The sequence below is a fragment of the Psychrobacter sp. UBA3962 genome (assembly GCF_002385225.1).
Taxonomy (GTDB): Bacteria; Pseudomonadota; Gammaproteobacteria; order Pseudomonadales; family Moraxellaceae; genus Psychrobacter.
Genome location: NZ_DGDC01000042.1, coordinates 1 through 56,999, shown reverse-complemented (window position 1 = coordinate 56,999; position 56,999 = coordinate 1). Strand labels below are relative to the sequence as shown.

The window sequence follows — 56,999 nt, the reverse complement described above, 5'->3', positions numbered from 1 at the left end:
GGTTGGTCGGATGCTTACTGTGTAAGATGTAAAACAGTGGTTTAAGAGTACTTTGCTACCTATCGGCTTATTTGAGTTGATAGGTATTTTTTTGGTAATAAAAAACCGCCGGAAAGGCGGTAGACGTATGTTTTTTGTTTATTCTTAAATGACTATTAGTTGTTAAGGTTAATAAATAGCTAATGTTAGCTAATGAACTCTATAGCCTTGTGAAAGCAAGACTCAGTGGAATCTTCTACCTCTAACTTTAACTGATAACCTTCTTTCTCCATTTGTCTCAAGCCATATAAGCACTTATCTAGTTCTCTCTCAGTTTGATCTCGTATTTGTTCAGTGAATTTTAAGTCATCTACTGGGGGAAGATACACAATTAAAGCGGCTTTAATTTCTTTACCTAAAAGTTCTAAGCAATTCATTACATTAGTTACACCTAAATAGTTAATATTATGGATTCTATGAACATCACTGATGTATGCAGCAGAAACTATAGTGCCGTAGTATTCCTCTCTAATATTGTTAATACCGTGATAATAATGAATAGGCATATCAACTATCATAGACTTATCAGTATTAGGATTTCGTATTTTTATAGGCTTATCAACCAACGCCTTATTATAAAATTTAGGATATTTTTTCTTCATTAAGCCAAATACAGTTCTTCTTAAGTCCTTAGTGCTCATTGTGGAGTTTATTGTTTCAGTTTCATCTTCATTCTTTTTGCAAATTAATGAGACCATTGAATCAAACAAATCATTTAAAATTTCTTCGATACTCGTACCTTGAGCGGTTTGACGATTTGAATATTTTATATGCGGTGAAGGAGTAAGGAAGTAGCTATTATTTTTTAAAAACTCATCAACAACTCTAAGCAAAAAATTTATGTTAGCTTCACCGCGCTCTCCAAATAGACACCTAAAAGCATTAGCGTTTGGAATTAATTTGTAATGAAATTGGTTATCTTGGTCAATAAAAACTACCCCAATATTAAAAACTTCATTAGCAACAATATCCGGAATAAAACGAACAGTAAACCACTCTCCAGTTATAAGCTCTTTAGAGTTGGAATTACTTTCTAAAATAAGACTTTCCCAAGCTGTTTTCATATCAACATCTGTAATCTTGAAGTAAGAAGTCCGGTTGCATTATTTGCTCTTTGATCTAAAAAATCTAAAAACTTATTATAATCACTTTGATGCTGTCCATACAAAGCATTTATCCAAAACTTTAACTCCTCTGTAATTTTCTCTAAAGCTATATAATGATCATCACAAGCCATAACGGCTTCTTGTTTGATTGAATTGTATTGTTTAGGTGACATGAGCTGTTTGGATATATCTAAAAGCTTATTAATAAAATAGGAGTTGGGATTAAGTTCATTAACACTCCATCCATTAATATCAATTAGAATACCATTATCTATTAGATGATACTTATTAACTCCTGTTCTAAGTATGTTATTCATATGTCTATCTATATGACAGATAGTATTATCCAAAGCTAAGGCTTCACTATACCGAGGCCACTTTGCAAGTTCTTTAGCAACAGCCTGAGCAATTCCATGATATTGAAGCGCAGTTTGAGATGGATTTATTTTAGAAGTACAAAAAACAGGGAACACTTCTGAACTAAAAATTTCTTTTTCTAAGTTTGGGTCTACAAGCTTAAAATATAGATTATTTTTAAGTTTATCAGTGGGTAATAAAGCTATACAAGCATGTTTTGGCTGTGGTAGTCCCAAAGCATCAGCCATTAAATATCCTAAGATTTCATTAAATACAGATCTATTATTACCAACAAAAGAATATAGCTTTGCATACATATCTATAAGCGAATTCTCTAAAGGATGAGCGAAGCTGGCTACAAAAACAGGGTTTACATTATTGGTTTCAGTTACCCACCCCTTAAAATTTCGATAAGCACTCATATCCAAGATTTTTATAACTCTATTGTTCATATAAGTTACCTATTACAAACACTCTTCCCATAAGCACTACCACCCTGTAAACATTCACATGGCTCGCCACTTTCATATCTGCACAATGCTTATCAAGCAGTTTTGTATTCAAATTATTAATATAGCCGTCCATTAGATTCAAATTACTCACCCCACAAATCCCCATACACCCCACAGTTACGCTCAATAGCATCCATCGTATCTTCAGTGCTATGAACGCCATTACGCCAAGCATTGACGCTTTCTTGAATGTATGCCCGGCAGTTTTTCGGCAATCCCGATTCATCGCCGTATTCTGGTTTGCTATTGGGGTCGCTACAGCCAATCATGGCTGTAAGTCCAAAAACAATACTGAAATATTTCTTTGTCATTTTTCTCTATTTTCTTTTCTGGTTTTAGTAAAAATATTTATCAAAAATTATTTGTATTTTTTTTGCATCACTACAAGTTTTATTAGTAAGGACTACTTCAGCAACTTTTTCATTAGTTGAAGTTTTATAAAAAAAACTGGTTTCAAAATCATTTGCAGTTTTAAACTTGTAAGGATAATGAGATTCTGAACACATAATATTCAAATTCTCGTTGCTTAGTAGATCTCTCTTAGCATTCGATAAATCCTCATTTGTTACTGAGGGGGCGTACCTGTATATATATTGGGCGAATCTGGGCGTTAGCGCCACTCCTTCAAGCTGTATATAGGAGTTCAGTTGAAGTGGCAATGACATAGCAATTTCATTTGCACTTTCTCTAAAATAATTAGCTAATCCAGATATATTCGTATATACATAGTTATCATCCACCAAATTGCGAGATAGCAATTCATCATCAATTTCTGAATAGCCAAAGCTAGCTGAGCTAACCCCCATACTGATCAAAAGCACAAAAAACTTGATCATTGCTTACCTCAACTTATGTTTACGCTCAACAGCGACACCGCAAATTGTGAACGGAGTATGTCTGCTATCAATGATAGGGAAGTCAGGGTTTAGAGGTACCAGCTCACAGTACTCAACGCCGTCATCATCAAACCCACGTGGTCGCCACTTTTTAAACGTTACGGCATTTTCACCTGCCTTTTTAGCAACGACATAATCACCAGGCGAAGGCTGAGTATCTGGGTCGACCAAGATGAGATCACCTGGATTGAAGTCAGGCGTCATGCTCAAGCCTTCAATGATTACCCAGTGAACATGGGGTGGATAATCACCTATGATGACTTCAAACATATCAGCAATAGCATCATCAAAATACTCGCAAAACTCACCGGCCTGGACATAGTTTAGAACGGGAACGCGACGCATCTTATCCATCGGTAGAATTTTGAAATTGTCTCCATCTGGATATAAGGAAGGAATCGTACTTTCTGTGCAGTCCAAATTATCCTTCTTGCTTCTATCCGGCGTTACTCCAGTTAGTAGGAAATTTGCATCTGTTTTATAGAGCTCAGCTGCTGCCAATGCCCCTTCTTTAGAGACACCTCTTTTGGTCCAGTTGGTTACTGTTGACGGCCCTACATTCAAGTCGCGTGCAATCTTCGACTTCTTATCTGTGCCTGCAGCCATCAATAGGCGCTTCATACTGTCGTGCATATATCACCTCAATCATGTCTATGAATATTTTACACGGCGTGTGGAATTAAATGTTGCACACCATGAAAACAAAAGCTTGAATATATTTCACACTGTGTGTATTATTGCAATATATCTAAATTCATTCGGAGGAATCATGAAAGACAAAGAGCTGATTCAAAAACTTGGCGGAGTTAAAGCTGTATCTAACAGCCTTGGATATAACTACACCACCGTACATAACTGGTTAACAAGAGGCATATCCAAGGATGCAAAAATTGCTTATCCAGAAATATTTATGCCTAAAAGCCTTGATGAAGTTAAACATATTAGTGAATACAACCTATTTGCCCCAGAGGAGGCTTAACTATGTGCCATACCCCGATACATTTATTATCAGACCCCACGCGTGAAATAGCACGCAACAACTACGCTTTTTTATTACAGCGGCTTACAGACAAGACGCAATGCGCTACAGCTGCGGCTACAGGCGTAAGCACAGCTAAGATTAGCCGCCTTGTTGGCAGTGATGATAAACAGGGTGATTTAGAGCTATTTGCGATTATTTGTGCGTTTTTAGGCATCAAGCTTGTTGATATAGACGCTGTTTTTTGTGATAGAGACATGGCCCAGGCAATGGCAACAATGCTACGCACGAGCGTAAACAGCCCTGATTTTATCGACATTATTTTTAGCGGTGGAGATAAGAAGTAATGGCTATGAAAATCACCCATCCGCTGGAAGCTAAGGTTGACCGCATTATTCGACTAAATCTCGGCGAGCGAGAAACGTGGAAGGTTGATCAGAAGATACTTGCAAGTAGGTTTGACCCAATTAGAAACAAAGACTATGTGACAAAGCGAATGGCTGTATTGGGATTCATTCCAACTGATGATCTTAGCGCATACAAATATATTGGCGCACGTAATTATGCAGTTAAACCACCCAGTGTTAAGCCGCTTAAAAAGCCTGAGCCACGAAATAGACGTGTCTTTATGACACCAAAGCGCATTAATCAACGCAAGGATTGGGTAGCTAAAGAAGTTTTGAAGGTATCACCAAGATTAAGAGGCTTACTGCGCCATTTGCTCTTATTCGACTACGTGAGCATAGGTCATCTTGATAAAGCCAACCGTAAGCGTGTGTCCGATATGGTAGCGGCTCTTAGAAAAGAGGGTTATCAGATAAACACTTCAAGAAACTGGAACGAGAAGATCGGCACGAATGTCACGACCTACAAATTAAAAAACCTCTGATAACTGCGAATTATCAGAGGCGTGTTAATTAACCATCAAAAAGTAACTAACAAGGATATTTAACCATGAGCAAAAACGATTATCAAGTAAATAAAGACTTTGTTAGACAAGTTGAATTTAAAGAGGTCTCTAAATCAGAATGGCCTCAATCTAACCCACTGCCAACAAAAGTTTATTTGAATAGTGATTTTTTAGTTCAAGTATTTGATGAAACTGAGACAACGCGAATTAGCGTCAATCGAACCAAGCGTAACGCCAAAGGTGATTGGAAAGACTCAATTTCTTGGGACGAATTAATGACTATTAAAAATTCAATTGGCTATGGGGGTAAGTGGGCAGTAGAGATATATCCACCTAATAGTGACATTGTGAATGTCGCAAATATCAGGCATCTGTGGATGTGTGACCAGTTGCCATTTGCATGGTCGAGAGGTGCGTAATGAGTTATTTACAAGATAAACAGGATTTAAGAATGGCTAACTACTTCCAAGCACCAAATGAAATTATAGATAGCATTGTTGGAACAGTGTTGTCTGGGAATGCCGCTTGGGTGGTTATGACGGTTTGGCGTTATACAGAGGGTATGTCCGACAAATTAACTGGTGGTAAGCGCAAAAAAGCGCCTATACCCACCAAAACCTTTATGCGAGTTCTTGGCATTAACCGAGATAAAACCGTCTATAAATACGTCAATGAAGCGATAGAAAGTGGATTAATACTTGCTGAAAAAGAGCAGGGCAAAGTCACTCAATATTCAATAAATCATCACTGTGAACACTGGCGCGGCAGTAAAAAACTACTGGCGAAAAACGCCCCTAGTCAGGTAGTGGCGGAAAACGCCACCACTGGCGAAAAGTGCCCCGAAGTAGTGGCGGAAAACGCCACTGCCACCAGTGGCGAAAAGCGCCACCCTTATAAAGAAATAGATATTAAAGAAATAGATATAAATAAAGATAAAAAAAATAAACAAAAAAAAGATTCGCAGGTTTTCAAGCCACGAAAACCAGATGAAGTTTCAGATCAGGTTTGGAGTGATTTACTCAGTCACAGAAAAATCAAAAAAACGTCGAATACCCAAACAGCTTGGAATGTGATTTTCAGTCAACTGGAAAAAGCGAAGCAAGCAACCGGTCATTCACTGGATCAGATAATCACTGAGTGGATAACACGGGATTGGAAAGGTTTTAAATCAGACTGGTACATCAATATTCAGAATAAGACTCAGAGCACGGGGAACAATCATGCAAACAATCAACCAGCTAACAACCCAGCTAACGAACAGCCAAAAAAATCAAGCGCAGACATCTACGCAGAAAACCTTGCCAGAGACCTTGCAAAGCAGTACCCAGACGAATTCGCAAACGTGCCTTTCTAAGCAGCAGATAGCCAGTTTGTTTGCAGGGTGGAAAAAGTTGTTTAGATCAAAGATAAAAGATGAGGATTGGGGCGTTGACACACTGACCGTCTGGTATATCGCATTAACCGACCTAGGCATGACACAAGACGAGTTCAACCAAGCTAAGCGTAAGTCGTTAAGTCTTTCATGGCCACCAACAGCACCAGCTGATTTTTTAGAGTTAGCGAGAGCTGGCAAGCAAAGTGAATACCTAGACACACAAACCGCATTTGAAACAGCCTGTAGATGCGCAGGAATGCGCGGAGACGTCGAAAGAGACTGGAGACACCCAACTGTACTAGAAACTGCAAATCGCATCGGGTGGGGCAAATTAGCGAGTGCTGGTAACGGATTTATTAAATACTTTGCCACGGTCTATGAGCAGGTGATTATCGAACACAAGAATGGGGCTAATTTTGAGATACCCAAAACCCATCGTATTGAAGCACCTAAACCTGCCCGCCTAAATGATGATAGTCCAGTAGCTCAAGACTGGGAAAAACTAAAAGCAAGAATGTTAGGGAAGCGGAGAGAAACGGCATGAAAAAGATATTAGACCCTTGCTGTGGCAGCCGAATGTTCTGGTTTGATAAGCAAGATAACAGGGCCGTATTTACAGACAAACGAAAAGAAAATCATATTCTTTGTGACGGCCGAGAACTGGTTATTGAGCCAGACATGATAATGGATTTTACCAACTTAAAGTTTGATGATGAGTCGTTTTACATGGTTGTGTTTGATCCGCCTCACTTGCGTAAAGCAGGACCTGATTCATGGATGGCTAAGAAGTATGGAAAGCTAGATGAAAATTGGCCAAGCATGATTCGAGATGGATTTGCTGAATGTTTTAGAGTGCTGAAGCCCAATGGAACTTTGATTTTCAAGTGGAACGAGACACAAATCAAAGTAAGCGAAATTTTAAAACTTACAGACCAAAAGCCAGTTGTTGGTCATATCAGCGGTAAGCGGGCCAATACGCATTGGATATGTTTTCTGAAGGAGTCATCGTGAAAAAACACATCGGTACCGGCAAGGTAGTCAAGAAGTCCGAATGGCTAGGAGCCAATAAGGTAAAAGTCACTTACTCAGACTTATCAAGCGAAGAGTTAACGCGCCAGGCTTATGAGCAGGTTATTAGAGAAGTTAGGCAGGATAACTAATCAAATAGGCAACTAAAAGAGCGTGAGTAGCTCAAATTTAATCAGAAACTCAAAATATGAGCAAGGGTAGCCAAAGGAATTTTAAAGCACGTTAGAACTCAAATAAGGGGGGTTTGGTGAAGAAGTACAGAAATAAACCAAAGGTGCTAAACGGCATTAAGTTTGACAGCCAAAAAGAAGCCAGGCGATACCAAGAGTTAAAACTGCTTGAGAGAGCAGGGAAGATTAAAGACCTAGAAGTTCAGCCAAAGTTTAGCTTAGTCAAAGGTGTGAAGTTTAGTAGCGATAAGCGAGCCAAGCCGGATTTACGTTATTTTGCAGACTTTGCTTATACAGACATGGAAACGGGTGAGCGAGTTGTTGAAGATGTGAAGTCGGTAGCGACCAAAGAAAGCACGGTTTACAAGATGAAGCGTCACATGATGCTTGCGATACATGGGATTGAAGTTAGGGAGATTTAACGATGGACTATCCAATTAGAATCTTAAGCGACATACGCGGTCAAATCGTAGCAGTAGTGGATGTGAACGGCACTGAGTACACGGTGCAAATGAACTCAATTGGGGTGCCGACAGCGGAGCGCAATAAGCTGATCAGAAAAAAGGCAGTAGAGCAAGCAAGCAAGGATGATAGACTTTAATTGACTTTCGAGGGTTTATGATTGATATTTTAGAAGAATGGGGAAAGTGGTCTAGGCATGATTGGGGTAGCTACTCATCACCGCTTTATCACCTCATGAGAGCCCATAATCCCGATTTTAGAACTGGCGACGCTTACGCACCAGATATCACGGATGATGAGGCCATGCGAGTGTCTGCTATCGTGTGTGATTTAGCAAGGCACAACAAGGTTTTGGCTGAGGTGTTGAAGAGGCGTTATATCAACAATATGAGCCTAAGACAAATATCTCGCTACTATCTCACTCCATTGGAATATCCAGCTCAGGCATCGCTATCCTGGCATGATAAAAACAAGAAGAGAGTGCATCCGCAAGTGACAGCAAGATTATTGGAAGAGGCGGAGAAATATGTAAGGAGCAGGCTTTAAAAGTGACTTGACAGTTGTGACAGTAAGTAGTATAAATGTGCTAGATTGGCACGAAGTTATGAGATAGCGATTGATTTAATTATCAGTCGCTTTTTTTGAATTAAGTATTGATAAAAAGACCTTAAACCCCATTAATAAGTTGAATGCATTCAATTATGGAGTTTATATGTCAGATCATGCTATTGAGAACAATCAGCCAAGTCATCGCCATTTTCTAGTTGGATATATGGCTAGAACAAATGGCGAAAATGAATTTAGAAGTTTTCATTATAAAATAAAAAATTTTAAGGGTATTACATTGCCAGTTTCAGGTTCAATTGCAACCGAAGCGCAATTTGAGCTAGGCTATAAACCTGATGGAATTGTAATTCTGTCAGTTAGCGAGCTATCAGAAGAAGATGCAAAGTCATTCTTCGGGGAAGACTTCAAGAAATAATAAACTTAACAAATAAATTTTTATAAAGCCCTTACAGCAATGTGAGGGCTTTTTTTACGCCTACTGTTTGGAGGTAAGCATGTCACAGTCGAAAAAGCTTACTGATAAGCAAGCAAGATTTGTTGAAGAATACCTGATTGATACAAACGCTACCCAAGCAGCTATTAGAGCTGGTTATAGCGCAAAGACAGCAAAGCCAAAGGGTAATGAGCTTAAAAAGCATCCTGCCATTGCTGCCGCTATCGAAGCGGGCCTGGCAAACTTATCAGAGCGTTGCCAAGTAACACAAGATGATGTGATCAGAGGGCTATTAACTGAGGCGGAATGGCAAGGTGAAGGCTCAAGCCATAGCGCACGTGTGCAAGCTTGGAGTCAGTTGGGTAAGCATTTAGGGATGTTTAAAGACAAGGTTGAACATACTGGTAAAGATGGTGCTGACCTGTTCCCTAACATAACGGTTAAATATGAATGATGTATTAGTCACATTCCCGAAGAAGTTTAAAGCCTTTGATAAGCCATGCCGTTATAAATTTGCCCGTGGTGGCCGTGGCAGTGGCAAATCTTGGTCAGTAGCCAAAAAGCTATTGCTTATTGGTACTCAAAAGCCAACACGCATTTTATGTACGCGTGAAGTACAGAAGTCAATTAAGCAGTCAGTGCACCAATTACTTAAAGACCAGATTAATGGCATGGGCTTGGATAGCTTTTATCAGGTACTTGAGACCGAGATACGAGGGCTGAATGGCACGCGCATTTACTTTAGCGGTCTGAGCGATATGACGGCCGATAGCATCAAGTCATTTGAAGGTGTGGATATTTGCTGGATTGAAGAAGGTCAGGCAATTACTGACAAATCCCTTAAGATTTTAACGCCGACAATCAGGGTTGAGGGGTCAGAGATTTGGGTAACTTATAACCCGCAGCTAGACAGCGACCCTATTCATCAAATGGCTAACGCTGAGCGTGACGACACAATCACGATTGATGTTAACTGGTATGACAATCCATGGTTCCCTGCTGTCTTAAACGATGAAAGACTGCACGCTAAGGCAACCCTGCCAACTGCTGAATACGAGCATATTTGGGAAGGTAAGTGTATGCCAGCCGTCGAAGGCGCGATTTACTTTAACGAGATTGCAGATGCTGAAGCTAAAGGGCGTGTAACTCGCTTGCAGTATGACCCAATGCTAAAGGTTCACACTATTTGGGATTTGGGCTTCAATGACTCAATGTTTATAACCTTTGTTCAGCGTGTAGCATCTGAGATACGCATTATTCATGCAATTGAAGATAACCAACGCACCCTGGTTGATTATGTAGAGAGTGATATTAAGCCACTTAACTACAACTGGGGCAGTGATTGGCTGCCGCATGATGGCTTTGCTAAGCGCCACCAGTCAGGCAAGTCTGATGCTGAAGTCATGCTTGCTTTAGGTCGCAAGGTGATTGCTATTCCTAACATGGATATAGAGTCAGGGATTAGGCGTGGGCGCGAAGTATTCCCCAGAGTTTACTTCAACAAAGAGTCGCCTGGCGTCATGCGTCTTGTTGAGTGTTTAAAGCGATACCGTAGGCACGTAAGCAAGGCCACAGGTGAGCCAAGCCGTCCAGTGCATGATGAATACAGTCACGGAGCAGACAACTATCGTTATCTAGCAATTGTGGCAGACAAGCTAACAAACGACGCAGACAGAAAACCAAATTTACCACCACCACCAAAACGACGTGGCGGCTGGCAATCATAAGAGATTAAGCAATGACTAATAAAAAAGACGATAAAATTTTGCAGTCAATGCGAGATTTTAAAGAGCGTGCTGAGGGCTACTGGTACGAGACGTACCAAAAAGCATTAGAGGACATTGAGTTTTGCGTCAACAAAGAAGCCCAATGGGATGAAAGAGCGCGCAGACAGCGTGAAGAAGAAGGCCGTCCTTGCATCTCAATTAACAAGATTAAGCTATTTGTTAAGCAGCAAGTTAACGCTTTACGTGCTAACAAGATGACGCTTAATGCTATCCCAGTTGGCAATGACGACGTTGGCAAAGCTGAGATTCAGGACGCCATGCTTGAGTATATCTTGAAGTCATCACGCTCAGATACAGCAACAGACTGGGCTTATGAGCGTGCTGTCATGGGTGGCTTTGGTTTTTGGCGTATCACTACTGAGTACGCATCGGAAGTCAGCTTTGACCAAGAGATACGTATTAAGCGCATTGAGAACCCGCAGTCTACTTACTTGTCACCAGAGATTAAGTGTCCGGTTGGCTCAGATGCCACAGAAGCTTTAACTGGCGAATGGATGAGCAAATCAGAGTTTGAGCGTCAATTCCCAGGCTTTGAAGCTGTAAGTGCTGATGAAGATGATTCGACGGATTGGGAGACGTCAGACACTGTATTTGTTGCTGAGTATTATCGTGTTGAGTATGACAAAGACACGCTTTACTTGTTTGATAACGGCGAAACCGCTTTAGAGTCTGACCTAAAGTCAGTTGAGCTGGCCCCCGATGCAGCGGCAGAACTTGAGGGACTTGAGAAAGCGGACTTGATCACGTTTGCCGCGTCAATGCAGTTTAATGAGCCGGTCACTATCGTTGATAAAAGACCGACTCAGAAAAAGCGCATCATGTGGTACAAATGCTCGCGTGACGCTGTACTTGAGCAAACTGAGATTAAAGCGGACTATATCCCAATTATATTGGTTATCGGTGACGAGCAGTGGGTTGAGAACAAGCGTTATTGGATGTCGTTAATCAACGAAGCCAAAGACCCGCAGATATTCTACAACTACGCTCGCACGGCACAGCTTGAGCAGCTACAAAAAGCAGGTAACAGACCTTGGGTGGCTGATGGCCAATCAATTGAGGGCTATGAAGAGTATTGGGCGCAATCTAACAATCCTAATACGCATTATCTGCCGTACAACTCAGTTAACGAGATGGGGCATCAGTTAGCACCGCCTTTTATGCCAGCACCTTATCAGGGTTCGCCTGATTTGATGCGCGAAGCAATGACTGCAAGCGAGGAAATCAAAGCCACCACAGGTATTTTTGATGCGTCACTAGGTAACCAAGGTAATGAAACCAGTGGCCGTGCAATCATGGCAAGGCAGCGTCAAGGTGACCAAGCGAACTTTCACTTCTTGGACAACTTTAAACGCTCATACGAGCACGCAGGACGCGTTATTTTGTCAATGATACCGCATTACTACGATACGCCTCGTGTGCTTCGTATAACGCAAGATGACACCGTGTATAAGACGCTTGTCATCAATATGCCTGCTGATTCTCCAGCGGCTCAAAAGTACCAAAAAGAGCTTGAGAACGCGCAAATTGGCATTAATGGCATGTATAACGATGTGACCGTCGGTAAGTATGACATTCGCATTGCTGCCGGTGCTGACTACAACACGCAGAGAGAAGAAGCGCGTGAAGTGCTAATTGAGCTTGGGCGTGCTTATCCGCAGTTGATGCAAGTTGCTGGTGATTTAATCATGCGAGCGTTTGACTTCCCTGATGCTGACAAACTGGCTGACCGCTTGAAACTGCTATTACCACCACAGTTGCAGGAAGAAGGTGAAGGTCAAGAATTGCCACCTGAAGTACAGCAGCAAATGGCACAGATTCAACAGCAAATGCAGCAAATGCAACAAGCCTTGCAACAAGCACAAGCTGAGCTGGCAGACAAAGATAAAGATAGACAGCTTGAAATGCTTAAAGTACAGCTTAAAGCTGAGTCTGATATTGAAGTGGCCAAGATACGTGAATCAGGGCGTACAGACCAAGAAGAGATTAAGCAATTCGGTAGCGTATTGCAGATAATCCTTGATAGAACGGCTGATTTACAGCAAGCAATGGCTGAGATGCAATATACGCCTATTGAATGGCAAGAAACCGACGATTACACACAAGACCCTGCCACTGAGCAGGGTTTTTTAATGCCTGAAGAACAGCCGATGCCTCAAGATATGCAGATGCCAGAGCAGATGCCAGAGCAGATGCAAGGCATGGAAGATATGCAGGGCATGGAACAAGAGTTTAATCCGCAACCCACCGACGTCACGGGTGGGGATGATGCGTTTAGTGACGTAGACCTCGCTGACCAAGCGTTAAATGGAAATGGAGAGATGAACGATGGCATTTGATACCACAGTAGTTGATGACGATTTAACGGTTGAATCGTATGAAGAAGCCGAAGAGGTGCAAGCAACGTCAGAGGAGCCTGAACAGGAAGAGGTGGAAACACAAGAGCCTGAGCAAGCAGAGGCTGACGAGGTGGAAGATGAAGCTCAAGATGAGCCAGACTCCAAGCCAAAAAAGGGCGCGGCAGCTCGAATTCAACAGCTTGTTGCTGAGAAAAAGGCGGCAGAAGCTGAGCTTGAGCGATTGCGTCAAGAAAAGAGCGAGCCGAAACAGTCGGTAAGCCCAGACGGCGCGCCACAACCTCCCACAGTAGAAAACTTTGACTTAGACACCGAAGAGGGTCTTGACCAGTATTTTAAGGCCCAATCCGAGTATGAAGAGAAGCTAGAAGACTGGAAGTTTGACCAAAAGCTACAACAGCGTGAAGTGGCGAAACTGCAACAGCAGCGTGAGCAAGAGATCACAAATCAGTTTAAACAGCGGTTTGATGCCAATCCTAAGTTTAAACAAGATTTTGAGCAGCTAACGACACTGATGCAAGACAAGCCGATTAATGCTGACCCTTCTCAGTTGTACCAAGGCGAAGAGCTGATGGACTTACTGGAAGAAGTAGCGGCAAGTCCTGATTTGTACTACGAAATCGCATCACTACCTGAACAGGCTCAATACGCCAAGTTTGGTGAAATCCAGGCGAGCATTAAAGCACGCAAATCGCCTGGCAATAAAAACATTCGACAATCACGGGCACCACGTCCGCCAAACCACACTAAAAGTAACGCACCCATTGCACGCAGCGACTATGACAAATCAGATGATGATTTTCTAGCTGCGCGGGGTCTATAAAAAGGAAAGTAGAACATGGCTAATTACAGCGAAAACACCAGCAACAAACTATTAACTCATGACGTAATTGCAAAAGAAGCAGCAGCAATGCTGGTCGAAGAGTCGCAGTTTATTAAAGCGATTAACCGCAATCGTGAGAAAGAATTTAACAAAGATAAAGATGGCTACAAAGTCGGTGAAAGTGTACGTGTACGCATTCCGCCAACGCCTATCGTTACTGACGGCCACGTCTTTAACTCTACTGATGCGAACGAAAACGCTCAAGAGAAGTCTGTACTGTTAAAGGTTGACACTCAAAAGCATGTTGGCCTTGAGTTTGGCGCAGCCGAAATGACTCTAAAGTTAACTGACTTTAAAAACCGTTTCTTAAAGCCTGCTATCAACTCTTTAGCAACCACTGTTGATGCTGACTTATTGCAGCGTGCGATTGTGTCTGTTAACAACATGACACTGATGCAAGCACAAGAGGTGCACCCAACCGCCGCTTGGGGTCGCGCTCGTCAGATGTTAAACCGTGCATTAGCGCCACATTCTGACCGTATGTCGCTGCTGTCATCTGGTGTGACCAACCGCATTGTTGACCCAGCGGGAACTCTATTTAACCCAACTCCTGAGATTGCCAAGCAGTGGAAAGAGGGTTATATCGGTCGTAGCCGCGGTTTTGAGTTTGTAGAGTCGGAGCACATTTATCGTCAGCAAACCGGCTCGCATGGCAAGACTGGCATGACTGTAAATGGTACCGGTCAAAAAGGCGGCACTTTAGAAGTTGGCGGCTTAACAAGTGGTCAGACCATCAAACGTGGTGAAGTATTTACCATTGCTGGTGTTAATCAGATCCACCCAATTACGCATCAAAGCTATGACGTGCCATTGCAGTTTGTAGTCTTAGAGGATGTGAAGGCCGGCGGTACCACTGCCACGCTTAAAATCTATCCTGAGATTGTGCCTTCAACCATTGAGTCACAACTTAAGTCTAATGCTACGGTTAAAGAGTCTCCTGCTGCATCTGCTGCAATTACGTTTGTAATGGATAGCGATTCATTAATTGAACAGGCGCTGTGCTTCCAAAAAGACGCGTTTGCTGCAGCGTTCGCACCTCTTAAGGTGTTAGCAGGCTGTGAGGGTTATACGTTTAACGCATCAACCATGGCTCTACGTGTGCAAACTGGTGGTGACTTCAAGAACGACAGCGAGGGTACTCGTATTGACGTGCTTTATGGCTTCGCTGCTATTCGCGGTAATCATGCAGCGCGTATCTTGGCGCCTAACGCATAGTCTGGTTATTTAGAGTTACGAGACGGGTGGCAATCGCTGCCCGTTTCCGATTTTACTACTAACAATTGAGGCAAACCAATGACACAGCAGAACCGCATTACTAAAGATTTTTTAGAGTCAGAAATAACTAACGTTGAATATCAGCGCTTATCTGGCACCATCACGCATTGCACGATTACTGTTAAAAATGGATTTACATTTACTGGTGAATCGGCGTGTGTTGATCCAAATAATTACAACCAAACTATTGGTGAAAAGATTGCTTATGACAACGCATTTGAAAAAATGTGGATGCCGTACGGCTTTGCCTTAAAACAAAAATTAGCTAAAGAAGCTGAATGAAAAGCTGATCCTTACTATTCGCCTTGTGCGTGTAGTGAGTGCAAGCGCTCATATATGTAAATAAGGATAAATACAATGCCTAGACAATATCCCGTAATGCTCTACCTTGACTACTTGATCAATTTTGCCGTTGCTCATAATCAAGATGAGTACGATAAATTAGTCGAGCAAGGCTATACGACCCACGATAAAGTTAAACCAGAGCCTGAGCCGGTGAATGCGGGTAATGATGATTTGTTAGCCGCAGCTTATGGTGAAATTGAAAAGCTTGAAGATGAAGTTGAACTACTACGACAAAAACTAGCAGTCTATGAGTCAGCAAAAGATGCCAATCAAGATGGCGTGGTTAGTTATGACGAAATGACCAGTAGCGAACTACAAGCACTACTTAGACAGCGTGGCGTTAGCTTCAAGTCCCGCGACAGCAAAGACGCTTTAATTAAATTGGCTCAAGATAGCGAGTAATCAAATGAAAGTAACTGAGATTATCAGAGCAGCACTTACCAGGCTTGGCATTTATGCAACAGGCGAGGAGGTGCCTGCTGATGACGCATTGGCGGCCTTGGATGTACTAAACGGCATATTGTCAGAGTTTAAGCTGCAACCCCTGCTTGGCGTGCCTGATTGCCTCAGTTTGCCTCTTGATATTCATGAAACTATTGACTGGCCTAAGAATTTAGAGCGTTTAGTTATCTTGTCACTGGCAATTGATTTAGCCCCTGATTATGGCGTTGAGCCGTCAGCTACGCTAGTTAATAGACGCAATGGGGCTATGACAGTGCTCAAGCAGTCAAACGCCAAGCCAATATTCACAAAATCAGCATGGAAACATAACCGTTATGGCTGTTATTAATCTGCCCATTGTTGGTGGTGCTTACAAAGACCCCAATACAGTTATTGGCTGCCAATCGTGCATTAATCTTTACCCTGAAGTGACTCAAGGTAGCGAAAAGACAGTAAGCGCATTAATATCAACCCCAGCTATTAAAACACTGTATGGCAGTGGCTTTGAGTCAAGATGCAGAGGTATGACTGCACTTTCAGATGGTAGCGTTTATGCTATTTACGGCCACAAAGTTTACAAGTTGGAGGATGATAGATTTTTACCAATTCCAGAAGTATTTATTGGCGGGAATAAGTCAGTAATTATTGCTGAAAATAATAATTATGCCTGCTTCATTAGTGAAAATACTATTTATACCTTAGATACTATCAGTGATAAATGGGGCGAGTATGGCGAAGAGTTGCTATATCCCGCTGACGATATTGTCACACTATCACAGCGTTTTATTTTTAACCGGCGTGGCACAGGGCAAATATTTTGGACAGATGTGCTATCAACTAAAATTGATGCACTTAGCTTTGCAACAGCTGAAGCAAACCCAGATAACGTCACTGCTCTAAAAACACACGACAAACAACTTTGGGTTTTTGGTGAAGAGTCTACAGAGATTTGGTACTCAACAGGCGATAGCGATCTGCCATTTGCCCCGATGCAAGGCACTTCAATTAATGCCGGATGCGTGCAAACTAAGACTATCCAAGAATTTGGCGGGTCGCTTGCATGGCTGAGCAATACAACCAATGGCACATCTCAGATTGTGATGACACAAGGTTATCAGGTGCAGCGCATTAGTAACCATGCCTTAGAAAAAGAGTTAAGCGGCTATGATTTAACGGATGCTAGCGCTTATGTTTACCAAGAAAACGGCCATAGCTTCTATGCTCTTAATATACCTAACGCCAATAAGACATGGGTGTTCGATGGCGCCACAGGCTTATGGCATGAGCGTGCAATATTTAAAAAAGGCAGATTTGAGCGACATCCGGCTGAATATCACGCCATGTATAAAGGCCGCCACATATTTGCACACTACAACAAAGTACTGTTGATGGGCTTATCTCACAATGGGAGCGATGAGATAGCAGGTGAAGTGCTGCCGCAAGTCAGAGAGCGCACCACTCACGCAGTAAGCCGCACCAAAGGTATGATACGCCACAACCGGTTAACCTTAATTGCTCAGCAAGCTACTGGTATGGACAACACAACAGACCCACAGGTAATGCTCTCGTGGTCAGATGATGACGGGGTGAGCTGGTCTGATACTCGCTGGCGAAGCCTTGGCAAACGTGGTGAACATAAAAAACGCACGTTTTGGGCAAGATTGGGGGCTAGTCGCAATAGGGCGTATCGCATACGGATGACGGACGCCGCTAATTTGGTAATTACTGGAGCAGAATTGGAGGTAAGTTGATGCAACAGCTTAAATTGCCGCAATCGCCATTTGTTACGCCAAACTTTATGGTGGCTGGTGAGTGGCTTGTGTTCTTAAATGAGTTTATCCGTCTGCTCAACCTGTTGATTAGTAGTGGCACGATTGACGCAGCGCAAGAAGCGATTGACTTGGCATCAACAACAAGAGTCACAATGGACTTTATCCACGCTCAAGATGATGCGTCACAAGCGGAAGTAGTCCACCTGAGTATCAATGATTATGAAGATATAAGCCAAGTTGGGCTAGTAATGCAAAATGAAGAGCCTAAAGTTGATACTCCTTACGCTCAACTATCAGCCATCGAACAACAATTATATGATCAGCAAATTTGGAATTTAACCGTATGATTAAACGCAAGCCATTAGTGCCAACACAAGTGCTGTCTGCAGAGATTAATCCAATTTACACAGTGCCAGAAGGTTTGAGCGCTCAGGTAATGGGGCTAACTCTGCATAATCCCACAGATGCAGCCATTACCGTTATTATCAACTACACGCCCCAAGAGTCGGTAGCAGATGCGACAAGCCAGGTAATGAAGCGCACATTGCAAGAGGGTGAAAGTTATCCATGCCCTGAGCTGGTCAATCACACGCTGACAACTGGCATGAGCATTCAAGCAAGCGGTGAGGGTGCGACAATCATTGTCAGTGGTGTGACGTTTACTTAAATAACCTATTGACTGTCCGAACGCTAAGTGGTATAAATTAACCAGAATCGAGAAGTATATATAAAGCCCGTCCATAACAGGAATGGGCTTTTTTTATGCCCAAAATTTAACCAAAAAACAAAGCCTGACTCCATGAGTTGGGCTTTTTTGTACCCAAAACAAAACCCCCAGTCTGGCCGGACGTGGGGGTTTTTGTATTTACACCTAACAGCACTTAGGAGCAAATCTTGAAAAAGTATAGCAGAGATAAGTTTAAATTGCACCCGAGGGAGGGCCTTAGTATGGAAGGTTTAATAACTCCATTTCTTAGATTTTGCATTGGAATATCAATACTAGCAGTAGCTTTAGGGCTGTTTGCTTTATTCATAACCCCTCTTGTTAGAACATTATTATGAAGCAAGATATTAGACAGGTCAGCTTTGCAGAGTATCAAGGCGATATCACAGCAATGATGCTTGATATGTTGCACCTTGAGCCACAGCCGGTCGATATCCCTGTTAGGCGTTACATTGAGCTTGACGAGATGGGCGTACTAAAGCCGTTTATGTGGTTTGATGGTGATGTAGCTAAAGGCGTGGCTTTGCTGTTTGTAAGCCCCTCACTGCGTAATCAGGGCATTGTTGATGCTAGTACCGATGTGATATGGGTTAAGCCTGAGTATCGCGGTAATAGCCAGGCATTTATTGACGGCATTAAAGAGCAACTAAGGCAGATGGGTGTTGACTACTGGTGCATATCAAGCCGTGACAGTCATCCGATAGACAGATTTTTAACTAAGAACAACTTTGAGCCGCTTGAGCGGCTTTATTTTTGCCAATTATAAAGAGGTGCAGCATGGGATTTGTAAAAGATGCTTGGAATGGCATAACCGGTAAAAGTGGTGCTAAAGCTGCTGAAAAGGCAGGCAACATTCAAGCTGATGCCAGCAAGTACGCTGCTGATATTAGCCAAAAACAGTACGAACAAACACGTCAAGACCAGATGCCTTGGCTTAATGCTGGACGTGACGCATTAGGTAAGCTGCAAGGGTATGTGAGCAACAGCCCAGACTATAACGACGTGTGGGGTCAGCGCATTGAAGATAACTACTTACAAGGCAATTTAACCGGTGGTTTAGACCCTAATAACTTTGCAACTGACCCAAGTTATTTGTGGCGCAAGCAGCAAGGCATGGATCAATTGCAATCAAGCGCAGCCGCTCAAGGCAGTCTGCTATCAGGGGCAGCTTTAAAGTCGCTTAACGAATACAACAGCAACTTAGCAAGCCAAGAATACAATAACGCATGGACCCGTGACCAAGCGCAAAAGCAAAACCTATTTGGCGTGCTTGGCGGTGCTCGCTCGCAAGATTATTCGATGTTTAATACTGAGGATGCCCGCCTTTACAACCAATTAGCAAACTTAGCGGGCGTTGGCCAACAAACCGCTACTAATCTTGGCTCATTCGGTGCTCAGAACGCAGCAACTGTTGGCGATGCGCAAATTAACGCTGCTAATGCTCGGGCTAACGGTCTTGTGGGTGGTGCGAACGCCAAGGCATCTGGTTGGGGTAATTTGCTTAATTTGGGCATGATGGCTGGTGGCATTATTTAGGGAGTAGTTATTATGGTAATGGCAATCAACAACGCAGCACTACTTACACAGCCAACAGATATTAGCAACCTAACGGCCAGCTATCGAGACGGGCAAAAGCTACGCCAAGAATATGATGCTAGGCAACATCAAAAAGCACTGAATGATTTAATGAAAATCGGCGATTTTAATGAGCGCCTAGCAGTAGCATCACAGCATAAGTATGCAGGGGCTTTGGTGCCTGCGGTTCAGCAATACGAAGAAGCCCGTCAAAAAGCAGCATTAGACAACCTGAAAACCAGTGCAGATATTGGCAAGACGTTTGGCGAGACTGGCAAGCTAAACGCAGAGACAGGCAAGATTGGCGCTGAGACAGAAGATACTCAGTTAAAAACCGCTCAAGGCATTAAGGACTATGTATCAGCAGCGGCGGTCACCCAAGACCCCAAAGTTTTTGGTTTGCACATTGGCGAACTTTATAAACGTGGTTTGATAACTGAATCGCAAACCCAAGGCTTGTTAAGTCTTATTGTAAAAGACCCTGAAAATGCCGCCAAGGTTATGCAGGCAATGGCAATAGCTAACCCAGAGATTGCCAAGACGTTTATGCCGGAGTTTAAAACTGTTGATGGCGGCGATAAGATTTACGGTTATAGCGTTAATAAGTTTACTGGCGAAGCTAATGACCCATCGATGACTATCACAAAAGGCACTAGCCCTGATGTTGTGCATCAAGGCGGTGTTAGTGAGCGCAACAACATCCGCACTACTAATGCCACTAGATACGCGTCTGATAATAGTTATAACGCGTCTGTGTATGGCTCAGATATGCAGTACAAGGGCACTGTTTACAAAACGGATTCTGACGCCGAAACCAAAATGTTTGAGATTAACCAAAAAGGTGAGATTGCTTGGGCTAAAAATTTACTTGAGCAACAAGAGTTAGATTTCAAGATTTCCACAGGCGGAAACAATAAGCCCAAAAAATCAACAAGAGATGTTGAGTTAGAGAACGAATATAGCGCCCAGTTAAAAACTAACGCCACAACACTAAAAGAGCTTGCTAGATGGCAATCCAAAATAAAAAATGGTGAGCTGAAACTAGGCCTGAGTAGCAATGCCCTTAATAATGCTGCAAATAGGCTTGGTGCTCCGTCTCTAGGCAGTAACCCTAAAGATTATGCAGAATTTACTGCGTTTTTAAAGGACTTGGCGAATAAAGCGTTAAGGCTAAATAAAGGCACGCAAACAGATGCGGATTATATACGTCAATTAGAGGGTATGATTGCAGGCTCTTATATCCCACGAGACAATCAAACCGCCAACGCACTACTTGCAAGAATGAATAGAGATATAGTGACGGCTAACAAAGGCATTTACAACAACCTGTCTAATGTTAAGGCTCGATACGGCGAGCCGTTACCCCCTTACGGTCAAGGTGCCAAAAAGGTCAATAGAGGTGGCGGCAAAACCAACACAGGCGGCAATAAGACAAACAATAACAACGCTAAAGTAACGACTATTGCTAATAAGTGGTTTAACTAAGGGGGCTTGCTGTGGAGAAGCTACAAGACGGCACACCGTTAAACGTGGCGGTGTATAAAGCATACCGCAATGCAGGGCTATCACACAGCCAGGCTTTGGCAATTACTGCAGAGGTAGGTCGTGAGAACGGCTTTCAAAGTAAGTATTTATTCGGTACTCACACTGACCCTGCCGCCAACACTAAAGGCGGTGCAATTAAAAACGTGGGAATGTTGTCGTGGAACCAAGGGCGGGGCAATGCTTTGGCTTCATTCCTTAGTAAAAATGGCCTGTTAGGTAATAACGGCATACAACGCTCGCAAGCTGCACTAAACGCACAAGCTAGATTTAGCGTGGCTGAAATGAAAAGTCCTAAATATGCTTCTAAGCTAAAAACATTCTGGAATAATCCAAACGCAAACCCTGAAGCCTTTTCCAGAGAGCTTGGCAAGCACTACGTTGTTTGGGCTTATGGTCAAGACACCATTAGAGCTCAGGGCGGTGGCCGCACAGCGTTTGACTGGAAAAAACACGATAATAGGCGCAGAAATCACCTGCAGAACTTGTTAAATATGACAGGTGGCGGTGGCGGCAACTTCCAAGCAGCAGAGGTCGACCCAAGACTTGCTATGAGTGCTCCAGAACTGCTCAAAACCTTGAGAAAAGACGGCAAAATGAACGACAGCCAGTTGTTTGTTAACCTTGTTCATGGCAATGGCAGGGCGGCTCAAGAGATTAGGCATTTGCTAAATAAAGGCCATGACCCTGCTGATATTGCCAAACAATTAGGGCTTAACATCAAGATGGCAGCACCACCGCCAAGTGAGCAAACTACCAGTCCTGAACCAGCCACTTCCGAACTTACTGCAGCAGATCTAGGATTAACTCCAGATGAGGTTGAGGTTTTAGGCTTGAGCGATGTGCTTCAGGCGCAGCAGACGCCAGAGGAGCCGGTTAATCAAGAGCCTATAAGCAGCGCACCGCTTGAAAGTTCGTTTATTACGCACAATCAGCCACAGCAGATAGAGCCTGAAATACCGCAAGAGCAACCAAGCGGTAAGCTACAAGCTATCACTGCCGAGCTACCAAAGTTAAAAGAGCAGGGTTTAAACCCTTACCAGGCACTTTATACACTTGCCCAGCGTGATGATGACATCGGCACATCAATAAGAGGTGCTTTTAATGACGGCATGAACACCGAGCAAATGGCCAACTATTTTGGAGTAAATGATATATGGCAGTCTCAAAACGAGCCATCGAGAAACACATTGCAAATAGACGAGCAAAGGGAGTATCAGACCCCGTCATTATTGCAGAGCTGATGAAGTCGCCAGGTGCTTTAGGCAATAGCGTTAACGGCTTTATGCTTGACGCAAAAAAGGCGGGGCTAAACCCCACTCAAGAGTTTGCCAAGGTTTTTGGTCTGAACACCAAGCCTACCCAGACCGCCAAAAAAGGCGGTTTTTTAGATAAGGTAGGTAGTGTTATTACTTCTTTTGGCGATGGACTCAAAGAAAGTGTAGGCGGTATCAAACAGGCTGACCTGTACCTAAAAGACAAGGTTAGTCAGGGTATTAATGCCGTTACTGGCAGAAATATAGCACCTACAGACAACCTGGATAAATACAATCTTGGGCGCAAAGCTGAGGATATGGTGCGCACTGAGTACCGGGCAAAAGCAGGCTTAAAGGGCACTGACTTAAGTAAGCTAGGCGGCGAGATTACCGGTACCGTACCTATAATGATGGGTGGCGGGACGATGGGTGCAGGTGCCAAAGGTGCTGCAAAATTCATGGGCAAAGAGGCCGTGCTAGGTGCTACGTCTGGGGCTATTCGCGAAGCTGACAATGCCAAGCATCGTGCACAAAACATGGCGCTTGAAGGTATTGGCGGGGCAGTTGGCGGCGTGGCTGGTGAAAAGCTTGTTGCCCCTGTCACTCGCAAGGTTGGCAGCACTATCGCTCGACGAGCAGCAAACAAAAGCGGTGCTACAGCAAGGTCGGCTGAACAACTGGTTGATGATGCTATTAGAACAACAAATATCGAAGTTCCCCCTGCTGCGCGTCAGCAGATGGTAAAAGAAGCTGAGCAGTTTTTAAAAAAAGGCAAGGCGGTTGATGGTCCTGCTTTTGTGCGTAAAAACCTACTAGACCGCCATGGTATTAAAGGTACGCAAGGGCAAATCACTCGCGACCCAGCTGTTTGGACAGATGAACATGAGCTTGCAAAGCGGGGGGCAAACAACCCTTTAAACAGCAAGCACATAGAAAACCATCAACAGCTTGATGAGTTAATGCAGGGGTTGGTTAGAGATACCGGCGCAGCACCAACAGAAAGTTATGAAAGAATATCTAGTACGTTTAAGACGCTTAAAGGGGCTGACGAAGCAGCTCAAAATAAAGTCGGCGAGCTTTACGACAAGGCCAAGAGTCTATCGGGGAACGATGCTCAGCTAAATCACTTACGCTTTATTAATAACGCCACAAAAGACCTTGAAGATAATATGCTTGGGTCGTTTGTTAAAGGCGACACCATGAAAGCTTTAAAGGGTATGTTTGATGACCCTGATTTTGTGCTGACTCATGGCAAATCCGAAGAGTTAATAAAAATTATCAATGCTCGTTTACGTGCCACCACAGACGGTAGTGAGCGCCAGGCGCTGGGCATCATTAAAGACAATCTATCTAAAGAAGTGGATAGATCAATCGATGAGATGACAGGCTTAATCGGTAATGGCCCAAGCGACGGTGGCTTAATCGCTGCAAAAGAGGCATGGCAAGAAGCAAGGGGAGCGGCAAGACAGCGCTTTGAAGATTTAGAGTCTGTGCCTATGCTAAAGGCAGCTGTTGAAGATGTTGAGCCTGATAAGGCGCTTAACAAGTTTCTCATCAACGGCAATGTTGGCGATATCGTGCGAACCGTCGATGTGCTAAAAAACGCCCCTGGCGGTGATCAAGCTATTGCCGATTTGCAGGGGACAGTAATCGAACATTTTTTAGCACAAGCTACAAAGTCAAACAACGGTGCGTTTAGTCCGGCTGGGCTCAATAAAGCAATCAACTCGTTTGGCAATCAGCGTATGAGAGCTTTATTTACTCCCGAGCAAATAGCACGATTAAATGACATCAAACAAGTAGCTGATATTTTAGTGCAGCAGCCGCTTGGAGCACATGTTAACCATTCAAACACTGGTAGTGTGCTAATTAAGCAGTTGCTGGGACTTGTGAACGTGGTTGGCTCGATACCAAGAGTTGGCGGCATGGCATCAGGCTTGATGTTAGGCGCCGCTAATAAAGCAAAGGATATCTCAACACTGGGTACAGCCGCAAAAATGGCCAACGGCCAAGTGCCTATCACCAAAAATTCAAGCCTAGGACTCACGCCTGAAATGCTTGAAATGATGGGTCTTGTGCAAAATGTATCAACAACACTGCCTGCGGCTACTGGTGCAGCCATGTCAGGTCAATAACACAAACAAATTAACCTCAAGCCCTGCCTTAACCGGTAGGGCTTTTTGCTTTGGAGATAGCAAAATGGCAGTACAAATGCTGGGTATTAAAACCAAGTTTACAGATGATCAAGGCCGTCCATTAGTTGGCGGGAAAGTCCATGCCTACTTTGCGGGCACAACCACTTATCAGGATACTTTTAAAGACCCTGATATGACCATTGTCAACACCAATCCTATCATCCTAGATGATTCGGGTAGTGCAGATGTATATCTGAATGGATCTTATCGAATTAGAATTTTTGATAAAAACGATGTGCTTATTGAAGAGCAAGACGGCGTTACTCAAAGCGCTAGTGGCGAAATTACTACTGCAAAAGGTGAAATAATCGGTCTATATGGTGCAGTTTTAAATAGCCTGACGAACGAAGTTAAGCGAGCTGTAGCTGCAGAAAAAACTATTGCTGATAGTCTGACATCGGAAACAACTCGGGCTAAGTCAGCAGAATCAGCCCTACAAAGCAGCATTGGCGATGAAACAACTCGGGCTAAGTCAGCAGAATCAGCCCTACAAAGCAGCATTGGCGATGAAACAACACGCGCTAAGAAAGCAGAGTCTGACTTAAATGCCGATATTATAAAAGAAGTGAGCGATAGGGAGTCAGAAGTTGCTCGCTTAGACGAGGTTGATGCAGTATTGCAAGCCCAAATAAATAGTATTGGTGGCGGCAAACTAGCATATAAAACCTACGCTGAAATGATTGCAGATAAAAGTAACATTGCTGCAAAATCAAGCATTGATGTTTTAGCTGACACCGATGATAAAAACGGTACTTATTTATATGACGGGGCTAATTTTGTTAAGTCGCAGTATGACCTTGAAAAGTTAATAAGAGCCAAGGTGCAAAATACGTTTGGTACTTATGCCCAAATGGTAGCGTCCAATTTAAGTGACGGCTCTTATGCTTTAGTAACTGAGGACGTTGGTGTTAATAACGGCATCTACTTCAAAGAGGGGGGTGTTTGGGTTAAATCTAATTACGATGTGTACAGTAGAGTTGAAAGAAATATAGGTTCAATAATATCCAAGGCTGACAGTTATTTAATTCACCCAGTAGACATGTCTAGTCCTGCACCTATTGGAGAGCTAGGCTTAGTAGTACCAATTATATTAGACCAAGTTTTTGAATCTCGTGGCGAGGTAAGTAGTTTTGAGGCTTACTTTCAGACAGGTACTACAGCTATCACCATTGCTGAATTTGAGTATCGTGAAGGTAAGTTTTGGATAACAGATAATAAAGCAAGAGTGTTAGTCAGTACAAGCGTGATTAGGTATGCACTAGATAATAAAGTAGTAATCAATGAAGGGAATTATCTGGGATTTATTTGTGAGGGAGCTGTTACTCGATATTGGAAAGGATTGGAACCTAAGTTGCCCTATCTTGTACAGGACTCTGTAGATGAAGATGGGGGTATATTGGCAAAACCCTTTAATGGAGCCATATATCAAATTAGTTTTGAGGTAGATTTTGTCGGTTTTATAGGCGAGATACAGAGTTTAAAGAGTAGGTTAAAGTATTTAAGTGCGCTGCTTTTTAATGGTGAGACCACAATAGGCTCAGGAGATATTGATGACACAGGTGTTGCAGCTTCAGCTTATGCAGTAGGTTTTGTAGATAGCTTGCCTGATCCTAGTACGTTAAAAGAGGTTACATTATATGCGCATACCCCTGATGCTATCCAGTTTGCTATATATAAAAAAAAGCAGCTGCCTGACGGAAAATTAGATTTAACAAGACTGTGGACTAGCCCAGAGTATCCCGTGAAACAAGGGCTTCAAACTTTATTAATAAATAGTGATTATGTAGTAAGCGAAAAAGATTGTATGGTTGTTTGGCTTACTAAAAATAAGTCTATTTATTTCAGACCTTTTAGAGGTTCGGAAAAAGCTACTTATATCTCCTCAAGCAGTCTCGTAGATAACCTACAGTCTCCTACATTTTCTGGTGCTATGCCTCAAATATCGTTTACTTATAATACCCCTGGCGCACTAACTTCCAATGCACTAAGAGTTACACAATTAAGCCAAAGCGAGTATGACGCATTAGGCACTTATGACGGCAATACTTTATATGTAGTGAGGTGATGTATGACTATATTTTATAAAGGTCATAAGTTGACCCAAGAAAATGTGTACTTTAGAGGTAACGAGGTAAGCAAACTATACTTAGGTGATAAACTGGTATTACAACCAGAAATACCTGATGATTACTACCCACTAACTAAAATCCACTTAGGTGTTATAGGAGATAGTACGATTGCGGCAGGATATGGTGGGCTGGTTATAGCTGAGTATGAAGAAAAACTGCAGCCTTTTACATCTGTAGCCCAAGGAAGTGATACTATTTTAGGGCAGACATCAAAGTTTAGTGCTCTGACCAACACACAAGAGTTTGATGTCGTTATTATGCAAATTGGCTTAAACGATATGGGGAGTACCTACACATTAGAGCAAACAAAGACGCAGTATCAAAACCTGATTAATAAAGTGAAGAGCATGGTCAAACCTAGTTGCAAGATATATATAGCGAAAATGCTCCCGTGTAAGGCTAGATGGACTCACCCCGATGTAGCTGATCGCTTCCCTAATCCCGAGTATCCTCAAAATAAATGGTTGGCTTTAAATGACGCTATTATGACTGAGTTTACGGGTGTTGATGGACGTATTGAATCTCATGTACCTATCCTTGATGATGGTGAGGGAAATCTAAAAGCAGAATATGATACTGGAGACCATATCCATGAAACCCCTGCTGGTCGTCAAGTTATCGCTACTGCGTGGAAAGACAAGCTAGTACATGACGGCATTATTACTGCATAAACGTAAAATTTGCATAACCACCTTCGGGTGGTTTTTTATTATCAAAATTTAGGAGATCCAATGCCAAATAATACACCCTTCTGGGATATCATTTTACTAAAGCTTTTGGCATTCTTGCCTAAGGTTTTTGCAGCCGTTATTGGTGCTATTTTTGGTCTGATGCTGAGCGGAGACATCGGCAAAGACGGAAAAATACAGGTCAATATGTCGGTTATTATCAAGTTCACCATAGCAGTAACTGTTTCGCTCTTTGGCGGTGCAGCGCATATCGAGCTCATGGACTATCAAAAATATAGCGTCATGACACATGGAGCAATCATGTTGCTATGGGCCGTCTTTGGCATGTTAGCAATCGGCATTGTTTATCAGTCTGTAGCATTGATGCAAGGTAAGCCCTTATCAGCAGTAATCAAAGAGATTAAAGACGCAGCACTCGCAATAATTAGCAAGTAGTAATTACCAACTGACCGGCCCGCTATATGCGGGCTTTTTTACGTATAAAGGATTTAAAAATGAGCAAATTTAATGAATTTTTTGACAGATTAATGCAGCACGAAGGCGGTTATGTTAACCATCCGAACGACCCAGGCGGTGAGACGATGTGGGGCGTCACTAAACGAGTTGCACAGGCACACGGATATTATGGACCTATGCGCCAATTGCCAAAAAGTAAAGCCAGGGAGATAGCAACCACGTCATACTGGCTAGCGATTAAAGGTGACGATTTGCCGCCAGCTGTAGCTTGGCAGGTTGTCGATGCTGCATACAACCATGGGAACCGTAACGCAGTGAAATTTCTACAGCGCGCAGTAGGCGTTTCTGACGATGGCATCATTGGCCCGCGTACACTAGCGGCAGTTAATGCTAAAGATAAAAACGATGTATTAATGCTATTTAACGCAGAGCGTTTAGAGTTTTATACAAAGCTTGGAACGTGGCAGACCTTTGGCCGCGGCTGGGCTAGACGCATCGCTGGTAATTTAAGATGGGCCGCTAAAGATAATTGATATTATGCAAAAGCCCTCGTTATGAGGGCTTAGTTTTTCCCTTCAATTCATCAAGATAATCAGCCCAGGCTTGCATCATTTCGCGTCTATCATCTAGCCACTGGACACGATTATATGCCCTGCCATTTGCGTCTCTCACCTTATGACCCAACTGCATTTCAATCATGCGGTAGTCATACCTAAACTTTTCTTCCAGTAGTGTTCTAGCCATAGCTCTAAATCCGTGGCTGGTTTGCTCACTACCATCAAAGCCCATGCGTCTTAATGCTTGGTTAAAAGTACTGGTTGATAAAGGCTTGAGCGTGCTAATCACCGATGGGAACACAAACTCACTTTGTCTGTACCCTTTCATTTGCTCAAGTATTAAGAGTGCTTGCTCAGATAAAGGCGTTACCATTTCAATCTGTGTTGTGTGTTTAGTCTTGTTAGGCGTGTAATTCCACACCTTTTTACCAAAGTCGATATCAGACCATTTTAGATGCCGTACTTCGCCAGGTCTTGAGAACATCAGCATCAAAAACTTTAATGCTTGGCGTGTGACAAAGTGCCCACTATATATGTCTATCTCTCTAACCAAGTCTTTAATACGCGACTCATCAAGTATTGCAGGGTTATGGGTAACTTCGCCTGTTTTAAACACGCCTTTTAAATGCAGCGCTGGATTGTCTGTTGCTCTACCTGTTGCAATTGCGTGTGTCATTACATGGCTAATCATAGTTCGCATCTTTTGCAGTTTAGTAAAATACTCTTGCTCTTCAACTGGTCGCAATACTTGCATAAGATCAGGCACGGTTATTTCAGAAACCGGCATATTACCAATGACAGCCAATACTTCATCAATGTAGTTTTGCATCTTATCTAAAGTGCCTTGACTATAATTCTTAGTCGGCAGCCACTCGTCAAATACTGACTTAAAATCATTAGCCAGTTTTTTCTTCTCTATATCGTCTTTATTCTTAAAGTGCTGCTTAGGGTCTATGTTTTTAGCCAACAACTTGATGCACTCTTCGCGAACGCTACGGGCTTCTGACAAAGATATTGCAGGGTAGCGGCCAATGCGATACGAGTCAGGTTTGTCAGTGTAAGGTTTAATGTACTCAAAATACCAAGTCTTAGTGCCGGACGTTAAAATCTTTAGGCGTAACCCATTGCCGTCTTGCAGGTAATAGATCTTGTCCTTAGACTTAGCTCTTGATACCTCTGTATTAGTTAAGGCTCTTGTAATCCGTGGCATATCAAATCCATAAAGGTAATTATTAAAAACAATTAAGGTAAAAGAGGGGATTACCACTAATTTTACCTTTAAAAAACTTGGATTGATATAGACACTTATAGACAAGTATAGACGTAAAAAAGCCCCAAACCTATACGGCTCGGGGCTTTAAATACAATTATAGACAATTAAATACTATATAATGGTACCGGTGGTCGGACTTGAACCGACACGCTTTTAAAGGCAACGGATTTTGAATCCGTCGTGTCTACCAATTCCACCACACCGGCATGTAGGGTAGCAACTTTAATATGTGCTTGATAGGTGGCGTATTATAACAACTTCTCAAATGTGGTCAAGAAGTTTTATTACTAATTTTGCCACCCTCATTATTTTTAAGCGACTGTCTAGCCTACGAAAGCACGCTCTACAACGTAGTCAGCAGGCTCGCCCATACGTGGCGATACGGTTAGGCCGTAGCCATCTAAAATCTCAGAGATGTCAGCGTTAAATGGCATACTACCGCATACCATTACACGGTCATCTTCTGGGTTGATTGGCGGTAAACCAATGTCTTCAAACAGCTTGCCAGACTTCATTAGGTCCGTAGTACGGCCTGTATTGCGGAAGTCTTCACGTGTTACTGTTGGATAGTAAATGAATTTCTCACGGAACCATTCGCCAAATAGCTCGTCGTTTGGTAGCTCTTCTTCAAACATCTCACGGTACGCTAAGTCTTCTACTTTACGCACGGTATGGCATAAAACGATTTTATCAAATCTCTCAAACACTTCAGGGTCACGAGACAGCGCTAAGAATGGGGCAAGACCAGTACCTGTCGCTAACATATATAAGTGTTTGCCAGGAAGTAGGTCATCTAAAACGATGGTACCTGTTGGTTTTTTACTGATGATAAGCTCATCACCCACCTGAATATGCTGTAAGCGAGAGGTCAATGGGCCATCTTGAACCTTAATCGAAAAGAACTCTAAATGCTCTTCATAGTTTGGGCTTGCGATAGAGTAGGCACGCATCAATGGCCTACCATCTACCATAAGACCAATCATGGCAAATTCGCCATTACGGAAGCGTAGACCGGCATCACGTGTCGTTTTGATAGAGAATAAAGAATCATTCCAGTGGTGTACATGAGTCACTGTTTCAGTATGGAACTTTGACATATAGGCCTCAACAATTAATGATGGCTGGAGAGTTTAAGAACCCACTTAATATAAGCGAGTAACACTGTGTTTGTAGTAGGATGTTCGTACTATGACGTTTAAAATATTAACTATTTATTAAAAATTACGGTTTTGAGCAATGGTTTTCATGGATTGAAAGCATTACACGATAATTTTAAAAGCGCATATGATAACAAATTATTGCTTATCATAACGGTAAAGAGGGTAAATTTCGCTCAAAGCGTCATAATAAAATGGAATAACAGATGTTGAAAATAATATAAGCAACTATTTTAAGTCTGTTTTTTTCAAGCTATTAAGTCCTTCGAGTATCAAACCGCACCGATCCTTAAAAGGCTCGGTATCTTTACACGTCTAAATCAATAATAATAGGATTGCTAACCTGCGCTATTAAAAAGAGGAAGTATACTATAGTAACTGGTCTATTAGTGTTATTGGGATGTTTGAGACCGTTATCAAGAGTAACTTTTTTAGAGCCAGCATTAATTATTGTCTAATGTTCTATAATTTGCCCTTATAATTTACTCCTATAGCTTACCCTTATAATTTGCCCAAAGGTATTAACGACACTCATGTCTCAAGAAGAACTATTACTGACACCAAATCAGATAACTTTGCCTATTATTGGCTACCATCGTTCGCCTTTGTCGCAGAAGTTTGGTATTCCACGTCAGCCAAACCTAGTGGCATTGTCCAGTGTTATTGAGTTTATAGCTCCTTATGATACGATTGATGCCTTCGAAGGGATTGAAGCTTTCAGCCATTTATGGATTACTTGGCATACGCATCACAACCATTTAAAGCAGACTTCACAGGACAAGGCTCAAACGATAGATAATGAGTTTAAGCCCAAAGTTCGTCCTCCAAGATTGGGAGGCAATACCAAGCTTGGGGTGTTTGCCACACGCAGTACCTATCGTCCGTCCCAAATTGGCTTGTCGGTGGTAAAGCTAATAAAAGTTGAGGTGGTTTCAGGTGCAGTACGGCTACATATTAGCGGTGCTGATATGGTAGACGGCACACCGATTATCGATGTTAAGCCTTATATTGCTTATAGTGATGCTATCACTGAGGCAGTCAGTGGGTTTGCGGCCGATAAACCGCAATTAAAGCCTGTGATACTCAGTGATAATGCTAAGCAACAACTCACGGAGGCTATAGATCAACCTTCTAGCCAACTGACCGAAGAAGATGGCGATATTATTTGTCAGCTTATCGCACAAGACCCCAGACCGGCTTATCGTCAGAAGCAGTCTGAAAGGGTATTTTATATGCGTTATAAAGACTATGACATTTGCTTTCAGACTCATGAAAGTTTATCCGCTGAGACTCAGAGCTTAATTATCGTATCGATTACAGCTCTAGAGTAAGCCAACTTGAATTTGGTCAGCCAATAGCGATACAGTTAATAAGCTATTAAGTAATGGGTTAGTAAACCTAGAGACGACAAATCCTCTTCATTATCCAATATCCAATTTATCAACTTTTTAATCCATCAATTTAAAAAAAGAGTAACTATGTATACAGACAGTCATTGTCACCTAAACCGCTTAGATTTAACCCAGCACGACGGAAAGTTAGACGGGGTTATTGAAGCCATGAAGCAAGCCAAAGTGAGTCGTGCCATGGCCATTATGTGCGACTTTGCTGAGTATGATGAGATTTATGACATCATTACCAAATACGGCGATGACCAGCTAAATCTTGGTATGAGCGTGGGCATTCATCCCTGCGAGGACTTAGAGGTTTTAAAATCAGCAACGGTGGAGCGTCTAGTAGAAACAGCAAAACCTGATCATGTCTGGGCCATTGGTGAGACGGGTCTGGATTACTACTGGAGTGATGAGAATAAGCAGGAGCAAAAAGCCAGTCTAGCGCGTCATATCCATGCCAGCCAGCAGTTAAAAAAGCCCCTTGTGGTGCATACCCGTGAAGCCAAGCATGACACGATTGATATCCTAAAAGCTGAAAAAGCAGAACATGGTATTATTCATTGTTTCACCGAAGATTGGGATACTGCTAAGAAGGCTTTGGACTTAGGGTTTTATATCTCATTTTCGGGTATCGTTAGTTTCAAAAATGCCCAAAGCTTAAGAGATGCTGCCTTAAAAGTGCCAAGAGACCGTCTGCTTATCGAGACCGATAGCCCTTATTTGGCGCCTGTTCCTAAGCGTGGTAAGTCGAATGAGCCTGCGTATGTGCCTTATGTGGCCACCTGTTTGGGCGACTTATTTGGCATAAGTAGTGAAGAGGTAGGGGAGCTTACCACAAAAAATTTCGAGGATTTACTGGCACAAGCTTAATAAAATGGGTATGCTATGCAGGGTATGACTAATCAGTCATAAATTTGTTGTGGTTCCGGGCCACTTTTATAGTGCCTGTTAACGTAGATATTATTCATCAAAGATTATACAAGGTTGGGCGTTTTCATGAGTAGGCAGCAGCAATTTAAGAACCGTGAAGAAAAGATTTTAGCGACCGCTGAGCAACTCTTACTTGAAGCAGGGAGTGGCGATATAACTCTAGACAGTTTGGCCGATCAGCTAGACTTGGCGAAGGGGACTTTATATAAGCACTTCTCAAGTAAAGATGAATTATATCTGCGAATCATCATTCGCTACGAAGAGCAATTATTTAACATTAATAAAATCGATGACAGCGTCTCAGCTGGCGTGTCACGTATGATTCTTCAGCAATTGATGAGCCCACAAAAGGCCTTATTATTTAACCAAATTGAAGAGCGTCTGGCAGCCTCGGCTCAAGGCTTAAATAGAATGTTTGGTGAGCTATATGAGATTAGACGCGCACGTATGAAGCGTCTGATAGACCTTACAAGCCTATATTTGCAAGAGCAAAACAGTGGTTTGAGTACCCGAGACTATCTTTCAACTATTTGGGCGATTGGACAAGGTGGGGCGAGCCTTCTAAACTCAAGCTTCTATCAGCGTTATTTAGGGCGTCGTGACACCCTAAGAGTGGCTTTGGTGCAGCAGATGTTAGACTTACCAAAGCAGTATCCCAGTGTGGATGAAGCTGATGAGGATATGGTGGATTTGGTGAACCAGATTGACTCTGAAAGCGAAGCACACTTACAAGCCCAAAGTTCCTAAAATACTAAAAAAAGCCCTCTAATCTTAAGATTAGAGGGCTTTTTTATGGTTGTTACTTTTATGGTTAAGAGCTTTATGTGCTTCTCAACTATTTGAGTAACGTATTTGAATGACTTATTTTGATAGTTTGTTTCAATAAATAGTTGGTTTCAGTAGTTTGTTTCGATAATCAGTCATCTGCCAATAGGGTGGCTTCATTAGAGCGCCAATTCTCGGCACCATAAAACAGCATTTGGGCTTGTCTGGTGCACTGTCTTAACATCTGCTCTTTTTTATGTTCAGAGTTTTTGACATCGTCTTCTTCGTCATCATGCACTTGAGAGTAGGTCAGGTCAAGCCAATCAATAATCCAAGTCAAAAATAGGTTTAAGCCGGCCTCAGCAAGCAGGCGTCTGTCTTCAGAATTGATGTGCTGGAAGGAAGGCTGGATGCCTAAGTCTTCCCCCATAATTTTCGCAAAAAGCTTAATTTGGGCATCAATGGCATTACGCACCGACTCTGAGCCGCCAAAGCGCTCACTGACCAAAAACTGCCAGTAGCGGGGGTGTTCATCGATGGAGGCGAAGAACAACTGGATACTCTTGGCGATTTGGCGGTCGTAACTGCGTCTACGCCCCATCTGTAAACCACTACGTAACGTGGAGAGTGCCTCACCTAACTCCTCTTCCACTAAGCAACGGCCTAGAGATTCCATGTCATCAAAGTGACGATAGAAAGCTGTTGGAACCACACCCACTTCTCGAGTGACTTGACGTAAGCTAATCGAGGCGAAAGATTGGCCCATCATACAAAGATCAAGTACCGCATTAAAGAAGGCTTGACGGGTCTGCATCTTTTTTTGTTCGCGGCTATTTAACGGGCTATTACTGCTGCTAGTGCTGGTCATGATAAACAATCTCAGTCGAAAGTAAACATTAATGTGGGTCGTAACACCTGTTAACCCACACAGCTTGCTAACTTCAAGCTTACCATATTTTATCCCCAATGCCATTTAAATCCTGAGCCAGTCGGTAGGCCTCATGATCATTCATACCGGTTAGGTAGTCTAAGATATTTAACGCATTTTCATAGACGTCCATACCAAGCTCTCGGTTTAAAATATGCAAGTGTTGGTTTAATAATTGAATCAAATGCTTTTGTTCAAAGTGAGGGGCTTGCTCAGTAATTGGCAGTAGGGCTAAGGGCATAAATGCGTCCAACAAAGTCTGCAGACAGCGATTGGCCATCAGCTCCATACGTATCTTGCTGGGGTGAGCAAAAATTTGGCTCGAGGCTAAGTTTTTGGCCCTATTGATACCTTCACTCACGCTTGGCTCACAGTGATCAAATAAGCTGCCATGCATTTCCCCTGCCAGCATGGTATCGGCATGGGTAACGAAGGCTTCTGTCACCTTATCTACCAAGCGCATCATGGCCCGGCCTCTTAAAGCGGCTAGTTTTTGGACAATGGGCGCATTGTTTGTCACCTCTGGGGGGACCCCCCGCGAGCCAATTAGTCCCATCATTAAAGGCTCCACCTCTTCATAACTAATCATATCCAGATGAATGCCATCTTCTAAGTCGATAAGCGCATAACAGATATCATCGGCAGCCTCTAACAGATAAGCCAGAGGATGACGGGCATACCCGTCGTGATCGAGGGCATAAGGCAGGTGCAGTTGACCGGCTAATTTATCGAGTAAATTGGCATCATTGTTAAAGCAGCCGTATTTTTTGATATCTAGGGCTCGAATGGTAGTAGAGGAGTTAGATTCAGCGTTTTCATCTGTCTCAATAACATTACTATGTTCCGCCAACCACGGGTATTTCATAAAAGCCCCTAAGGTGGCGCAGGTTAGGCGCATGCCACCTCGGTCAGGATGATGCTCGTTACGGGTCAAGAGTCTAAAGCCTTGCGCATTGCCTTCATAACCTTGTAAATCTAGGCGCTGAGCAGGGGTCATGTGACTTAAAAAGGATTGCTGACTCGGTTGGTTGAACCAATCTCTAATGGCATATTCACCGGCATGGCCAAAAGGAGGGTTGCCAATATCATGCGCAAGACAAGCGGCTTGTACGATGACCCCAACATCACCCACACTGACACCACGAGGTAAGCCTTCAGGGAGTTTATGTTGTAGTTTTTCGGCAGCCATCATACCCAGTGAGCGACCAATACAGGACACTTCTAAAGAGTGGGTAAGCCGAGTATGAATGCCCATCTGATTGGTGAGCGGGTGGACTTGGGTCTTTTGGTTGAGCTGTCGAAAAGATTGAGAGAAAATCAGTCGGTCATAGTCTTTGTGAAAGGGGGTACGAGACTTCTCTTGAGAGATGTCTTTTTTTATACTGCCCAGACGGCGGTCAGTAAATAGGTAGGACCAGCGTTTGTGTGCAGGCATGCTCTTTAAGCTAGAGCTATTTAAATGAGCGTTTAAATTAAGGCTATGCTGAGTCATAAATCACCAAATCAAAAAGGTAGGGATTAGTTACGATTAGCATAACAGAAAAAGCCGATAAGTTAACTTATCGGCTTTTCAGTGTTGATACTAAGATGGTCTCAGGCGGTTTGGGCCTGCTAGTTTAAACTTATACGTTAAATCTAAAGTGCATCACATCGCCATCTTGAACGATATAAGTTTTACCTTCTAGACGAGATTTACCAGCGGCAGCAGCGCCTTTCTCACCACCATATTCGATGAAGTCTTCATAGGCAATCACTTCAGCACGAATAAAGCCACGTTCGAAGTCTGTGTGAATCACACCGGCTGCTTCAGGCGCTGTAGCACCTACTTTTACGGTCCAAGCACGTACTTCTTTCACGCCAGCGGTGAAGTAAGTTTGCATGTCTAATAGTTTGTAACCTAAGCGAATGACTTGGTCTAGACCGGCTTCTTCCATGCCCATGCCTTCTAAGAAGTCGGCTTTATCGGCTTCATCTAATTGAGAGATTTCTGCCTCAATTTGATTACATAGGGGCAGTACAATGGCGTCTTCTTTGGCTGCATATTCACGCACAGCATCTAGGTAAGGGTTATTTTCAAAGCCATCTTCGCTAACGTTGGCAATATACATGGTTGGTTTTAAAGTAATTAGACCATAGCTTTTGATAAGTTTCTTCTCATCATTGTCTAAGTTAGCCCCGCGTGCTGCCTTACCTTCTGCTAATAGCGGTTCAATTTTTTTGAACACTTCCAAAGTAGCTTGAGCATCTTTGTCGTTGCCCTTAGCTTTTTTGGTTAAGTTAGTGATCGCACGCTCAACGGCTTCTAGATCTGCTAATGCCAATTCAGTGTTGATGGTTTCGATATCGTCAATAGGGCTGACACGACCATCTACGTGAATCACGTTGTCGTCGTCAAAGCAGCGAACCACGTGAGCAATGGCGTCAGTCTCACGAATGTTGGCTAAGAATTGGTTGCCCATACCTTCGCCTTGTGAAGCACCGGCTACCAAGCCTGCAATGTCTACGAATTCCATGGTAGTCGGTAATACACGCTCAGGTTTTACGATCTCAGCTAATTTGTTTAAGCGAGGATCAGGCACAGGTACGATACCTACGTTAGGATCCTTGGTACAAAAAGGGAAGTTTTCGGCTGCAATACCGGCTTTGGTTAAAGCATTAAATAAAGTTGATTTTCCAACGTTTGGTAAGCCCACGATGCCACAGTTAAAGCCCATGTTCTGTCTCTCTTAATCTGATTTGATAATAAAATAAGTGGAATACTTAATACGGATACTAAGGGTGATATAAATACTAAAAAAAATAGCGGTTGAATAGGGTAGTTACTGTTAATACTGGCTGAATGAATTCAGCCTGAGTATCAAATAATTGTTTAATAAAAGGTGGCTAAATAAATTAGCAGGTATTGTAGCAAAAATTGTCTGAAAGGGGGTGAGCTATTGCTTATTACTGCTATGATCTTCGATTAGGCCTACCATGACCCCCATATTTTTATTGTCCTGATGGGCAATGTCTGGGGCGTATAATGCCGAGGCTATACCGCCATCTAAAAACAGGGCGTTGGCACAGTTTAAATCCTCTTTAAATAAGCTGGCAAATTGATAAAAAGTAACCGGTTCATTACTGGTGACAAACTTTATGTTGCCATCTTCACAGACGCCCACACCATTACGAATTTTTTGTGAGGTGCTGGCAGGATTAAACTTGGGATGTAGCTTACCCTCGATAACCAACATCGGCCCTGACTGGGTAGCGTACCAAGGTTTGGCCACCCCGCTTTGTAGCATTTCATTGAATTTATGGCTTTCGGTGATGCTAACTCGATTTTTTTGGTCCCACCACAGCACCCCGTTGGGCATCATATGAAAGTTGCCCGCTCCCTCGTTTAGATTCAGCGATAAAATCTGCCGGCCCTGAAGGACCGTAAAGCCGATGGGAGCAAATTCAGCGTTGTACATGCCTGCGTTCGTAGCAAACTTTAACTCGCTACTTTTTGGCAAATCAGCAAGCAAGTTATTGAATTTATATAAGGGCTGGATGGTTTGATCTTGATCGGCTAGGCGAGCACGGTCATCTTCTTGTGCCGCTTGCCATTGACCGGACTTCCAAAATAAATGCAGAGACAAAGCAGAGTTGGCTTCAAGCAGCTCATTTTGTGAAACTTGACACACAGCATGAGCAAAAGGGGCGGCCTTAGATTCACAAAACTGTTGCTGTTCAGGGGTCGCCTCTTTTACAGACTCTATTAAAGCATCAAGCTCTCCGTTTTTACAGCCCGACAAAAATAAAGAGGCCCCTAAGCTGATGACAAGAATAGACCAGTAGTTTTTTGGCTTAAAGCGAGAGAGGGAGTTCATCATATAGGGGCCTTAACCATATTGCGTGTCTGTGGGGTTATATGTCTGTAGGGAATTCTAAGTGAGTAGACGCAGACTTAGTCACTTTTTTGGTGTCACGAGAGTCCTCGTTATAGGCGACATAAGCTTCGTTATCGGCTTTGAAGCTATCAGGATCTGCCATAACCCACATTTGGTTATAGATGTCTGAACGGGCATCCATCGTCAACAATGCGCCTTCATCTATAAAGTAAAAACATCTTGATAGCAGTTTGATTGAGCCATCACTCATACGCCTTGCCACGTGATAAGGGTGCAAGTCGTAAGGATGAGACAGACCCACTGCGCCTACGAAGTTTGCCAAAGATTTTAGCGTATTTTTATGGAAGCTTGCCACACGTTCCGATTTACTTGGAACATCCAGTGCTTTTTCACGATAAGGGTCTTGCGTTGCCACACCGGTAGGACAAGTGTTGGTATGACAAGAGCGAGATTGGATACAGCCCACAGCAAACATGAAGCCACGCGCTGAGTTACACCAGTCAGCGCCAAGTGCTAACATTTTAGCGATATCAAAAGCTGAGACAATTTTGCCACTGACACCGATTTTTACTTTATCACGAATGCCTGCGCCCACTAGAGTGTTATGCACAAATAAGAAGCCATCAATGAGCGGCATTCCAAAGCTGTCCATAAATTCTACAGGGGCAGCACCGGTACCACCTTCAGCACCATCGACAACGATGAAGTCTGGATAGTTATCCTCTTCAATCATGGCTTTTACGATGGCCATAAATTGCCAAGGCTGACCGATACACAGCTTAATGCCCACCGGCTTGCCCCCTGATAATTCACGAAGCTGTTGCCAGAAGTGCACCAACTCACGAGGGGTATCAAATGCCGAGTGAGTAGAAGGTGAAATGCAGTCTTCCGCCATTGGAATACGGCGGGTTAGGGCGATTTCTTTGGTGATTTTTTCAGCAGGCAACACCCCACCTTTACCAGGCTTCGCCCCTTGAGACAGTTTGATTTCGATCATTTTTACCTGATCGTCATTGGCATTTTGGGCAAATAATTCAGGGTCAAAGTTACCGTGCTCATCACGGCAGCCAAAGTAGCCCGTACCTAACTGCCAAATGAGATCACCACCATATTTACGGTGGTAGGGACTAATCGCCCCTTCACCGGTGTCATGAGCGAAGCCACCCATTTTGGCGCCTTGGTTAAGGGCCATAATCGCTCGACCTGATAAGCTACCAAAGCTCATGGCTGAGATGTTAAACACAGACATAGAGTAGGGCTGCTGACAGCGCTCATTACCCACAATAATGCGGAAGTCATCCACATCTAACGGATGGCTGGTTTGTGATTGCAAAAACCACTCTTTATCTTTGGCATATAAGTCATCTAGGGTACCAAAAGCATTGGTATCACTGACATTTTTTGCCCGTTGATAGACCAAAGCGCGTTGCTGGCGTGAGAAAGGCACTTCTTCTTTATCATTTTCGATAAAGTACTGGCGGATTTCTGGGCGATAACTTTCTAAAAAATAACGAATGTGACCGGCAATAGGATAGTTATAAAGCACAGAATGCTTAGATTGCAATAAGTCATAAATACCTACCGCCACCAAGGCGCCTGAAATTAAGGCCAACCACCAGGTTTGTAGTAACAGGGCAATCAAGGTCAGGAGCACCATAGCAAAAAATAGACCATAGCGTTTCACCACACCCACTTGGTATTGACGTTCATTACGATCGGTACTTTCTGCTTTAGCAGGAATAGCAGTTCGTGATTTTGACATGAAAAATCCTTTGTCACTTTTGTTAAGTGCAACTATTTGTTAAATGAAAAGATTTATTAAATACAACCAGTTCTTGAATACAACTAATTCTTAAAGACAACCAATAATCTGTTTTTTGATAACGAGCATTTTTAACTTTGTATCAGCTTGTCGAACTTAAAATGTAAAAATAGCAATTGGAGCAAACAGACGTTATCTGCATGCCTAAATTTTATTTAATTATTATAAAAAGGAAGAGGATTGCTCAGTTGTTTACAGTTAGTTATAAGTTATAGAGATAGACAAGCCATCAACTGCGGTTATAGCCAGCCAGTAAGTCACCTTAAATGAATCCAGAAAGTCATCTGACTTTTTGGGCGAAACCCCTTATTGCCTATAAAAACAAAAACGGTTGCCAAAGGGTATTGGTAACCGCTAACAGTCTGGGGTTAAAGATGAATATAAATTAGTTAAAAAATGCTGAATATTTCTCTCTATTATAGCCAATATTTAACTTTTAACCTAATATTTGGCCGTTATTATTGGTAAGTTATAACAGATTTATAACACATAGACAGTAGCGGTACAGAGTGCAGTTTTAATCTGAACTTTAGCTACTTAATTTAATGATATGTGACCTCTAACTCTCAGCAATACTTAAGAGTTGGTATCAGAATGTTGCTATTTTGCGATAGATTTCGATTTTTTCTGTTATTTAGCGGACGAGTGGTTATAATAAGCGCAGTTTGAAGGCAGCCTCTTAATTTAGAAAGCGGGTCTTCATACCCTATAAAAATATATCTTTACTTTATTAATGAACCTTGAGGAGCTTAACATGGCTATCGAACGTACTTTATCTATCATCAAGCCTGACGCAGTAGGCGGCAACCACATTGGCGCTATCTACAGCCGTTTTGAAGAAGCAGGTCTGAAAATTGTTGGTGCTAAGATGCTTCATCTTAATGATGAAAAAGCAGGTGGATTCTACGCTGAGCATAAAGAGCGTCCTTTCTACAATGACTTAGTCTCATTCATGACTTCAGGTCCTGTAGTGGTATCAGTACTAGAAGGCGAAAACGCTATTGCTAAGCACCGTGAAATCATGGGCGCTACTAACCCAGCTGAAGCTGAAGAAGGTACTATCCGTAAAGACTTCGCTTCAAGCATTGATGAAAACGCAGTACACGGTTCAGACTCAGCTGAATCAGCAAAACGTGAAATCGCTTATTTCTTTAACGAAGACGAAGTATTAGACCGTACTCGTTAATTTAAGCTTTTAGAGTTTAAGTTTTAGCCAGTTTTAGATAAATAAAAACCAGGGCTATAAACTAAACGGCTAGGCCTGAGGCTTAGCCGTTTTTCATTATAAATTCACAGCCAAGCTTTTAAAGGCTTGTTAAGATGCTGACACTGACAAAACTCATTTGAGTTGAAAATATCAGTTATAATAGCCACATACTATTAAGCAGTTTTTTTATAGATAACTATTTTATATTTATACATCAAACTGCTTAGCTTTATATGCCTTTAGCTTCAATAATTAAAAAAGCTATCTTTACGCTCTACTGTGATCGTATCTATCAAACCCACATATCCTATTAGGGTAGTTAGTCCTCATGACCAAAATTCCAATGCAGCCTGCTGACAGCATGCCAGCCACATTCAATCCCAACCAAGAAACTCAGACTAAAACCAATATCCTTGGTATGAGTCAGGAGCAGTTAGGGGAGTACTTCAAGCAGATAGGGGAGAAGCCGTTTCGAGCCACTCAGGTGATGAAATGGATCTATCAGCATGGGGTAACCGACTTTGAACAAATGACCAACTTATCTAAGGGTCTACGTGAGAAGTTGAGTGAGCAGGCTTGTGTTGAGGCGCCAGAAGTGGTGCACAAAGAGTTTAGTGAAGATGGGACTCGCAAGTGGGTATTTAAAGTTGCCGGCGGCTCTTTGGTAGAAACAGTATTAATTCCTGCTGACGACAGTAAGGTTAATGGCCGTAAAACTTTATGTATCTCGTCTCAAGTGGGCTGCGCTTTGGACTGTAGTTTCTGTAGTACCGGTAAGCAAGGCTTTGAGCGAGATTTAACCCCTGCTGAAATTATCGGGCAACTATGGGTGGCCAATGCCTCGTATATGGAGGGCGTGGACAGCTCGGAGTGGCAAAATAATGTCACAAACGTAGTGATGATGGGGATGGGTGAACCATTACTAAACTATAAGCCAGTAGTGTCTGCGATGAGCCTTATGCTGTCTGACCATGCTTATGGACTGTCTAAACGTCGAGTGACTCTATCTACCTCTGGCGTTGTGCCAAGAATGTATGACTTGTATAAAGACATAGATGTGGCCTTAGCCATTTCATTACATGCGCCCAATGATGAGCTGCGTAATGAGTTGGTGCCTATTAATAAAAAATATCCGTTGAGTGAACTGATTGCTGCAGCCAAAGCTTATGTTCATGACAATAACCCTCGTCATAAAAAGCACGTTACCATTGAGTATGTGATGCTGGCAGGGGTCAATGACAGTGACGAGCATGCTCATCAGTTGGTAGCATTGCTCGAAGGGTTGCCTAGCAAGATTAATTTAATTCCGTTTAACCCGTTTCCGCATGCGCCTTATGATCGCTCGAGTAATAACCGTATCCATGCCTTTAGCAATATTCTAAATAATGCCGGCTTTGTTTGTACCATTCGTCAAACCCGTGGCGATGATATCGATGCTGCTTGTGGTCAGTTAGTAGGACAGGTAGCAGATAGAACCCGCCGCTCTGCTAAGTGGCAACAAAGTATTAAGTCTCGTCAGGCTGAGCAAGAATCAAATTAGAATTGCTATTGTTGCTAGCAATAGAGGATAGCTTAGGACAAAAAATTTAGAGGTTTTAGGTGCACAAACTGGGTTAGGCCGTTACAATACCCTGCAGGTGGTGCTATATTTAGCCAAACAAAATCTATTTAGGGATAAAAATGACAAGCATTGCTCAGAACTATTTGACTACTGAGCGTATAAGTTGGCTGACATTATCCCGAAGTTTTGGCTTGGCTAGTACTTACAAGCGTCTTGCTATAGTGATGGCGACCACAGGATTTATGCTAGGTTGTCAGTCGGTGACCTATCCAGATGCGCAGCATGCGGCCAGTCCCTTATATTCTAGTGGACAAGCCAATGAGATTGCCTATATTAGAACTCAAATGGCGGCTCAATATTTACAGCATAATCAGTTAGATAATGCCAAGCGCCAGCTAGAAAGAGCGTTAGCGGCCAATGAAACTTATGCCCCTGCTTATGATATGATGGGAATTTTGCTGCAAACGGAAGGCAGCCCCTTAAATATCACTAAGGCGGAAAGCTACTTTCAAAAAGCTTTAATATTGCAGCCACAGTTGATGAAAGCGCGCAATAATTACGGGGTTTATCTGGCGCAGTTGGGCCGATATGAGGAAGCCCTGATTCAATTTGAAATAGCTGGAGCCGCTTTAGGCTATGAAGGCCGGATAAAAGCCTTAGAAAACTTAGGCGTTACCGCTTTGAAGGTGGATAATTATGAGCTTGCTACTGACACTTTTGTTAGAATCTTAGAGCGAGATCGTAATAATTTCTTGGCGCACTTAGAGCTAGTAGATTTATTGATTTTGAGCAATCAATGGCAACAAGCTAAAATTCTATATGCTGAGATGTTGGCTCTAGTAGCAGAGCAGGACATAATCCATCCTAGAATACAGCAACAAGGGGCTAAGTTGAGTCTTTAGCTTGACCTAAATATAATATAATTAAGCATAAATTAAGTTATTCATGCATAGACATAATTCGCGACAGCTTTAGCTGACTTACCGCATAGTGAAGAAGCCAAAAAGCTAAAAATTTGGATTCGTAACCCAGAGGCATCATGGAAATCGATAGAAAAGACCCGTTGACCCCCACCTTAGATACATCAAATCAGAATCTCGGCTCGTTTGGTAATCGACTCAAACAAGCCCGTATCAGTAAAAATCTAACTTTAGACGATGTGGCGGCTGAGTTGTTTATCCTACGTCGCCATCTTGAGGCCATTGAAGCAGAGGATTTTAGGTCTTTGCCACAAGCGGCTTTTGCCCGAGGTTTCGTGATTAACTATGCTAAGTATGTTGGGCTAGATCCAGATGAGATTTCAGAGAGCTTTAACCGTAATTATCCTGACGAGTTAAAAAAGAAAAGTGTCGATGATATCGAATCTCCATTAAAGCCCATGGGTACTTTGCAGCGAGAAGGTCGTCGCTCTATTCGTATTAATCCGCTTTTGGTACTGGGCTTAATTGGTCTAATTATTTTGGCGGTGTTTTTAATTCGTACTATCTCAAATGCTAAGGATGCCTCACAGGTTGAAACACAAGACACTGCTGTGGTAGATGATTTATCTGACAGTGAGCAGTCAGCGGGGGCTGCAGTGACCACTACTGTGGTAAGTGGCGGTGATGATTTACAGAGCTCAGGCTCGGCCTTGAATCTTGATGCTGCCAACGCCCAAGAGGCTACTTTAGACTTTCGCGTTACAGACACCACGCCGTTAACGGTGGTTGATGCCACAGGTAAAACCTTATTGACAGGCGAGCAGGCTGCTGGCAACTATAAGCTATCTGGTAAAGCGCCATTTAACGTGCAAATTGGCAATGTGTCTAATGTGACTTTGAATCTTAATGGGGAGTCGATTAAGCTAAATGAGTTTGCCCAGAATAACCAGGCCAACTTTAGCTTAGCCCCTTAATAGCTAATTGATTTCGTTTTCTACTTTATCCATTCAAAATTATGGGCTTAGTTATGCTTATTTTAATGAGTTAACAAGTTAGCTAAGCCTTACATGATTAGATAATCATTCTATAAATTTTCAGTCAACTGAGAAGTCTTATGTCTACTCCCTCTCCAATTAAACGTCGTCAAACCAAAAAAATCTATGTCGGTGATGTGGCAGTCGGTGGTGATGCTCCAATCAGTGTCCAAAGTATGACCAACACTGATACCTGTGATGTGGAGGCTACGGTCGCTCAGATACAACGCTGTGTGGAAGCTGGCGCTGATATGATGCGTATTTCAACGCCTACCATGGATACGGTTGCCGCTTTTGCAGAAATCAAAAAACGAGTCAATATTCCGTTAATTGCAGATGTCCATTTTGATTATAAGATTGCCTTAGCGGTTGCGGCTGCAGGGGCAGACTGTCTACGCATTAACCCCGGTAACATTGGTAACGATGCCAAGGTTCGAGAAGTGGTTGCCTGTGCCCGTGATTACGATATTCCTATTCGAATTGGGGTTAACGCAGGTTCTTTAGAAAAAGAGATTCAGCGCAAATATACAGAGCCAACCGGCGAGGCCATGGTGGAATCTGCCATGCGCCATATCGATATTTTAGACCGCTTGAATTTTGATCAATACAAAGTATCAGTAAAAGCCAGTAATGTGTTTTTAACTTTAGATGCTTACCGCCTGCTGTCGCAGCAAATCGATAATCCGCTACACTTAGGAGTAACCGAAGCCGGGGTTTATCGTACCGGTACCGTTAAGTCTGCCATTGCTTTAGGCGGTTTATTATTAGACGGCATTGGCGATACCATTCGTATCTCATTAGCCGCTGAGCCTGAAGATGAGATTAAAATTGGCTTTGATATCTTAAAGTCACTGGGTATTCGTGCCAATGGCATTAACTTTATTGCCTGTCCGAGTTGCTCTCGCCAAGAGTTTGATGTGATTCGAGTGATGAATGAGCTAGAAGCGCGTTTGGAAGATGTGCGAGTTCCGATGGATGTTTCGGTAATTGGATGTAAGGTGAATGGCCCAGGTGAGGCCAAAGAAGCCGACATTGGTGTGGTAGGGGCGTCTCCTAATTCATTGGTGTATTTACAAGGTGAGAAGAGCCACTTAATCGACACCAATACTGTGGTAGATAATATCGAAAAAATGGTCAGGGAGCGTGTGGCTCAAGCAGAGCAACAAGCGGCCAATGAGATTTTACGTGTGGATGGCAGCAAGTAGGTTGTTAACGTAGCAACTGTCTTAGTTCTCCAACTTCTTATAGATTAAGCTGAATAAAAAGTATTTAGGCAAATAGTATGATTAAGTCAATTAAAGGTTTTAATGACATTTTGCACGTGGCTACTTCTAGCAGCCAACCTAGCAGTGAATGGCGCTATTTAGAGAGCCTGTTAAAGAATGTTCTGGATCAATTTGGCTATGATGAAATTCGTCTGCCTATTGTCGAAGAAACTCAGCTATTTGCCCGTGCCATCGGTGATGCAACAGATATCGTCGAAAAAGAGATGTTTAGCTTCACTGATAAGTCTGACCCACCGACACCCATTACCCTTCGTCCTGAAGGCACAGCAGGGGCAGTGCGAGCAGTTATTGAGCATAATTTACTGCGTGGTGATAGCCCTAAGCTTTGGTATATAGGACCTATGTTCCGTTATGAGCAGCCGCAAAAAGGCCGCTATCGCCAGTTCCATCAGCTAGGCGTAGAGGCTTTTGGTAGTGAGCTTGCTGATGTGGAGGCTGAACTGATTGCGATGACGCACACAATGTGGCAGCGTCTTGGCATTGACCATGAGCTAACTTTAGAAATTAATAGCTTAGGTGAGCTGGATGAGCGTTTGGCTTATCGTACGGCTCTAGTTGAGTTTTTAAATAATAAAAAAGACTTACTAGATGAAGACAGTCAGCGCCGTCTAACTACCAATCCCCTGCGTATCTTAGACAGTAAAGATAAAGAGACTCAAGCAATTTTAGAAAATGCCCCTAAGCTGGCCGACTACTTGGGTGAAGACAGTAAAGCGCATTTTGAGCAATTAAAAACCTACTTAACAGCGCTCGGTATCGATTACGTGGTCAACCCTAAACTGGTACGTGGCTTGGATTACTATAACAAAACGGTCTTCGAGTGGGTGACCGATAAGTTGGGTTCACAAGCTACGGTTTGTGCCGGTGGTCGTTATGATGGTTTAATTGGCCAGTTAAAATCTATTGGTAAGTCGGCAGATAAAGCCAAAGCGGTCAAGTCAGATCCAGCGGTAGGCTTTGCCATGGGTCTTGAAAGACTGTTGCTATTGGTGCAAGCGGTTAATCCAATGCCTGAGTTTGCATCTTGCGATGTGTTTGTGGTGGTTCATCCTGACTTATACGCTGAAGGATTGCTATACGCCCAGTCCTTGCGCGAAGCCCGTCAGGACTTACGTATCAAAATGTCTAGTGCCAACAGCATGAAGGCACAAATGAAGAAAGCCGATAAGTCAGGGGCTAAAATAACGGTTATCTTAGCGCAAGACGAAATAGAAAACGGCAGCATCAGTATTAAGACCATGGAAACTGGGGAGCAAGTAAGCCAAGATAAGTTATGGCTACACAGTTCTGAAAACTTTAGTTTATAATTCGAAACTTATCTTAGATTAAGCAATTGGCAATACATTTTTGTTGCATATTCGGTAATTAACTTTTTAGGTAGATTTATGGCCAAGATTCCCTCTTCTAATTCACCACAAATGAATAATCCCAATGGTGAACCCCAGTCAATGGAGAAGCTCAAGCAGGCTTCTGGCTATATCATTGGTGCTATATTACTGGCGCTAATAGGCTATTTTGGTTGGAACTACCTGCAAAACTCAGGTATGAAAGCTGACACGGTAGCCGCAGATAAATATGCGGCCATTGAAGCGGCCAATGATGAGCTATTGGGTCAACCAGAGGGCAATGCTGAAGCCAGCAAAAAGCTAAATTCTGATATCGATGCTTTAGTAGCAGAACATGGTAATACCGTTTATGCGTGGCAAGCGCTTATGATTAAGTCGCGTAATGCGGTGGATGCCAATGATATGAAGACCGCTTTAGCGGCTTTGAAAAAGGCGTTAGAGATTGATTTAAAGGACGCAGGTCTGCATTCTATTACCCAGCTTCGTTATGCCACAGTCCTATTGGCCAGTGGTGATGTAGACGCTGCGTTAACTCAAGCTTCTATTGATGTACCTGTTGCTTTTGAAGCCAGTCAGCAAGAGCTGTTAGGTGATATTTATTTGGCCAAAAAAGACAACGAGAAAGCGGTACGTGCTTATGAAAATGCATGGAGCTTATTGTCTAAGCGTCATGAAGAACGTCCTTTCTTGCGCTTGAAGCTTGAAAACTTAGGAATAAGTCCTAAGCCTATTGAACCTGCTGAGCAAGTTGTGGACGTTGAAGCTATGCAGCAAGCGCAATTAGCAGGAACCAATGAGATTAATCCTGAGCTAGAAGCGGCTATTGCTGAAATGGAAGCCGCTGCTTCTGAAGATGCAGCGCAATAAGGTGACAAGCTGCTATTTAGGTAGCAACTACTTTATGATTGCGACCTACGAGCCAAGCTGAGTTACAATAAGTAATTACAATAAATAGCCTTTTGACTTTTTGTTTATAACCGAATTTGTTATAACATACACAACCATAAGATTAGTTCCAAGAAGGCTCCCAAGCTTTTTTTGGCACTATGATTTTTAACCTGATTGAGCTGATTCAACTATGTATAACAATAAACCGCTATCTACACCAGCAAGCCTTATCGCTAAAGCCTCAAAGATTACTGTTCTGTGTGCTTCCATTGCCTTGGTTGCTGCTTGTGGAAAGACCATTAAACCTGAAGAGCATAAGCCGACTAAATTAGTTCAGCTTGAACAAGCTATCAATGTGGTTGAACCAGTATTTCAGACCTCAATTAGTGACCGCTCGAAGCTGGCGGATGTTAACCGTTTTGAAGTGGGCTTTGATGGCAAACAACTGGTTGTGGCTTCAGGGGCAGGTAAAGTCCAAAGTTATGGCCTAAATGGTCAAACTCTATGGAGCGTTGACTTAAAAGAGGACATCGTAGGGGCGGTTGCTTTTGACAGCACCAGTCAGACTGCTGTGGTCACCACTAAGTCTGCCCGAGTGGTTGCACTTGATACTAATAACGGTCAAGTTAAATGGGAAAATAAGCTAAGTGGTACGGTCCTGGCGCCTGCCTTAATCCATAATAACCGTGTAATACTGTCTGCCAATGATGGGATTATGCATGGGTTGTCATTGCAGTCGGGTCAGTCTATTTGGCAGTTTGCAACTCAAACCCCAAGTATTAGTGTCCGTGGTAGCGCTAAGCCCACTTTATTAGACAATCAAACTGCGCTCATGGGCGGCGCCGATGGTCGTCTGCATGCAGTTGAAATCGAGTCGGGTATTCCTAAATGGAACCGCCGCGTGGGTATCCCTTCTGGTGCCAGTGAAATTCAGCGTATGACAGATGTTGATGGTACCCCTACTGTGGATCGAGGTCAGCTATTGGCCGTTAGTTATAGTGGTCAATTGATGTCTGCAGATTTGGCCAGTGGTCAGATTACTTTCTTACAAGAAGCGGCCAGTAAAAACAGTTTGGCGGTTACCGATACGGCAGTAATTACCACCACACTAGACGGTATAGTGAAAGCTTTTGATCGTCGAACCGGCGAGCCATTATGGGAAAACGAAGCTCTGGCTTATCGTGAGTTAAGTAACCCTGAGCTTATTGGCAATTACATTGCTATCGGTGATTTAGAGGGCGTAGTCCACTTCTTATCACCACAAGATGGTCGTATTGTCAGCCGTACCCAAACCAAAGGGCCTATTGTCAAACTGACCTCTCAAGGTGGCTACTTACTGACTCAGACCAAATCAGGTCAAGTGAGTGTGTGGCGTTTAGCGCGTTAATTGCTTTAGATTACTTGCTCTAGATTATAGTGGCTAGATAATACAAGACTAGACCAAAAAAACCGCATTAGAAAAGACTAAATTATAAAAAAAGAAGCCTAAGTTATTGGGCTTCTTTTTTTTGTAAGTATTAAAGGATATTAGGGCGTGTTGAACATTCATAATTTGAGCCAGATATAAGCACAAGCAAGAGCGACCGTATTCTCATAACTCTGCTTGAGTTTATCAAATCTGGTGGCAACCGCCCTATACTGTTTTAGCTTAGCGAAAGCGTTTTCTACTAGATGCCTGGCTTTATACAAGTCCCAGTCCATATGGTGGTTAGAAGACTTAGTGTTTCGTTTTCGAGGGATGTTATCATGCGTCCCTGCTTGTTCAATATGCGCTCGTAGTGCATCAGAATCATAGCCTTTATCGGCACATAAAACCTCTGTATCACTCAAGTCAACCTTGTCTATTAAATCAGGTGCGACTTTAACATCGTGGGTTGTGCCATCTGACAAGATAAAGGTAATCGGATTGCCATGCGCATCAACTGCCAAGTGAATCTTGGTCGAACGTCCTGCCACACTTTTACTAATGGATTGTAGATTCTCGTTGCCTCCATTGCTGTGCTGATGCGCCTTGATATGAGTACCATCAATGAAGACCCACTCAAGGTCTGCGTCTTTGATCAGTAACGTAAATAATGCAATCAGCTTATTACTGCGAAACCAACGCTGGTAAGCTTTATAGATTGTATTAGGCTTGCCAAAGCACGTTGGTAAGTCGCGCCAAGGACAGCCAACACGCATGCGATAAAGCACGCCTTCAACCGTTTGTCTAAGATTTCCTTTGTCATAGATATTAAGTTCTAGTAATATGGGTCTTAGTCTTGTCCAGTGTTCATCTTTGAGCATAGTGCGAGGCATAGCGAACGATATCTTTTTTGTGTGAGAACTTAAAGATTAACCGTTCGCTATTTTTTTTGCCATCAATTTATACCCAATGTTCAACACGCCCTAATAACCAGAAATTATTTTGCGCTCTCTGATCTATCGCGAACCAACACCACAGGTTCACCTTGATTAAAATATAAGTTGGTATCGATGTCCTTAAGCTCAAGTGGCACATAAGGCCACTGCGATAGGCGGTAGCGACGTCGACGCAGCTCGTCTTTGTCTAAGTGGGGATCTAAGTTGGTAACGTGGCTTTGAGTCAAAAACTCAGCATCATAGAAAGGCCGATGGGTGAGCCATTCAATATAATGTGCTGGGCGTAACTCAGGCATCTGTAAAGCCTCAAAGTCGCTATGACTGTCAATATGGTACCAACTATGGATGGGAAAAGTATCGTTTAGCCAGTCAGGGCTAGGCTCATTACAGGTGCTGTCCTTGAAGAACCTCCCTTTCATTACCATATAGCGTTTATCAATTTTTATCTTATTATAAAAATCCAAATCGATCCAGATACTTCGAAAGGGTTTGGTTTGCATATGTATTAATTTGCGTTGCAGGGTGTCACGAGCGTTAATACCCACCCAATTCTCGAATCTATCATAGGGCGCTGAGCCTAGATAAAACTTTATGGCCAATTCCCAATGTTCAATCTCATTGGTTTCATGATTTTTTAGAATAAAGTCTAATTCGCCAGTGGTTTGCATGCCACTGTATAGCTGTACGTTGTGAGCCACCACTTTATAAGGGTGTACTTCTAATCGAAAGCCATCTTCCAACCAAAAATGAATCAGCCCTTCAAAATGAAAGCCCAAACGATAAGGACTGGAGCGTGACATCAGATATCGAGTCAGGTCTTGATAAGCAGGGCTATTATCCAATTGTTCTAAACGCGAGGCATAATTTTGATATTGAGTAAGCCAAAACTGGGGCTCATGCACAAATATCTGCTGTAATATTAAGTTGGGATCAGCCGAGATCCATTGTTTCAAAGCATCAGGACAGGCAAGGGCGAAGGCCAAGTCTCGGACAAATGGACGTTTGTATTGTAGCCAAGGTTGTGACTTATCAAGGGGCATAAGGTATTCAAAAATATAGTTTGTGGATTGGTTATAGTAGGTCAACGAAGAGGTATAGCCTACAAGTATATCGGTTATAGTCTGTAAGTATAGCAACAGTAGAGGCCTTAAAGTCTGGAATGAAACTTAAAGACTGAGATTGCAACTTAAAACAAACTTAGCTTAACTTTAGTCTGACATCTAGCTGGCCTTCTGGCGGTATACTTACTGATTATAATCTCAAATCAATAGTTATAAGCTTAAATAATTATAAACTTAAGGCCAAACCCTTATAAGTAAATAAACCAAACTCAAAGAAGCAAAATTTAAAGAGCCGATGCCAAATAATTTAGATACTCCAACCGCGTTAGTTGTTGACACAGAGACTGACCAAGGCCGAGATCCTAGGCCGATTCAAGTGGCCACTATTGAGGTCTCCACAGGCCATGAGTGGATGTCCTATTTTAATAGTGGGCGTTCTATTTCACCTTTCGTAACTAAAATCCATGGCATCACCGACGCCGATGTGGCAGGACTTGAAGCTTTTGATTTGGCTAGACTTGAGCTAGGCGATTATCTCATCGGTCATAATGTGCGTTTTGATTGGGGGGTGATTGGTCGTCCCAAAGTTAAGCTGATATGTACTGTGCGACTGGCTAGAGCTGCTTTTCCTGAATGGCATCGATACTCTCAGTCCAAGTGTATCGAACAATTGGTTGGCAAAGAACAAGCGGCATATATGACGGCAGCAGCCCATGATGCACTTGGGGATGCCAGAATGTGCTACTTATTGTATAAAGCCTGTTGTGAGCGCTTAAACTTTGACCCCACCGATTTTGCCACTGCGCACAGAATTTCTAACAGTGCTAAGCCGGTCAAAAAAATGCCCTTTGGTAAATATAAAGGGCAGAGCATTGACGAGCTACCTATGGCCTATATTAAATGGATGTTAGCCAATATTCCTAATTTAACGCCCTCACTATACTCAGCATTACAACACCGTATAGCCAATGAATCAGAGCCATCAAAGTAATGGTTTATATGCGCAATGTGGTTCAGCCCAAACTGTTGCGGTAAATACAAGCTGGCAATCAAACGCCAGTTGCGCTCGGTAATGAGGGTTAAAGTGATGGGTGGGTTATTGTCATTAGGGGTAGGCCTACTCACTGTGATTCCCCTATAAATAGGATTATGAAACTCGATAGATTAAGGTATCGTTTTTAAACCAAAACGAACACAGCGACAAGGTTCGAGGCTGTTGACTATGTTATGATAACAACATTGTGTTTTCACAACCTAGTTATAACTTTCTAATAGTTCAAGGTGATATTTATTTATGACTCAAAAGTTACAAGCTGAGACCAACTCAGCAGTACAAACAGTTCGTACAACCATTACTAGTAAAGATGTTGAGCATGTGAGTGACGTGGTAGACAAGTCGACTATCAAGCAACCCTTGGTAGCCGTCTATTGTGGCTCACGTATGGGTAATAATCCAGTTTACGAAGCGGCAGCTAGAGAGTTGGGTGAGGCTTTAGCAAAAAATGACATGGGCCTGGTCTATGGTGGTGCCAGTATTGGGCTTATGGGAGCCGTGGCTGATGCCGTTATATCAGGTGGTGCCCATGCAGTAGGGGTAATTCCTACCTTTATGTTAGACCATGAGATTGCTCATGAAGGCTTAACCCGCTTGCACCTAACTGATACCATGCACACTCGTAAAGCGATTATGGCAGAGTATGCAGATGCTTTCATCACCTTACCTGGCGGCTTAGGTACTTTAGAAGAGATCATGGAGATTGCCACTTGGCGTCAACTTTATCAACACGAAAAACCCATGGTTATTCTGAATATTAATGGCTTCTATGATCCTTTGATTCAGCACTTAAAGCATACTGCAGCAGAAGGCTTTATGAAGCAAGAAGATATTGAAAGATTGGTGGTATGTGATGATATTGAATCGGCCGTAGCTTTGCTTGATAAGCTGGTCCATATCGATGATCCCGTGGCCACGCATAAAATTTAACTGAAGGCTGGATTAGTATTCTTTATAACCAAAAAGAGCTGTCTTGTTTAAAGGCAGCTCTTTTTTTATTCAATTAAACGGCCTGTTGTTGATCCAATGGGGTAACGACCCCTGACATGGGTGCCGGGAAAGCACGTTCAGTGGCAAGCTTCCGTGCCAGCTCATCCACATCCTGCTTGCTACTTTTGCTCAAGTAGATCCATTTATGATGCTGGCGAGTCGCATTTTGCTGCGCTGTTGATTCAATGAATTGTTGTGATTCAAGCAGGGCCACAATATCGTCAGAGGCCTCTAATGCTGAGGAGGCTTTTACATTCTCAGCACGAGCATAATTCAGCTCAGGATAAAGACTGACATCTGCAACTCGTAAGGTGTCATTGTCTCCAGGTATCTGCTGACCGCCATATAAAGCATTTTCTGTGGGGGTTGCAGTAGCAAAGTTGGGCACAAACTCACTGACCTCATCAATGGCTCTTTGACTGCGTTCATGCAATGTGGCTGGATTCCAGCCCTCTTCAATATAATCTAAATATTTTGGTTTAAGCTCGGGCTGGGCGTCGTCATTTTTGGTCGCCACCAAACCATCTTTGAATAAAGTGACAGCTTTATTCATACTGTGGATTTGATAATAGCCATCAGGGTAAGGGGTAAGCTGGACCATACCTTGAGGCGTTCCTCTTTTGCCATGGATAATAATCTCCGGCAACCTAATTGAAGGGTGGATCAAGTCTTGATTAGAAGCAGGAGATGCTTTTGGTGCGCGATTCCAATACGTGACATAGGAGGCCTTAAACTCCACCATACGCTGCACAGGAACCCCAATCATGTTATCAATAATGCCTGTTTTAAAGCCACAAGCATTAATTAAGTAGTCCACTGTAATAGTCTTAGTTTCAGCTTGCTCAGACGTCACCGATTGTTGGTAATTGATCACCCATTTTGGTCCTGTAGCGTTACTATTATCGGTATTATTTGCTTCATTGACATCAATAACTTGAGTATTAAGTAACAAGTGAGCGTTGGGATAAAAACCTAGGGCAATCTGAGCAGAGGCCGCCAGACGGAAAATATTCCACCCATATTCTTGCACGGCAACGATAGGAAATTTAAGTTTGTCTAAGTCTAGTTGTTTTGCTGCATTGACTACCCAGTGATCTAGATTTTGAGGAATTTGATCTTCAGGAAATAAAGAGGGGTCTGAATCATTGGCATCAAGTAATTCCTGTACCTGCTGTCTATCATAGAGGCGATAATAGTCCTCAGCTTCTCCCAATACCTTATTGGCAGGGTCAGCTGCAATCATGGCTTCATATTCACGGGTAAGTAACTGCAGACGAGGCAGTAAGTCTTCAGGATTACCCTCATCTCGCTTAGGAATGGCAATCACAGTGGGTCTAACATCGATACTGTGTGGATACATGCGTAACATGTCTATCGACTGTTTCAATAGCTCTACGCAGTCCTCGTCAGGTATTTCACGATATAAATTACCGCCCGCATGAAGGTGACACATAGGGGGACCATCGATTAAGCTGGCTTTAACTTCAAATAAATAAGTCTCAATACCTAAAGCCGCCAAACGAATGGCAATGGTTGACCCTGCAACACCGCCGCCTATAATACCTACTTTCAAACGTTCTCCTCTAGACAACGGTCTGGTTGCCAGTAAGTGGTTCAGATTTTGTTTAATGTTATTATCAGTTTTTTTATTCATTATATTAAAATCAATAGTTATACTTAATAGAGGGTTGTGTTAATTTGATACTCAATTACAGTAGCAAATTTTGCTAAAAATCACTGTTGTGTCAAGGTTGTAGCATCGTAAAGTTTACCCAGGATTTATACTGTAAATGGTGATGATGAGTGGATTATGCAAGCACTTTTAAGTTTAGGCTTGTAAAGACAGTTATAAAGTCTGTTGTAAAACCAAGCATAAAATAAAGTATAAAAATCAAAGTTATTTTTAAGAGAATATGATGAAAAAAAGCCCCATAAGAAGGTCCAACAAGTCAGTTAGTTTTCAGCAAAAACAGAAGCAACAGCTTATGCTAGGCGTGGGCTTTTATGCGGTTTTAGTATTAATTGCTGCTATGGGTAAACTTAGTTGGAGTATCGTGGGTTGGTATGCATTAATAGGAGCAGTCACCTATTTGGTTTATGCCAAGGATAAGCAAGCTGCTCAGAAGGGCACATGGCGTACGCCTGAGTCTACTTTACACTTGCTTAGTGTGCTTGGAGGCTGGGTGGGCGCCATGATGGCTCAAAACTATCTGCGTCATAAAACTAAAAAGCCAGAGTTTAGATTGGCGTATTACCTGACAGTTTTAGTGAATCTAGCGGCGCTACTGTATCTTATTTCTGGTGGCGACTTATGTAAGCATCCGACCATCCC

Annotated in this window: 61 protein-coding genes and 1 tRNA gene; 46 read left to right on the top strand and 16 right to left on the bottom strand. The window is 42.8% G+C overall.

Annotation, left to right across the window (positions count from 1 at the left end; genetic code table 11):
- Positions 1–185 precede the first annotated feature (185 nt).
- From B3S92_RS10275 to B3S92_RS10255, 5 genes are all read right to left on the bottom strand, one after another.
- Complete coding sequence (locus tag B3S92_RS10275; RefSeq protein WP_296205696.1) at positions 186–1,103, bottom strand: DUF3037 domain-containing protein; 918 nt, start codon at positions 1,101–1,103, stop codon at positions 186–188.
- The gene (locus B3S92_RS10270) at positions 1,100–1,954 is read right to left on the bottom strand and encodes a hypothetical protein (protein WP_296205694.1); all 855 of its coding nucleotides are present in this window, start codon (positions 1,952–1,954) and stop codon (positions 1,100–1,102) included. Before B3S92_RS10270 ends, B3S92_RS10275 begins: the two co-directional genes overlap by 4 nt.
- A gap of 143 nt (positions 1,955–2,097) precedes the next feature.
- Complete coding sequence (locus B3S92_RS10265) at positions 2,098–2,325, bottom strand: kynureninase (protein ID WP_296205692.1); 228 nt, start codon at positions 2,323–2,325, stop codon at positions 2,098–2,100.
- A 24-nt stretch (positions 2,326–2,349) separates the two neighbouring features.
- Positions 2,350–2,850, bottom strand: a complete 501-nt coding sequence (locus B3S92_RS10260; protein ID WP_296205689.1) for a hypothetical protein — start codon at positions 2,848–2,850, stop codon at positions 2,350–2,352.
- 3 nt (positions 2,851–2,853) lie between these two features.
- On the bottom strand, positions 2,854–3,543 hold the full coding sequence (locus tag B3S92_RS10255) for a S24 family peptidase (protein ID WP_296205686.1): 690 nt from the start codon (positions 3,541–3,543) through the stop codon (positions 2,854–2,856).
- Between the two features lie 136 nt (positions 3,544–3,679).
- Between B3S92_RS10255 and B3S92_RS10250 the strand changes: the two genes are divergently transcribed.
- The 32 genes from B3S92_RS10250 to B3S92_RS10095 all read left to right on the top strand — a co-directional run bounded on the left by B3S92_RS10250 (position 3,680) and on the right by B3S92_RS10095 (position 28,791).
- Positions 3,680–3,889, top strand: coding sequence for a hypothetical protein (locus tag B3S92_RS10250; protein ID WP_296205683.1), 210 nt, complete (start codon positions 3,680–3,682; stop codon positions 3,887–3,889).
- Between the two features lie 2 nt (positions 3,890–3,891).
- Entirely contained in the window at positions 3,892–4,236 is a 345-nt protein-coding gene (locus B3S92_RS10245; protein ID WP_296205680.1) for a hypothetical protein, read from the top strand.
- On the top strand, positions 4,236–4,778 hold the full coding sequence (locus B3S92_RS10240; protein ID WP_296205678.1) for a hypothetical protein: 543 nt from the start codon (positions 4,236–4,238) through the stop codon (positions 4,776–4,778). The genes B3S92_RS10245 and B3S92_RS10240 overlap by 1 nt, the downstream gene beginning before the upstream one ends.
- A 65-nt stretch (positions 4,779–4,843) precedes the next feature.
- The gene (locus B3S92_RS10235; RefSeq protein ID WP_296205675.1) at positions 4,844–5,218 is read left to right on the top strand and encodes a DUF7694 domain-containing protein; all 375 of its coding nucleotides are present in this window, start codon (positions 4,844–4,846) and stop codon (positions 5,216–5,218) included.
- Positions 5,218–6,153, top strand: a complete 936-nt coding sequence (locus tag B3S92_RS10230; protein ID WP_296205673.1) for a hypothetical protein — start codon at positions 5,218–5,220, stop codon at positions 6,151–6,153. The genes B3S92_RS10235 and B3S92_RS10230 overlap by 1 nt, the downstream gene beginning before the upstream one ends.
- Before the next feature lie 37 nt (positions 6,154–6,190).
- Positions 6,191–6,718, top strand: a complete 528-nt coding sequence (locus tag B3S92_RS10225) for a hypothetical protein (RefSeq protein ID WP_296205670.1) — start codon at positions 6,191–6,193, stop codon at positions 6,716–6,718.
- Positions 6,715–7,185, top strand: coding sequence for a class I SAM-dependent methyltransferase (locus tag B3S92_RS10220; RefSeq protein WP_296205668.1), 471 nt, complete (start codon positions 6,715–6,717; stop codon positions 7,183–7,185). The genes B3S92_RS10225 and B3S92_RS10220 overlap by 4 nt, the downstream gene beginning before the upstream one ends.
- Positions 7,182–7,334, top strand: coding sequence for a hypothetical protein (locus tag B3S92_RS10215; RefSeq protein WP_155954111.1), 153 nt, complete (start codon positions 7,182–7,184; stop codon positions 7,332–7,334). Before B3S92_RS10220 ends, B3S92_RS10215 begins: the two co-directional genes overlap by 4 nt.
- A gap of 116 nt (positions 7,335–7,450) precedes the next feature.
- Positions 7,451–7,795: a DUF1064 domain-containing protein gene (locus B3S92_RS10210; RefSeq protein ID WP_296205659.1), complete on the top strand. Its 345-nt coding sequence runs from the start codon at positions 7,451–7,453 to the stop codon at positions 7,793–7,795.
- 2 nt (positions 7,796–7,797) lie between these two features.
- Positions 7,798–7,974 (top strand): hypothetical protein, encoded by a 177-nt coding sequence (locus tag B3S92_RS10205; protein WP_296205657.1) that lies wholly within the window; start codon positions 7,798–7,800, stop codon positions 7,972–7,974.
- A 17-nt stretch (positions 7,975–7,991) separates the two neighbouring features.
- Complete coding sequence (locus B3S92_RS10200; protein WP_028858181.1) at positions 7,992–8,381, top strand: antiterminator Q family protein; 390 nt, start codon at positions 7,992–7,994, stop codon at positions 8,379–8,381.
- Between the two features lie 166 nt (positions 8,382–8,547).
- The gene (locus B3S92_RS10195) at positions 8,548–8,817 is read left to right on the top strand and encodes a hypothetical protein (protein WP_296205655.1); all 270 of its coding nucleotides are present in this window, start codon (positions 8,548–8,550) and stop codon (positions 8,815–8,817) included.
- Between the two features lie 79 nt (positions 8,818–8,896).
- Positions 8,897–9,289, top strand: coding sequence for a terminase small subunit (locus B3S92_RS10190; RefSeq protein WP_296205652.1), 393 nt, complete (start codon positions 8,897–8,899; stop codon positions 9,287–9,289).
- Positions 9,282–10,562 carry a PBSX family phage terminase large subunit gene (locus B3S92_RS10185; protein WP_296205649.1) on the top strand — a complete coding sequence of 427 codons (1,281 nt, stop codon included), beginning with the start codon at positions 9,282–9,284 and terminating at the stop codon, positions 10,560–10,562. The genes B3S92_RS10190 and B3S92_RS10185 overlap by 8 nt, the downstream gene beginning before the upstream one ends.
- A gap of 11 nt (positions 10,563–10,573) precedes the next feature.
- The gene (locus B3S92_RS10180; protein WP_296205647.1) at positions 10,574–12,958 is read left to right on the top strand and encodes a portal protein; all 2,385 of its coding nucleotides are present in this window, start codon (positions 10,574–10,576) and stop codon (positions 12,956–12,958) included.
- Positions 12,948–13,799, top strand: a complete 852-nt coding sequence (locus tag B3S92_RS10175; protein WP_296205643.1) for a hypothetical protein — start codon at positions 12,948–12,950, stop codon at positions 13,797–13,799. Before B3S92_RS10180 ends, B3S92_RS10175 begins: the two co-directional genes overlap by 11 nt.
- 15 nt (positions 13,800–13,814) lie before the next feature.
- Entirely contained in the window at positions 13,815–15,074 is a 1,260-nt protein-coding gene (locus B3S92_RS10170) for a P22 phage major capsid protein family protein (RefSeq protein ID WP_296205640.1), read from the top strand.
- Positions 15,075–15,152: 78 nt separating this feature from the next.
- Positions 15,153–15,416, top strand: coding sequence for a Gp49 family protein (locus B3S92_RS10165; RefSeq protein WP_296205637.1), 264 nt, complete (start codon positions 15,153–15,155; stop codon positions 15,414–15,416).
- Positions 15,417–15,491: 75 nt separating this feature from the next.
- Complete coding sequence (locus tag B3S92_RS10160) at positions 15,492–15,881, top strand: hypothetical protein (RefSeq protein WP_296205634.1); 390 nt, start codon at positions 15,492–15,494, stop codon at positions 15,879–15,881.
- A gap of 4 nt (positions 15,882–15,885) precedes the next feature.
- Positions 15,886–16,269, top strand: a complete 384-nt coding sequence (locus tag B3S92_RS10155; protein ID WP_296205633.1) for a hypothetical protein — start codon at positions 15,886–15,888, stop codon at positions 16,267–16,269.
- Complete coding sequence (locus B3S92_RS10150; protein ID WP_296205630.1) at positions 16,256–17,671, top strand: packaged DNA stabilization protein; 1,416 nt, start codon at positions 16,256–16,258, stop codon at positions 17,669–17,671. Before B3S92_RS10155 ends, B3S92_RS10150 begins: the two co-directional genes overlap by 14 nt.
- A complete protein-coding gene (locus B3S92_RS10145; protein WP_296205628.1) occupies positions 17,671–18,039 on the top strand; it encodes a hypothetical protein in 369 nt (122 codons plus the stop codon). Before B3S92_RS10150 ends, B3S92_RS10145 begins: the two co-directional genes overlap by 1 nt.
- On the top strand, positions 18,036–18,359 hold the full coding sequence (locus tag B3S92_RS10140) for a hypothetical protein (protein WP_296205626.1): 324 nt from the start codon (positions 18,036–18,038) through the stop codon (positions 18,357–18,359). Before B3S92_RS10145 ends, B3S92_RS10140 begins: the two co-directional genes overlap by 4 nt.
- Positions 18,360–18,750: 391 nt before the next feature.
- The gene (locus B3S92_RS10135; protein ID WP_296205623.1) at positions 18,751–19,182 is read left to right on the top strand and encodes a hypothetical protein; all 432 of its coding nucleotides are present in this window, start codon (positions 18,751–18,753) and stop codon (positions 19,180–19,182) included.
- A gap of 11 nt (positions 19,183–19,193) precedes the next feature.
- Positions 19,194–19,952, top strand: a complete 759-nt coding sequence (locus B3S92_RS10130; RefSeq protein WP_296205620.1) for a hypothetical protein — start codon at positions 19,194–19,196, stop codon at positions 19,950–19,952.
- Between the two features lie 12 nt (positions 19,953–19,964).
- A complete protein-coding gene (locus B3S92_RS10125; RefSeq protein ID WP_296205617.1) occupies positions 19,965–21,476 on the top strand; it encodes a hypothetical protein in 1,512 nt (503 codons plus the stop codon).
- An 11-nt stretch (positions 21,477–21,487) separates the two neighbouring features.
- The gene (locus B3S92_RS10120) at positions 21,488–22,777 is read left to right on the top strand and encodes a hypothetical protein (RefSeq protein WP_296205614.1); all 1,290 of its coding nucleotides are present in this window, start codon (positions 21,488–21,490) and stop codon (positions 22,775–22,777) included.
- Positions 22,690–24,924 (top strand): hypothetical protein, encoded by a 2,235-nt coding sequence (locus tag B3S92_RS10115; protein WP_296205612.1) that lies wholly within the window; start codon positions 22,690–22,692, stop codon positions 24,922–24,924. Before B3S92_RS10120 ends, B3S92_RS10115 begins: the two co-directional genes overlap by 88 nt.
- A 64-nt stretch (positions 24,925–24,988) precedes the next feature.
- Positions 24,989–27,049 carry a phage upper tail fiber protein gene (locus B3S92_RS10110; protein ID WP_296205610.1) on the top strand — a complete coding sequence of 687 codons (2,061 nt, stop codon included), beginning with the start codon at positions 24,989–24,991 and terminating at the stop codon, positions 27,047–27,049.
- Positions 27,050–27,052: 3 nt separating this feature from the next.
- Positions 27,053–27,784 (top strand): SGNH/GDSL hydrolase family protein, encoded by a 732-nt coding sequence (locus B3S92_RS10105; RefSeq protein WP_296205608.1) that lies wholly within the window; start codon positions 27,053–27,055, stop codon positions 27,782–27,784.
- A 60-nt stretch (positions 27,785–27,844) separates the two neighbouring features.
- Positions 27,845–28,237: a hypothetical protein gene (locus tag B3S92_RS10100; RefSeq protein ID WP_077449188.1), complete on the top strand. Its 393-nt coding sequence runs from the start codon at positions 27,845–27,847 to the stop codon at positions 28,235–28,237.
- Between the two features lie 59 nt (positions 28,238–28,296).
- On the top strand, positions 28,297–28,791 hold the full coding sequence (locus B3S92_RS10095) for a glycoside hydrolase family 108 protein (RefSeq protein ID WP_296205604.1): 495 nt from the start codon (positions 28,297–28,299) through the stop codon (positions 28,789–28,791).
- 19 nt (positions 28,792–28,810) lie between these two features.
- Here the strand turns inward: B3S92_RS10095 and B3S92_RS10090 are convergent, their stop codons facing one another.
- The 3 genes from B3S92_RS10090 to B3S92_RS10080 form a co-directional block, all read right to left on the bottom strand.
- Positions 28,811–30,025, bottom strand: a complete 1,215-nt coding sequence (locus B3S92_RS10090) for a tyrosine-type recombinase/integrase (protein ID WP_296205601.1) — start codon at positions 30,023–30,025, stop codon at positions 28,811–28,813.
- Between the two features lie 182 nt (positions 30,026–30,207).
- Positions 30,208–30,294 (bottom strand) — tRNA-Leu (locus B3S92_RS10085).
- Between the two features lie 117 nt (positions 30,295–30,411).
- Complete coding sequence (locus B3S92_RS10080; RefSeq protein ID WP_077448021.1) at positions 30,412–31,185, bottom strand: ferredoxin--NADP reductase; 774 nt, start codon at positions 31,183–31,185, stop codon at positions 30,412–30,414.
- Between the two features lie 593 nt (positions 31,186–31,778).
- Here B3S92_RS10080 and tsaA point away from each other — a divergent pair.
- The 3 genes from tsaA (at position 31,779) to B3S92_RS10065 (ending at position 34,316) form a co-directional block, all read left to right on the top strand.
- Entirely contained in the window at positions 31,779–32,576 is a 798-nt protein-coding gene (gene tsaA, locus B3S92_RS10075; protein WP_077448022.1) for a tRNA (N6-threonylcarbamoyladenosine(37)-N6)-methyltransferase TrmO, read from the top strand.
- Between the two features lie 147 nt (positions 32,577–32,723).
- Complete coding sequence (locus B3S92_RS10070; RefSeq protein WP_077448023.1) at positions 32,724–33,509, top strand: TatD family hydrolase; 786 nt, start codon at positions 32,724–32,726, stop codon at positions 33,507–33,509.
- Positions 33,510–33,635: 126 nt separating this feature from the next.
- A complete protein-coding gene (locus B3S92_RS10065) occupies positions 33,636–34,316 on the top strand; it encodes a TetR/AcrR family transcriptional regulator (protein WP_296205594.1) in 681 nt (226 codons plus the stop codon).
- Between the two features lie 169 nt (positions 34,317–34,485).
- On the opposite strand, the gene B3S92_RS10060 is transcribed toward B3S92_RS10065, so the two are convergent.
- The 5 genes from B3S92_RS10060 to B3S92_RS10040 all read right to left on the bottom strand — a co-directional run bounded on the left by B3S92_RS10060 (position 34,486) and on the right by B3S92_RS10040 (position 40,899).
- Positions 34,486–35,202, bottom strand: coding sequence for a TetR family transcriptional regulator (locus B3S92_RS10060; protein WP_296205593.1), 717 nt, complete (start codon positions 35,200–35,202; stop codon positions 34,486–34,488).
- 79 nt (positions 35,203–35,281) lie between these two features.
- Positions 35,282–36,697, bottom strand: coding sequence for a deoxyguanosinetriphosphate triphosphohydrolase (locus B3S92_RS10055; RefSeq protein WP_296205700.1), 1,416 nt, complete (start codon positions 36,695–36,697; stop codon positions 35,282–35,284).
- A gap of 187 nt (positions 36,698–36,884) precedes the next feature.
- Positions 36,885–37,976 (bottom strand): redox-regulated ATPase YchF, encoded by a 1,092-nt coding sequence (gene ychF, locus B3S92_RS10050; protein WP_028859066.1) that lies wholly within the window; start codon positions 37,974–37,976, stop codon positions 36,885–36,887.
- Positions 37,977–38,195: 219 nt separating this feature from the next.
- A complete protein-coding gene (locus tag B3S92_RS10045; RefSeq protein ID WP_296205588.1) occupies positions 38,196–39,119 on the bottom strand; it encodes a phosphodiester glycosidase family protein in 924 nt (307 codons plus the stop codon).
- 34 nt (positions 39,120–39,153) lie between these two features.
- Complete coding sequence (locus tag B3S92_RS10040; RefSeq protein ID WP_296205585.1) at positions 39,154–40,899, bottom strand: FMN-binding glutamate synthase family protein; 1,746 nt, start codon at positions 40,897–40,899, stop codon at positions 39,154–39,156.
- An 814-nt stretch (positions 40,900–41,713) separates the two neighbouring features.
- On the opposite strand from B3S92_RS10040, the gene ndk reads away from it, so the two are divergent.
- From ndk to bamB, 8 genes are all read left to right on the top strand, one after another.
- The gene (ndk, locus tag B3S92_RS10035; RefSeq protein ID WP_296205583.1) at positions 41,714–42,145 is read left to right on the top strand and encodes a nucleoside-diphosphate kinase; all 432 of its coding nucleotides are present in this window, start codon (positions 41,714–41,716) and stop codon (positions 42,143–42,145) included.
- 382 nt (positions 42,146–42,527) lie between these two features.
- A complete protein-coding gene (rlmN, locus tag B3S92_RS10030) occupies positions 42,528–43,706 on the top strand; it encodes a 23S rRNA (adenine(2503)-C(2))-methyltransferase RlmN (RefSeq protein ID WP_296205697.1) in 1,179 nt (392 codons plus the stop codon).
- A gap of 140 nt (positions 43,707–43,846) precedes the next feature.
- Entirely contained in the window at positions 43,847–44,629 is a 783-nt protein-coding gene (locus B3S92_RS10025; RefSeq protein ID WP_296205581.1) for a tetratricopeptide repeat protein, read from the top strand.
- A 137-nt stretch (positions 44,630–44,766) separates the two neighbouring features.
- The gene (locus B3S92_RS10020; RefSeq protein WP_296205578.1) at positions 44,767–45,621 is read left to right on the top strand and encodes a helix-turn-helix domain-containing protein; all 855 of its coding nucleotides are present in this window, start codon (positions 44,767–44,769) and stop codon (positions 45,619–45,621) included.
- A 140-nt stretch (positions 45,622–45,761) separates the two neighbouring features.
- Positions 45,762–46,886: a flavodoxin-dependent (E)-4-hydroxy-3-methylbut-2-enyl-diphosphate synthase gene (gene ispG, locus B3S92_RS10015; protein ID WP_077451306.1), complete on the top strand. Its 1,125-nt coding sequence runs from the start codon at positions 45,762–45,764 to the stop codon at positions 46,884–46,886.
- Between the two features lie 77 nt (positions 46,887–46,963).
- Complete coding sequence (hisS, locus tag B3S92_RS10010) at positions 46,964–48,274, top strand: histidine--tRNA ligase (protein ID WP_296205574.1); 1,311 nt, start codon at positions 46,964–46,966, stop codon at positions 48,272–48,274.
- Between the two features lie 78 nt (positions 48,275–48,352).
- Entirely contained in the window at positions 48,353–49,180 is an 828-nt protein-coding gene (locus B3S92_RS10005) for a YfgM family protein (protein WP_296205571.1), read from the top strand.
- Positions 49,181–49,391: 211 nt separating this feature from the next.
- Positions 49,392–50,588 (top strand): outer membrane protein assembly factor BamB, encoded by a 1,197-nt coding sequence (gene bamB, locus B3S92_RS10000; RefSeq protein ID WP_296205569.1) that lies wholly within the window; start codon positions 49,392–49,394, stop codon positions 50,586–50,588.
- A 158-nt stretch (positions 50,589–50,746) separates the two neighbouring features.
- Here the strand turns inward: bamB and B3S92_RS09995 are convergent, their stop codons facing one another.
- Positions 50,747–51,499: an IS5 family transposase gene (locus tag B3S92_RS09995; protein WP_296205567.1), complete on the bottom strand. Its 753-nt coding sequence runs from the start codon at positions 51,497–51,499 to the stop codon at positions 50,747–50,749.
- Between the two features lie 104 nt (positions 51,500–51,603).
- Positions 51,604–52,602, bottom strand: coding sequence for a DUF1853 family protein (locus B3S92_RS09990; RefSeq protein ID WP_296205565.1), 999 nt, complete (start codon positions 52,600–52,602; stop codon positions 51,604–51,606).
- Positions 52,603–52,918: 316 nt separating this feature from the next.
- On the opposite strand from B3S92_RS09990, the gene B3S92_RS09985 reads away from it, so the two are divergent.
- Both B3S92_RS09985 and B3S92_RS09980 read left to right on the top strand, forming a co-directional pair.
- Entirely contained in the window at positions 52,919–53,614 is a 696-nt protein-coding gene (locus B3S92_RS09985) for a putative quorum-sensing-regulated virulence factor (RefSeq protein ID WP_296205562.1), read from the top strand.
- Between the two features lie 303 nt (positions 53,615–53,917).
- A complete protein-coding gene (locus tag B3S92_RS09980) occupies positions 53,918–54,607 on the top strand; it encodes a TIGR00730 family Rossman fold protein (protein WP_296205561.1) in 690 nt (229 codons plus the stop codon).
- Between the two features lie 73 nt (positions 54,608–54,680).
- On the opposite strand, the gene B3S92_RS09975 is transcribed toward B3S92_RS09980, so the two are convergent.
- Positions 54,681–56,321, bottom strand: coding sequence for an FAD-dependent oxidoreductase (locus B3S92_RS09975; protein ID WP_296205558.1), 1,641 nt, complete (start codon positions 56,319–56,321; stop codon positions 54,681–54,683).
- A 262-nt stretch (positions 56,322–56,583) separates the two neighbouring features.
- Here B3S92_RS09975 and B3S92_RS09970 point away from each other — a divergent pair.
- The coding region (locus tag B3S92_RS09970; protein WP_296205556.1) for a DUF1294 domain-containing protein at positions 56,584–56,999 on the top strand (416 nt) is incomplete at its 3' end.

Excerpts from the sequence above, each read along its gene's own strand:
- B3S92_RS10275 (WP_296205696.1), bottom strand. The coding sequence starts at position 1,103 with ATGAAAACAGCTTGGGAAAGTCTTATTTTAGAAAGTAATTCCAACTCT.
- B3S92_RS10270 (WP_296205694.1), bottom strand. The coding sequence starts at position 1,954 with ATGAACAATAGAGTTATAAAAATCTTGGATATGAGTGCTTATCGAAAT.
- B3S92_RS10265 (WP_296205692.1), bottom strand. The coding sequence starts at position 2,325 with ATGACAAAGAAATATTTCAGTATTGTTTTTGGACTTACAGCCATGATT.
- B3S92_RS10260 (WP_296205689.1), bottom strand. The coding sequence starts at position 2,850 with ATGATCAAGTTTTTTGTGCTTTTGATCAGTATGGGGGTTAGCTCAGCT.
- B3S92_RS10255 (WP_296205686.1), bottom strand. The coding sequence starts at position 3,543 with ATGCACGACAGTATGAAGCGCCTATTGATGGCTGCAGGCACAGATAAG.
- B3S92_RS10250 (WP_296205683.1), top strand. The coding sequence starts at position 3,680 with ATGAAAGACAAAGAGCTGATTCAAAAACTTGGCGGAGTTAAAGCTGTA.
- B3S92_RS10245 (WP_296205680.1), top strand. The coding sequence starts at position 3,892 with ATGTGCCATACCCCGATACATTTATTATCAGACCCCACGCGTGAAATA.
- B3S92_RS10240 (WP_296205678.1), top strand. The coding sequence starts at position 4,236 with ATGGCTATGAAAATCACCCATCCGCTGGAAGCTAAGGTTGACCGCATT.
- B3S92_RS10235 (WP_296205675.1), top strand. The coding sequence starts at position 4,844 with ATGAGCAAAAACGATTATCAAGTAAATAAAGACTTTGTTAGACAAGTT.
- B3S92_RS10230 (WP_296205673.1), top strand. The coding sequence starts at position 5,218 with ATGAGTTATTTACAAGATAAACAGGATTTAAGAATGGCTAACTACTTC.
- B3S92_RS10220 (WP_296205668.1), top strand. The coding sequence starts at position 6,715 with ATGAAAAAGATATTAGACCCTTGCTGTGGCAGCCGAATGTTCTGGTTT.
- B3S92_RS10205 (WP_296205657.1), top strand. The coding sequence starts at position 7,798 with ATGGACTATCCAATTAGAATCTTAAGCGACATACGCGGTCAAATCGTA.
- B3S92_RS10200 (WP_028858181.1), top strand. The coding sequence starts at position 7,992 with ATGATTGATATTTTAGAAGAATGGGGAAAGTGGTCTAGGCATGATTGG.
- B3S92_RS10195 (WP_296205655.1), top strand. The coding sequence starts at position 8,548 with ATGTCAGATCATGCTATTGAGAACAATCAGCCAAGTCATCGCCATTTT.
- B3S92_RS10190 (WP_296205652.1), top strand. The coding sequence starts at position 8,897 with ATGTCACAGTCGAAAAAGCTTACTGATAAGCAAGCAAGATTTGTTGAA.
- B3S92_RS10185 (WP_296205649.1), top strand. The coding sequence starts at position 9,282 with ATGAATGATGTATTAGTCACATTCCCGAAGAAGTTTAAAGCCTTTGAT.
- B3S92_RS10180 (WP_296205647.1), top strand. The coding sequence starts at position 10,574 with ATGACTAATAAAAAAGACGATAAAATTTTGCAGTCAATGCGAGATTTT.
- B3S92_RS10175 (WP_296205643.1), top strand. The coding sequence starts at position 12,948 with ATGGCATTTGATACCACAGTAGTTGATGACGATTTAACGGTTGAATCG.
- B3S92_RS10170 (WP_296205640.1), top strand. The coding sequence starts at position 13,815 with ATGGCTAATTACAGCGAAAACACCAGCAACAAACTATTAACTCATGAC.
- B3S92_RS10165 (WP_296205637.1), top strand. The coding sequence starts at position 15,153 with ATGACACAGCAGAACCGCATTACTAAAGATTTTTTAGAGTCAGAAATA.
- B3S92_RS10160 (WP_296205634.1), top strand. The coding sequence starts at position 15,492 with ATGCCTAGACAATATCCCGTAATGCTCTACCTTGACTACTTGATCAAT.
- B3S92_RS10155 (WP_296205633.1), top strand. The coding sequence starts at position 15,886 with ATGAAAGTAACTGAGATTATCAGAGCAGCACTTACCAGGCTTGGCATT.
- B3S92_RS10150 (WP_296205630.1), top strand. The coding sequence starts at position 16,256 with ATGGCTGTTATTAATCTGCCCATTGTTGGTGGTGCTTACAAAGACCCC.
- B3S92_RS10145 (WP_296205628.1), top strand. The coding sequence starts at position 17,671 with ATGCAACAGCTTAAATTGCCGCAATCGCCATTTGTTACGCCAAACTTT.
- B3S92_RS10140 (WP_296205626.1), top strand. The coding sequence starts at position 18,036 with ATGATTAAACGCAAGCCATTAGTGCCAACACAAGTGCTGTCTGCAGAG.
- B3S92_RS10135 (WP_296205623.1), top strand. The coding sequence starts at position 18,751 with ATGAAGCAAGATATTAGACAGGTCAGCTTTGCAGAGTATCAAGGCGAT.
- B3S92_RS10130 (WP_296205620.1), top strand. The coding sequence starts at position 19,194 with ATGGGATTTGTAAAAGATGCTTGGAATGGCATAACCGGTAAAAGTGGT.
- B3S92_RS10125 (WP_296205617.1), top strand. The coding sequence starts at position 19,965 with ATGGTAATGGCAATCAACAACGCAGCACTACTTACACAGCCAACAGAT.
- B3S92_RS10115 (WP_296205612.1), top strand. The coding sequence starts at position 22,690 with ATGGCAGTCTCAAAACGAGCCATCGAGAAACACATTGCAAATAGACGA.
- B3S92_RS10110 (WP_296205610.1), top strand. The coding sequence starts at position 24,989 with ATGGCAGTACAAATGCTGGGTATTAAAACCAAGTTTACAGATGATCAA.
- B3S92_RS10105 (WP_296205608.1), top strand. The coding sequence starts at position 27,053 with ATGACTATATTTTATAAAGGTCATAAGTTGACCCAAGAAAATGTGTAC.
- B3S92_RS10100 (WP_077449188.1), top strand. The coding sequence starts at position 27,845 with ATGCCAAATAATACACCCTTCTGGGATATCATTTTACTAAAGCTTTTG.
- B3S92_RS10095 (WP_296205604.1), top strand. The coding sequence starts at position 28,297 with ATGAGCAAATTTAATGAATTTTTTGACAGATTAATGCAGCACGAAGGC.
- B3S92_RS10090 (WP_296205601.1), bottom strand. The coding sequence starts at position 30,025 with ATGCCACGGATTACAAGAGCCTTAACTAATACAGAGGTATCAAGAGCT.
- B3S92_RS10080 (WP_077448021.1), bottom strand. The coding sequence starts at position 31,185 with ATGTCAAAGTTCCATACTGAAACAGTGACTCATGTACACCACTGGAAT.
- tsaA (WP_077448022.1), top strand. The coding sequence starts at position 31,779 with ATGTCTCAAGAAGAACTATTACTGACACCAAATCAGATAACTTTGCCT.
- B3S92_RS10070 (WP_077448023.1), top strand. The coding sequence starts at position 32,724 with ATGTATACAGACAGTCATTGTCACCTAAACCGCTTAGATTTAACCCAG.
- B3S92_RS10065 (WP_296205594.1), top strand. The coding sequence starts at position 33,636 with ATGAGTAGGCAGCAGCAATTTAAGAACCGTGAAGAAAAGATTTTAGCG.
- B3S92_RS10060 (WP_296205593.1), bottom strand. The coding sequence starts at position 35,202 with ATGACCAGCACTAGCAGCAGTAATAGCCCGTTAAATAGCCGCGAACAA.
- B3S92_RS10055 (WP_296205700.1), bottom strand. The coding sequence starts at position 36,697 with ATGCCTGCACACAAACGCTGGTCCTACCTATTTACTGACCGCCGTCTG.
- ychF (WP_028859066.1), bottom strand. The coding sequence starts at position 37,976 with ATGGGCTTTAACTGTGGCATCGTGGGCTTACCAAACGTTGGAAAATCA.
- B3S92_RS10045 (WP_296205588.1), bottom strand. The coding sequence starts at position 39,119 with ATGATGAACTCCCTCTCTCGCTTTAAGCCAAAAAACTACTGGTCTATT.
- B3S92_RS10040 (WP_296205585.1), bottom strand. The coding sequence starts at position 40,899 with ATGTCAAAATCACGAACTGCTATTCCTGCTAAAGCAGAAAGTACCGAT.
- ndk (WP_296205583.1), top strand. The coding sequence starts at position 41,714 with ATGGCTATCGAACGTACTTTATCTATCATCAAGCCTGACGCAGTAGGC.
- rlmN (WP_296205697.1), top strand. The coding sequence starts at position 42,528 with ATGCCAGCCACATTCAATCCCAACCAAGAAACTCAGACTAAAACCAAT.
- B3S92_RS10025 (WP_296205581.1), top strand. The coding sequence starts at position 43,847 with ATGACAAGCATTGCTCAGAACTATTTGACTACTGAGCGTATAAGTTGG.
- B3S92_RS10020 (WP_296205578.1), top strand. The coding sequence starts at position 44,767 with ATGGAAATCGATAGAAAAGACCCGTTGACCCCCACCTTAGATACATCA.
- ispG (WP_077451306.1), top strand. The coding sequence starts at position 45,762 with ATGTCTACTCCCTCTCCAATTAAACGTCGTCAAACCAAAAAAATCTAT.
- hisS (WP_296205574.1), top strand. The coding sequence starts at position 46,964 with ATGATTAAGTCAATTAAAGGTTTTAATGACATTTTGCACGTGGCTACT.
- B3S92_RS10005 (WP_296205571.1), top strand. The coding sequence starts at position 48,353 with ATGGCCAAGATTCCCTCTTCTAATTCACCACAAATGAATAATCCCAAT.
- bamB (WP_296205569.1), top strand. The coding sequence starts at position 49,392 with ATGTATAACAATAAACCGCTATCTACACCAGCAAGCCTTATCGCTAAA.
- B3S92_RS09995 (WP_296205567.1), bottom strand. The coding sequence starts at position 51,499 with ATGCCTCGCACTATGCTCAAAGATGAACACTGGACAAGACTAAGACCC.
- B3S92_RS09990 (WP_296205565.1), bottom strand. The coding sequence starts at position 52,602 with ATGCCCCTTGATAAGTCACAACCTTGGCTACAATACAAACGTCCATTT.
- B3S92_RS09985 (WP_296205562.1), top strand. The coding sequence starts at position 52,919 with ATGCCAAATAATTTAGATACTCCAACCGCGTTAGTTGTTGACACAGAG.
- B3S92_RS09980 (WP_296205561.1), top strand. The coding sequence starts at position 53,918 with ATGACTCAAAAGTTACAAGCTGAGACCAACTCAGCAGTACAAACAGTT.
- B3S92_RS09975 (WP_296205558.1), bottom strand. The coding sequence starts at position 56,321 with ATGAATAAAAAAACTGATAATAACATTAAACAAAATCTGAACCACTTA.